The sequence below is a fragment of the Vibrio sp. 10N.261.51.F12 genome (genome assembly GCF_041471725.1).
GTDB lineage: Bacteria > Pseudomonadota > Gammaproteobacteria > Enterobacterales > Vibrionaceae > Vibrio.
The window spans coordinates 56,378-110,519 of record NZ_JBFROV010000049.1 but is presented as its reverse complement, the minus strand read 5'-3'; the positions used below and the strand labels follow the sequence as shown (position 1 = coordinate 110,519).

General features: G+C 45.4%; 48 protein-coding genes, 1 tRNA gene and 1 rRNA gene. 28 read left to right on the top strand and 22 right to left on the bottom strand.

Annotated elements, in window-relative coordinates:
- Positions 1-70: 70 nt before the first annotated feature.
- The 6 genes from AB4405_RS23090 to AB4405_RS23065 all read left to right on the top strand — a co-directional run bounded on the left by AB4405_RS23090 (position 71) and on the right by AB4405_RS23065 (position 3,388).
- A tRNA-Thr gene (locus AB4405_RS23090) sits at positions 71-147 on the top strand.
- Between the two features lie 39 nt (positions 148-186).
- A 5S ribosomal RNA gene (gene rrf / locus AB4405_RS23085) occupies positions 187-302 on the top strand.
- A gap of 209 nt (positions 303-511) precedes the next feature.
- Positions 512-1,072, top strand: a complete 561-nt coding sequence (locus tag AB4405_RS23080) for an AAA family ATPase (RefSeq protein WP_102470942.1) — start codon at positions 512-514, stop codon at positions 1,070-1,072.
- 98 nt (positions 1,073-1,170) lie between these two features.
- Positions 1,171-2,028 carry a virulence factor BrkB family protein gene (locus tag AB4405_RS23075; RefSeq protein ID WP_241903213.1) on the top strand — a complete coding sequence of 286 codons (858 nt, stop codon included), beginning with the start codon at positions 1,171-1,173 and terminating at the stop codon, positions 2,026-2,028.
- Positions 2,000-2,434, top strand: coding sequence for a D-aminoacyl-tRNA deacylase (gene dtd, locus AB4405_RS23070; protein ID WP_102470944.1), 435 nt, complete (start codon positions 2,000-2,002; stop codon positions 2,432-2,434). The genes AB4405_RS23075 and dtd overlap by 29 nt, the downstream gene beginning before the upstream one ends.
- A gap of 36 nt (positions 2,435-2,470) precedes the next feature.
- A complete protein-coding gene (locus tag AB4405_RS23065; RefSeq protein WP_372062962.1) occupies positions 2,471-3,388 on the top strand; it encodes a YiiD C-terminal domain-containing protein in 918 nt (305 codons plus the stop codon).
- Between the two features lie 56 nt (positions 3,389-3,444).
- Here AB4405_RS23065 and AB4405_RS23060 read toward each other — a convergent pair whose 3' ends face one another.
- From AB4405_RS23060 to hslR, 4 genes are all read right to left on the bottom strand, one after another.
- Positions 3,445-5,331: an AsmA family protein gene (locus AB4405_RS23060; protein WP_372062961.1), complete on the bottom strand. Its 1,887-nt coding sequence runs from the start codon at positions 5,329-5,331 to the stop codon at positions 3,445-3,447.
- 108 nt (positions 5,332-5,439) lie between these two features.
- Positions 5,440-7,065 (bottom strand): phosphoenolpyruvate carboxykinase (ATP), encoded by a 1,626-nt coding sequence (pckA, locus tag AB4405_RS23055; protein WP_102470947.1) that lies wholly within the window; start codon positions 7,063-7,065, stop codon positions 5,440-5,442.
- 329 nt (positions 7,066-7,394) lie between these two features.
- On the bottom strand, positions 7,395-8,276 hold the full coding sequence (hslO, locus tag AB4405_RS23050) for an Hsp33 family molecular chaperone HslO (RefSeq protein WP_372062960.1): 882 nt from the start codon (positions 8,274-8,276) through the stop codon (positions 7,395-7,397).
- 16 nt (positions 8,277-8,292) lie between these two features.
- On the bottom strand, positions 8,293-8,679 hold the full coding sequence (gene hslR / locus AB4405_RS23045; RefSeq protein WP_102470949.1) for a ribosome-associated heat shock protein Hsp15: 387 nt from the start codon (positions 8,677-8,679) through the stop codon (positions 8,293-8,295).
- 322 nt (positions 8,680-9,001) lie between these two features.
- Here hslR and gspC point away from each other — a divergent pair, with 322 nt between their 5' ends.
- From gspC to AB4405_RS22985, 12 genes are all read left to right on the top strand, one after another.
- The gene (gene gspC, locus AB4405_RS23040; RefSeq protein WP_372062965.1) at positions 9,002-9,898 is read left to right on the top strand and encodes a type II secretion system protein GspC; all 897 of its coding nucleotides are present in this window, start codon (positions 9,002-9,004) and stop codon (positions 9,896-9,898) included.
- 31 nt (positions 9,899-9,929) lie between these two features.
- On the top strand, positions 9,930-11,954 hold the full coding sequence (gene gspD / locus AB4405_RS23035; protein ID WP_372062959.1) for a type II secretion system secretin GspD: 2,025 nt from the start codon (positions 9,930-9,932) through the stop codon (positions 11,952-11,954).
- Positions 11,955-11,965: 11 nt separating this feature from the next.
- On the top strand, positions 11,966-13,450 hold the full coding sequence (gspE, locus tag AB4405_RS23030; protein WP_372062958.1) for a type II secretion system ATPase GspE: 1,485 nt from the start codon (positions 11,966-11,968) through the stop codon (positions 13,448-13,450).
- A complete protein-coding gene (gspF, locus tag AB4405_RS23025; RefSeq protein ID WP_372062957.1) occupies positions 13,451-14,680 on the top strand; it encodes a type II secretion system inner membrane protein GspF in 1,230 nt (409 codons plus the stop codon).
- A gap of 62 nt (positions 14,681-14,742) precedes the next feature.
- Entirely contained in the window at positions 14,743-15,186 is a 444-nt protein-coding gene (gspG, locus tag AB4405_RS23020; protein ID WP_102470953.1) for a type II secretion system major pseudopilin GspG, read from the top strand.
- Between the two features lie 53 nt (positions 15,187-15,239).
- On the top strand, positions 15,240-15,842 hold the full coding sequence (gene gspH, locus AB4405_RS23015; RefSeq protein ID WP_372062956.1) for a type II secretion system minor pseudopilin GspH: 603 nt from the start codon (positions 15,240-15,242) through the stop codon (positions 15,840-15,842).
- The gene (gene gspI / locus AB4405_RS23010; RefSeq protein WP_372062955.1) at positions 15,811-16,182 is read left to right on the top strand and encodes a type II secretion system minor pseudopilin GspI; all 372 of its coding nucleotides are present in this window, start codon (positions 15,811-15,813) and stop codon (positions 16,180-16,182) included. The genes gspH and gspI overlap by 32 nt, the downstream gene beginning before the upstream one ends.
- A gap of 52 nt (positions 16,183-16,234) precedes the next feature.
- Positions 16,235-16,939, top strand: coding sequence for a type II secretion system minor pseudopilin GspJ (gspJ, locus tag AB4405_RS23005; protein WP_372062964.1), 705 nt, complete (start codon positions 16,235-16,237; stop codon positions 16,937-16,939).
- Entirely contained in the window at positions 16,936-17,967 is a 1,032-nt protein-coding gene (gspK, locus tag AB4405_RS23000) for a type II secretion system minor pseudopilin GspK (RefSeq protein ID WP_372062954.1), read from the top strand. The genes gspJ and gspK overlap by 4 nt, the downstream gene beginning before the upstream one ends.
- Positions 17,936-19,171, top strand: a complete 1,236-nt coding sequence (gene gspL, locus AB4405_RS22995) for a type II secretion system protein GspL (protein WP_372062953.1) — start codon at positions 17,936-17,938, stop codon at positions 19,169-19,171. Before gspK ends, gspL begins: the two co-directional genes overlap by 32 nt.
- An 8-nt stretch (positions 19,172-19,179) precedes the next feature.
- The gene (locus tag AB4405_RS22990) at positions 19,180-19,674 is read left to right on the top strand and encodes a type II secretion system protein M (protein WP_372062952.1); all 495 of its coding nucleotides are present in this window, start codon (positions 19,180-19,182) and stop codon (positions 19,672-19,674) included.
- A complete protein-coding gene (locus tag AB4405_RS22985; protein ID WP_372062951.1) occupies positions 19,674-20,432 on the top strand; it encodes a type II secretion system protein N in 759 nt (252 codons plus the stop codon). The genes AB4405_RS22990 and AB4405_RS22985 overlap by 1 nt, the downstream gene beginning before the upstream one ends.
- Positions 20,433-20,530: 98 nt before the next feature.
- On the opposite strand, the gene cysQ is transcribed toward AB4405_RS22985, so the two are convergent.
- The 4 genes from cysQ to AB4405_RS22965 all read right to left on the bottom strand — a co-directional run bounded on the left by cysQ (position 20,531) and on the right by AB4405_RS22965 (position 23,427).
- Positions 20,531-21,358, bottom strand: a complete 828-nt coding sequence (cysQ, locus tag AB4405_RS22980; RefSeq protein WP_372062950.1) for a 3'(2'),5'-bisphosphate nucleotidase CysQ — start codon at positions 21,356-21,358, stop codon at positions 20,531-20,533.
- A 1-nt stretch (position 21,359) separates the two neighbouring features.
- Positions 21,360-21,917: an ADP compounds hydrolase NudE gene (gene nudE / locus AB4405_RS22975; protein WP_372062949.1), complete on the bottom strand. Its 558-nt coding sequence runs from the start codon at positions 21,915-21,917 to the stop codon at positions 21,360-21,362.
- Between the two features lie 276 nt (positions 21,918-22,193).
- Positions 22,194-22,781, bottom strand: coding sequence for a Fe-S biogenesis protein NfuA (gene nfuA, locus AB4405_RS22970; protein WP_102470962.1), 588 nt, complete (start codon positions 22,779-22,781; stop codon positions 22,194-22,196).
- 109 nt (positions 22,782-22,890) lie between these two features.
- On the bottom strand, positions 22,891-23,427 hold the full coding sequence (locus AB4405_RS22965) for a ComF family protein (protein WP_372062948.1): 537 nt from the start codon (positions 23,425-23,427) through the stop codon (positions 22,891-22,893).
- Positions 23,428-23,658: 231 nt separating this feature from the next.
- Here AB4405_RS22965 and bioH point away from each other — a divergent pair, with 231 nt between their 5' ends.
- Together bioH and AB4405_RS22955 are read left to right on the top strand one after the other, a co-directional pair.
- A complete protein-coding gene (gene bioH, locus AB4405_RS22960) occupies positions 23,659-24,456 on the top strand; it encodes a pimeloyl-ACP methyl ester esterase BioH (RefSeq protein WP_372062947.1) in 798 nt (265 codons plus the stop codon).
- Between the two features lie 262 nt (positions 24,457-24,718).
- The gene (locus AB4405_RS22955) at positions 24,719-25,168 is read left to right on the top strand and encodes an ATP-dependent Lon protease (protein WP_102470965.1); all 450 of its coding nucleotides are present in this window, start codon (positions 24,719-24,721) and stop codon (positions 25,166-25,168) included.
- A 51-nt stretch (positions 25,169-25,219) separates the two neighbouring features.
- On the opposite strand, the gene AB4405_RS22950 is transcribed toward AB4405_RS22955, so the two are convergent.
- Positions 25,220-27,538, bottom strand: a complete 2,319-nt coding sequence (locus AB4405_RS22950) for a Tex family protein (RefSeq protein WP_372062946.1) — start codon at positions 27,536-27,538, stop codon at positions 25,220-25,222.
- 278 nt (positions 27,539-27,816) lie between these two features.
- Between AB4405_RS22950 and AB4405_RS22945 the strand changes: the two genes are divergently transcribed.
- Positions 27,817-29,709 carry an ATP-dependent zinc protease gene (locus AB4405_RS22945; RefSeq protein ID WP_372062945.1) on the top strand — a complete coding sequence of 631 codons (1,893 nt, stop codon included), beginning with the start codon at positions 27,817-27,819 and terminating at the stop codon, positions 29,707-29,709.
- 109 nt (positions 29,710-29,818) lie between these two features.
- Here AB4405_RS22945 and AB4405_RS22940 read toward each other — a convergent pair whose 3' ends face one another.
- Entirely contained in the window at positions 29,819-30,928 is a 1,110-nt protein-coding gene (locus AB4405_RS22940; protein ID WP_372062944.1) for a CNNM domain-containing protein, read from the bottom strand.
- A gap of 319 nt (positions 30,929-31,247) precedes the next feature.
- Here AB4405_RS22940 and hupA point away from each other — a divergent pair, with 319 nt between their 5' ends.
- Positions 31,248-31,520, top strand: a complete 273-nt coding sequence (gene hupA, locus AB4405_RS22935) for a nucleoid-associated protein HU-alpha (protein WP_102470969.1) — start codon at positions 31,248-31,250, stop codon at positions 31,518-31,520.
- A 233-nt stretch (positions 31,521-31,753) separates the two neighbouring features.
- The gene (locus AB4405_RS22930; RefSeq protein ID WP_102470970.1) at positions 31,754-32,449 is read left to right on the top strand and encodes a DUF1481 domain-containing protein; all 696 of its coding nucleotides are present in this window, start codon (positions 31,754-31,756) and stop codon (positions 32,447-32,449) included.
- A gap of 71 nt (positions 32,450-32,520) precedes the next feature.
- Here AB4405_RS22930 and purD read toward each other — a convergent pair whose 3' ends face one another.
- A complete protein-coding gene (gene purD / locus AB4405_RS22925) occupies positions 32,521-33,810 on the bottom strand; it encodes a phosphoribosylamine--glycine ligase (protein WP_102468211.1) in 1,290 nt (429 codons plus the stop codon).
- Between the two features lie 200 nt (positions 33,811-34,010).
- Entirely contained in the window at positions 34,011-35,603 is a 1,593-nt protein-coding gene (purH, locus tag AB4405_RS22920) for a bifunctional phosphoribosylaminoimidazolecarboxamide formyltransferase/IMP cyclohydrolase (protein WP_102468212.1), read from the bottom strand.
- A 295-nt stretch (positions 35,604-35,898) separates the two neighbouring features.
- On the opposite strand from purH, the gene zntR reads away from it, so the two are divergent.
- Complete coding sequence (gene zntR, locus AB4405_RS22915; RefSeq protein WP_102468213.1) at positions 35,899-36,315, top strand: Zn(2+)-responsive transcriptional regulator; 417 nt, start codon at positions 35,899-35,901, stop codon at positions 36,313-36,315.
- A 22-nt stretch (positions 36,316-36,337) separates the two neighbouring features.
- Here the strand turns inward: zntR and AB4405_RS22910 are convergent, their stop codons facing one another.
- The 10 genes from AB4405_RS22910 to AB4405_RS22865 all read right to left on the bottom strand — a co-directional run bounded on the left by AB4405_RS22910 (position 36,338) and on the right by AB4405_RS22865 (position 47,965).
- The gene (locus AB4405_RS22910) at positions 36,338-37,981 is read right to left on the bottom strand and encodes a methyl-accepting chemotaxis protein (RefSeq protein WP_372062943.1); all 1,644 of its coding nucleotides are present in this window, start codon (positions 37,979-37,981) and stop codon (positions 36,338-36,340) included.
- Between the two features lie 301 nt (positions 37,982-38,282).
- Positions 38,283-38,579 (bottom strand): DNA-binding transcriptional regulator Fis, encoded by a 297-nt coding sequence (gene fis, locus AB4405_RS22905; RefSeq protein WP_006073423.1) that lies wholly within the window; start codon positions 38,577-38,579, stop codon positions 38,283-38,285.
- A 23-nt stretch (positions 38,580-38,602) separates the two neighbouring features.
- Positions 38,603-39,571, bottom strand: a complete 969-nt coding sequence (gene dusB / locus AB4405_RS22900; protein ID WP_102468215.1) for a tRNA dihydrouridine synthase DusB — start codon at positions 39,569-39,571, stop codon at positions 38,603-38,605.
- A gap of 200 nt (positions 39,572-39,771) precedes the next feature.
- Complete coding sequence (gene prmA / locus AB4405_RS22895) at positions 39,772-40,653, bottom strand: 50S ribosomal protein L11 methyltransferase (RefSeq protein WP_102468216.1); 882 nt, start codon at positions 40,651-40,653, stop codon at positions 39,772-39,774.
- Between the two features lie 106 nt (positions 40,654-40,759).
- Positions 40,760-42,103: an acetyl-CoA carboxylase biotin carboxylase subunit gene (gene accC / locus AB4405_RS22890; protein ID WP_372062942.1), complete on the bottom strand. Its 1,344-nt coding sequence runs from the start codon at positions 42,101-42,103 to the stop codon at positions 40,760-40,762.
- A 15-nt stretch (positions 42,104-42,118) separates the two neighbouring features.
- Positions 42,119-42,577, bottom strand: a complete 459-nt coding sequence (gene accB / locus AB4405_RS22885) for an acetyl-CoA carboxylase biotin carboxyl carrier protein (protein WP_102468218.1) — start codon at positions 42,575-42,577, stop codon at positions 42,119-42,121.
- 57 nt (positions 42,578-42,634) lie between these two features.
- Positions 42,635-43,081 carry a type II 3-dehydroquinate dehydratase gene (aroQ, locus tag AB4405_RS22880; protein WP_102468219.1) on the bottom strand — a complete coding sequence of 149 codons (447 nt, stop codon included), beginning with the start codon at positions 43,079-43,081 and terminating at the stop codon, positions 42,635-42,637.
- A 274-nt stretch (positions 43,082-43,355) separates the two neighbouring features.
- The gene (acs, locus tag AB4405_RS22875; RefSeq protein WP_102468220.1) at positions 43,356-45,305 is read right to left on the bottom strand and encodes an acetate--CoA ligase; all 1,950 of its coding nucleotides are present in this window, start codon (positions 45,303-45,305) and stop codon (positions 43,356-43,358) included.
- Positions 45,306-45,474: 169 nt separating this feature from the next.
- Positions 45,475-46,101: a 3'-5' exonuclease gene (locus AB4405_RS22870; RefSeq protein ID WP_372062941.1), complete on the bottom strand. Its 627-nt coding sequence runs from the start codon at positions 46,099-46,101 to the stop codon at positions 45,475-45,477.
- A gap of 37 nt (positions 46,102-46,138) precedes the next feature.
- Positions 46,139-47,965 carry a putative nucleotidyltransferase substrate binding domain-containing protein gene (locus AB4405_RS22865; protein ID WP_372062940.1) on the bottom strand — a complete coding sequence of 609 codons (1,827 nt, stop codon included), beginning with the start codon at positions 47,963-47,965 and terminating at the stop codon, positions 46,139-46,141.
- A 268-nt stretch (positions 47,966-48,233) separates the two neighbouring features.
- On the opposite strand from AB4405_RS22865, the gene AB4405_RS22860 reads away from it, so the two are divergent.
- The 4 genes from AB4405_RS22860 (at position 48,234) to AB4405_RS22845 (ending at position 54,043) form a co-directional block, all read left to right on the top strand.
- Positions 48,234-49,421, top strand: coding sequence for a 3-phenylpropionate MFS transporter (locus AB4405_RS22860; RefSeq protein WP_372062939.1), 1,188 nt, complete (start codon positions 48,234-48,236; stop codon positions 49,419-49,421).
- A 104-nt stretch (positions 49,422-49,525) separates the two neighbouring features.
- The gene (locus tag AB4405_RS22855; RefSeq protein ID WP_372062938.1) at positions 49,526-52,954 is read left to right on the top strand and encodes a PAS-domain containing protein; all 3,429 of its coding nucleotides are present in this window, start codon (positions 49,526-49,528) and stop codon (positions 52,952-52,954) included.
- Between the two features lie 162 nt (positions 52,955-53,116).
- The gene (locus AB4405_RS22850) at positions 53,117-53,449 is read left to right on the top strand and encodes a DUF3316 domain-containing protein (protein WP_372062937.1); all 333 of its coding nucleotides are present in this window, start codon (positions 53,117-53,119) and stop codon (positions 53,447-53,449) included.
- Between the two features lie 258 nt (positions 53,450-53,707).
- Complete coding sequence (locus tag AB4405_RS22845) at positions 53,708-54,043, top strand: DUF3316 domain-containing protein (RefSeq protein ID WP_102468226.1); 336 nt, start codon at positions 53,708-53,710, stop codon at positions 54,041-54,043.
- Positions 54,044-54,142: the final 99 nt, after the last annotated feature.

Sequence of the window (54,142 nt, the reverse complement as noted above, 5' to 3'; positions counted from 1 at the left end):
TCGCCAGGCTTTAATTTCGATAAAATAGCCCGTTGTAAAAAACGGGCTATTTTAGTCAAAAAAAGAAAACGCTGATATAGCTCAGCCCGGTAGAGCGCACCCTTGGTAAGGGTGAGGTCCCCAGTTCGAGTCTGGGTATCAGCACCAGTTAAAGACTAGCGTATTATTACGATAGTAAAGAATTTGCTTGGCGACCATAGCGTTGTAGACCCACCTGATCCCATGCCGAACTCAGAAGTGAAATACAGTAGCGCCGATGGTAGTGTGGGGCTTCCCCATGTGAGAGTAGGACATCGCCAGGCTTTAATTATTGCCTTTAATTAGGCAACTAAATAAAGCAAAGAAGCATAAGTCTTTATTTACAGAACTTGAAAGCCCACCTTTTGGTGGGCTTTTTTCGTTTGTGCACAGTAAAAACATACTTGCCCTATGAGATAAGTGGGTCATACTTCTTCTCCTGTAAACAATGGTAAACTCGCATTAATCAACCGATAATACGTAGATAATAACTATGCATTACACAGCTCCATTCATTATTACCGGCGGTCCAGGGTCGGGCAAAACTACGCTGTTAGAATCTATGGCTAATGAGTGTACACAGATTTTTCCTGAGGTGCCGAGACAATTGATTAATGAGCAATCACAACTTGTCGATGGGATACTTCCATGGGATAACTTGTCCGGCTTTGCTGACCTGTGTTTTACGGAAATGCTAAGACAAAAGGAAGCATGTTGTCATTATCCTCTCAGCTTCCTTGACCGAGCGATCCCGGATATTTGCGCCTATCTTTCTTGGGGGAAGTTAGAGGTACCTCAACATATCGTTGAAGAAGCGAGCAAAGGCTATCAAGGGCTTGTGATATTCTGTAAACCGACAGTAGAGATTTATGTTCAAGATGAAGTCCGGCCATACTCTTTTGAGGAAGCGTTGGATATTCACCAGCGTTTATGCGAAATATATGAATCTTTTGGATATAAGATTTTTTCATTACCGCTATTGCCTACCGAAGAGCGTGTAAAGCTAGTTAGAGCAGTATGTAAAGAATATGAAATGAGTCAGGCAAGGAGCTAGTAGTGAGTTTGGAGAACAAGGATGTTGTTTCATTGAGTAACACAGTGCTTAGGGTAGGGTTTAATTTCGTTCTGTTTTTGCGTTATTTGGCGAAGCGTATGGCTCACGATCGCGTTAACGTCAACGCGGGTTACTTAACCTATATTACACTGCTTTCGATTGTTCCTTTGCTTACGGTTCTGCTTTCTGTTTTATCATCATTTCCTATTTTTTCTAGTACTGGGCAGATTCTTCAGGATTTCATTATCCAGCACTTTGTTCCTGCTGCTGGGGATGCAGTGTATTCCGCACTCGTTGAGTTTGTATCAAACACAACTAAGATGACGGCTATAGGCAGTAGCTTTTTGTTTATCGCTGCTTTGATGCTTATCTCCAATATCGACAAAAACTTAAACTATATATGGCGTGTGGAAGCTAAACGACGGGCCGTTTTCTCATTCTCTATATATTGGATGATATTGACGCTCGGGCCTATTTTGGTTGGCGCTAGTATCGTTGGTACATCCTATGTGACGTCTTTAAAAATTCTTGAGCATGATGCCTTGAGCGGAGCATTTAGCTTTTTTATTCGTTGGCTCCCTGCCATCTTAGCGTTACTTGCATTTTCGGGGTTGTATTTATTAGTCCCAAATAAGAAGGTTCGTTTTACTGATGCGATAGTTGGCTCGTTTATCGCGACCTTGTTGTTTGAAGTGAGTAAAAAGGGATTCGCTTATTACATTACGCAGTTCCCTTCGTATCAACTGATCTATGGTGCGATAGCCGCTATCCCTATCCTTTTTATTTGGATTTATCTATGTTGGTTCATCGTCTTGATCGGGGCCGAGTTTACCGCCGCACTGGGTGAGAAAGAGCACTGGCTACCCAAATCACCCATGGTACAATCTAGCCCAAACCATGAATACCAGCCAAAAAAGGAACCCCGAAGTGATAGCACTGATACAGAGAGTGAGTGAATCTTCTGTGAGCGTTGATGGTAACGTTGTTGGAGAAATTGGCCAGGGTTTACTTGTTTTACTTGGTGTCGAAAAAGAAGACGATGAAGCGAAAGCGAAAAGATTAGTCGAGCGTGTGACTACTTATCGTGTATTTGAAGACGATGATGGGAAAATGAATTTAAATGTGAAGCAAGTCGGTGGAAGCCTCTTGGTTGTATCACAGTTTACTTTGCCAGCGGATACGAAAAAAGGGACTCGCGCCGGTTTTTCACGTGGAGCGCATCCCGATGAGGCGAAACGACTTTATGACTATTTTTCTGAACAATGCGCTCATGTATTGCCCACAGAACGTGGTCAATTTGCCGCTGATATGAAAGTCTCTCTTGTTAACGATGGCCCGGTGACATTTTGGCTACAGGTATAGACGAGTGTAACCTTCGTTTACCTTTAAAGGATATCCATGTTTAAACTCATTACCCCTAAGACCGACAACCAGTTGGCAAAGTATTACCAGTTTCGATGGCAGATGTTGAGAGAGCCTTGGCGTCTTCCTGTCGGATCTGAGCGTGATGAATATGACGAAATGAGCCACCACCGTATGATTGTGGACGGTCGTGGCCGACCAATGGCAATTGGCCGCCTCTATGTTACCCCTGATAACGAAGGGCAGATTCGTTATATGGCGGTAAAAAGTAGTCGACGAAATAAAGGTATGGGCTCATTGGTATTGGTGGCTTTAGAGTCCTTTGCAAGGCAAGAGGGCGTTAAGCGCTTGGTTTGTAATGCGCGTGAAGACGCTATCTCGTTCTATGAACAAAATGGTTTTGAACGGCAAGGTGAACTGAATGATCAGCATGGTCCTATTCGTCATCAACTTATGATTAAACCTCTTGATCCACTTGCAAAAGTCTTACGAAGGCCTGAATGGTGTGCGGAGCTACAGAAGCGTTGGGAGCAACAAATTCCGATCAGCGATAAGATGGGTATCAAAATCAATCAGTATACCGGCTATCGATTTGAGTGTAGCGCTCAGCTGAATCCAAACCTAAACCCTCACAATACGATGTTTGCTGGGTCGGCTTTTACTTTAGCAACATTAACTGGGTGGGGGATGACATGGTTATTGATGCAAGAGCGCGGACTCAATGCTGATATCGTGTTAGCAGACAGTAGAATTCGTTATAGGCAGCCTGTAGAAATGAATCCGGTCGCTGAGACATCTTTGGACGGAATTAGCGGAGATTTAGATCGTCTTGCTACCGGCAGGAAAGCTCGTATTATCATCAATGTCACGATATACAGCGGTGATAAACCGGCGGTTGAATTTGTCGGCACATATATGCTGTTGCCAAATTATCAAGCTAAGATAAGCCAATAACTCTCGGAACGATATTTGGAGTGTGAGAATACCTAATATCGCTCGAGTGAAAGCCGTTATTCGTGGGGACATGTTATTTGTGTTCTCTTATCGACAGCGCCAGTCAGTAGATTAATGTGGAGTGTAGCTTGGCACTCATCGGTGAGCTTCAATGGTAAGTTCGATGTTTTACTGTCGCCGAGGTCAATATTTCCTGATGCGCTGCCACTTAGGCGTGCTCCCTGAATGTAGAAAGGCTTGAGTGATAATACACCCCGTGTCGCTAACAAGTGAAATGGACTCGCTTCAACAGGGGTATAGGTGCTATTTTCTGTTGCGATTTCAACACTATTAAATACCGCTGTTAGCTCTCCTGTTAGCGTTCTTGAAAAAGTAAGTGTATCAGCGATAAGTACATCGATGGACAGATCGATATCAGCAGTGCCACGGGCGTCGATCGTGTCTGAGGGTTGCACGTATTGTAATAGTGCTAAAGGCAAGGAATATGCTTTAGCTTTGATTTGTAATGGTTGGCTAGTGGTAGAGAAATCCAGACTCGCATTGATGTCGAGATAGCCTTTATCATAAGGAACAAAAAGTCGACTAAGCTGCCATTTCCCATCTTGGCTTTCGGTCTCTAATGCTACCTGACTGCCTTTAACACTGCCAATGCTGACGCTGTTGGCCGACGCTGCCGCTTTACCTTGCCACAATCCCCATTGGCCGTTGCGTTTCAGCTCTAAATCTTCAGCTGTTAAATTAAATCCAGTCACTTGCCAGTTTGGCTGTTGTTGCAATTGAATCCATTGACCACGGTTGATGGTGAGTCGCTTAACCTTTAGAGCGTTTATATCGACGAGTGGTAAGTAGTGATATAAAGCTAAAATCGAATCCTGTTGATCTTCCTCATAAAGCTTTACACCATCGATAGTGAGCTTTTCCAGCGATAATACATGTTGTTGCCACAAGCCTGTAAATTGAATTCGGCCTTGCTCAAGTGTTGTATCAACATCTTTAATATTAACCACACCATCATCGATATTTACATCTATGGTGGGCTCAATAAATGATAAATTTTGATACTGAATACTGTCTGCATCAAACGACAAGTAGGCATCAACTTGACTCCAAATAGATTCTCTCAAATCGATATTTTCAAATGACGCGTTGAGGTTTTCTATTTTACTGTCTTTGTATCGAACGTTTGATCGTAAGACATCGAGGCTATTGATATGACCGATCGTATCTAGAAGAGCGGCATATTTATCGAAAAGCTGGCTAGTTAAGTCTATATCGAGTTTTTCGATGGTGGTATTGACCAGAGACCAAGTATTGTTTTCATATTGTGCCTGGGTAGATATATTTGCTTCATTCCATATGAACGATGCACCGTAAATTTTGCTGTTTTGTCCTTTAAGCTCACCATCAATGAGTACATCCTTAATGGACTCTCCTTGGTAGTAAATCTGCGAGGCTCGAAGCTGTAATTCACCCTTAGTTAATAAAATATCAGGGTTGTATTGGACATGGCGAAGTTGAAGCTGAAGATCATTGATGATCACATCATTGTTTGAATAATCAATATGATCGAGCGCTAAGTTTTCGATCGATAGCTGATGAGCCAATGATAGTGAGTGATTTGATAGCGTTGAGCCTGACAACAAAAGTTCATGAATACGCAGCGGAGTCTTTGTTGAAATCGGCATCCCTAGCCAAACAGACATACTATTGGCTTCAATGGGCTTCTCTCCCTCAGCCTCAATACGTAGATTGATAAAGTCGAATTGGTTTGGATATTGATAGTGTATCGATTCACTCGTCACTTTTATATTGAACAGCTTATTTATCGTTTGTGTCACTATTGGATTGGCGTATTGCGTATGCAGTAAGGCAAAGAGTGCCAATATAGCAATGAGCCCTAATGCGAAAAGCGCGATTAAGATTGCTATTGTTTTTCGTATCACGTTGAATTCTCTACCTACTGAATATAATGATCAATTTAGCCCGAAAGTGACTAAAAAGCCCCTCTTATGAGGGGCTTTGTGGCTAAAACTTGGATGCTTATCTAAGTATTAGTCTAATTGAGGGCCTGCCGCTACCAATGCCTGGCCTTCAGAGGTATCCGTGTATTTTTCAAAGTTGTTGATAAAGCGTTTTGCTAAGTCGTCAGCTTTGCTTTCCCATTGCAGTGGATCGACATAGGTATCTCGTGGGTCTAAGATCTCAGTGTCGACACCCGGAAGTGAGGTTGGTACTTCTAGGTTAAAGACCGGAATAGTTGTTGTTTCGACTTGTTCTATTGAGCCATCTAAGATTGCATCAATAATGCCGCGGGTATCTTGGATAGAGATACGTTTACCAGAGCCGTTCCAACCCGTATTAACTAAGTATGCTTCTGCGCCTGCAGCTTCCATACGTTTAACCAACACTTCCGCATATTGAGTTGGGTGAAGTGTAAGGAACGCCGCACCAAAACACGCAGAGAATGTAGGTGTTGGTTCTGTAATACCACGCTCTGTACCGGCCAACTTAGCGGTAAAACCAGAGAGGAAATGGTATTTTGTTTGTTCTGGTGTCAGCTTCGAAACCGGAGGTAACACGCCAAACGCATCGGCAGATAAGAAAATGACTTTATTCGCATGACCGCCTTTCGATACTGGTTTTACGATGTTATCGATATGATGAATAGGGTAGGAAACACGAGTGTTTTCTGTTTTAGAGCCATCATCAAAGTCGATAGAGCCATCGTTGCGTACGGTTACATTTTCTAATAATGCATCGCGGCGGATGGCATTATAAATATCAGGCTCAGCTTCTTTAGATAGATTGATCGTTTTCGCGTAGCAGCCACCTTCAAAGTTGAAGATACCATCGTCATCCCAGCCATGCTCATCATCACCAATCAATTGACGTTTTGGATCGGTAGATAATGTTGTCTTACCTGTGCCAGAGAGTCCGAAGAAAACGGCTACGTCATCATTCTCACCTTTGTTAGCGGAACAGTGCATGGATGCAATACCCTTGAGCGGCAAGAAGTAGTTCATCATTGCGAACATACCTTTCTTCATTTCACCGCCATACCAAGTGCCGCCGATCAGCTGCATTTTCTCGGTAAGGTTGAACACCGTGAAGTTTTCAGAGTTTAGGCCCTGTTCTTCCCATTTTTGGTTGGTGCATTTTGCGCCATTCATTACAACAAAATCAGCTTCAAATGTTGCGAGTTCTTCTTCACTTGGACGAATGAACATGTTTTTCACAAAGTGAGCCTGCCATGCCACCTCGGTAACGACTCGAATACATAGACGAGTATCTGGATTGGTACCACAGTAGCCATCAATAACGAATAGGCGCTTGTTTGAAAGCTGCCCAGTGACCAATGTTTTTAGTTCGTCCCAGACTTCTTTTGAAATAGCTTTGTTGTCGTTTTTACCTTGATCTGACCACCACATCGTGTCGCGAGTCGTATCGTCCCGTACGATGAATTTATCTTTGGGAGAGCGACCTGTAAAAATGCCCGTATCAACGGCAACGGCACCCAGTTCTGTGACAACGCCTTTTTCATATCCTTGCAATGTATCTAGGGTTTCTTCGGTGAATAGTTGCTCATAACTTGGATTGCGAAGAATCTCAGTTGAGCCTGTGATGCCATATTGAGTAAGATCGAGTTGTGCAGCCTTATTAATGTCCATAACGGTCATAGGTGCTCCTTATTGGATTTTTGTAGGGATTTTAAAATTATTATAATTTGTTTTTTATTTTGAACTCCATGCTAGCAATGGACACCAGATAAAACAGGGATATAGTTCAAAAATTACTCATCATATAGTGATAGTTTTAAGTGTTTGGTCACATATTAAATCACGATGGTTTATTCTAGAGCAAACCTTTGCGCCAGAGTAAATGTAACATAAGTGAATATGGTTTGGTGATAGGTTTTATCTGATGATGTTGTGGTTTCGTTAAATTTTTCACAAAAAAAGCCAGTTCATTGTGAACTGGCTTGTGTAACATATTTCGAACAATGAAATTAGTGCAGAGTCGGTTTGTCGTCTTGCATATTGTTTTCTGCGAATAGGGCTTTGATATCAGTCTCATCAAATGAATAAGAAGAGCCACAATAATCACAGTGCAGAGCAATCTCTCCTTCTTGCGCCAAGATATCGTAAACTTCTTCTTGTGCGATGGTACTAATGGCATCAGCACTGCGCTCACGAGAGCAGCCGCAAAAGAATTCAACTTCTTTTGGCTCAAATAACTGCACCTTGTCTTGGTTATATAGACGGTACAACAAGTCATTCGCTTCTAGTGTAAATAACTCTTCATCTTTGACGGTGTTCGTCAATTGCTCCAAGTGTTCAAAATCATCTGGTGTACCTGTGCCATCAGGCATGACTTGCAGCAACATACCGGCCGCTTTCGCTTGACCATCTTGTGTACCAGTACGAATCCAAAGGCGCGTTTTTAGCTGTTCAGAGCGTGCAAAGTACCCTTCTAAGACTTCAGCTAGGTTATTACCCTCAAGACCAACAACGCCTTGGTAGCGCTCACCATTATCAGGTGTAATCGTAATCACTAAGTAACCCTTACCTAGCATGTCGTGAATAGAAGCGTCATCGGCAATCTGATCTTCCCAACGAGCGACACCACGAAGTTTTTGGTTGTGGTCACCGTTAATTACTGCCAAAGAAACGGGGCCATCACCTTGCAGTTGCATGGTAATCGAACCCTCAAACTTTAATGTAGCAGTTAACAGGCTGGTTGAGACTAGAAGCTCTCCTAGCAAGCTTTGTAGCGCCGCTGGATATTCCTTGCTAGAGATAATCTCTTGATATGCAGTATCAAGTTGTACAAGCTCACCTCGTACAGATAGCTCGTCAAAAAGGTAGCGATTTAATGTGTTGTTAGCCATGTGGGGAAGCTCCAGCTTATTGGTTCTTAAACTTAATGATATTGCGGCGTTGTTTTTTATCAGGACGACGCTCTGGACTAGGGTTATGTGCATTCAGTTTGCGCTGCGAAGCGAATTCTTCTCGCTTGGTAATACTCTCTTTCGTCTCGGAATAAAGAGTCTGGGCTTCCGGTGCTCCTCTGCGCTGCGCTGAGATCTGTTCAATGACGACGGTTTTTTCTTCGTTGCCTTGGCGAAGTGTGATTACTGCATTCAACTCCACCATCTTACTTGGTTTTGAACGTTGACCATTATAATGGACTTTGCCACCATCGACCATGTTGCGCGCAATACTGCGTGTTTTATAAAATCGAGCCGCCCACAACCATTTATCGAGGCGAACGGCATTATTTTCTGAACTCATTTCGATTCCTGCTTTCTAAATCGCATCTGTGATAGCTTAAGCCACAAATGAACCTGTATTAGGACGAATAACTCATCCGCTTTAGGATGAATATCCTACTAAATGGTGCTTAGCTCTAAAAAAATCAACCCTAGCGCCCAGATTGCATGACAGTATTATGAGATGTGACATAATCTCATAATATAGTTGTGGTATAGTCCTGAGACTAATCTTGCTAAACAGAACGCTTAAGGAAAAGCAATTTTAATGCGCATATATAACGAAATATCATCAGAGACGGGACACTAGGAGAGTGAAAGGATTTTCCATTTCGGCAACGACAATACAGCCGGCGTTTTTTATTTCATACTTACGTCGTTGTTTACATTATCAATCTCAATTGAGCTTATTCATTGCGTTATGCTTACTCGGACTATCGGCTTGGGTTGCGGGTGTCTTGGTTTGGCAGCTATTTCCTCAGTCATCTTCTGTGAGTCGTTGGGCGCCACCTATTGCAGTCGCTACTCAAGTTAATGGTGCGACGGACACCGCTCATTCTTCCGACATCAATAAAGCCAATATCTTCGGTCAATATCAACGAGATCAAAAAGTGGTGCAAGCGCCCGTGGTGACGGATGCTCCAAAAACCCGCTTGAATGTTGTTTTGGTTGGCTCTGTTGTGAGTAGTAACCCTGAGCGCAGTTTGGCAGTCGTCGCCAATAGAGGCAAGCAAGGCACCTATGGTATAGGAGAGCAGATTGATGGCACTCGAGCGAGCATCGCAGCTGTCTTTATTGATCGTATTATCATCTCTAATGCTGGTCGTGACGAAACGGTGATGCTAGAAGGGATCGAATATAAAAAGTTAGAGCTGAAACAGCCAGCACCAGCCGCTGCCTCTAATGTTGTTGGCAACAATCCAGTCGATAACGAAGAAAAGTTGGCTGCCATTCGCAATACGATTACTCAAGATCCACAACAAATATTCCAATATGTACGCCTTTCTCAAGTGAAGCGAGATGGCAAAATATCGGGTTATCGCGTTAGTCCTGGTAGAGATGCTGAGCTGTTTAACGCGGTAGGCTTACAAAATGGTGATATCGCCATTGCATTGAATGGCGCAGATCTCACCGATCCGGCGGCTATGGGACAAATTTATCAATCCATTACGGATTTGACCGAACTTAACCTAACGGTTGAGCGTGATGGACAACAACACGACATCTTTATTCAATTCTAGTCGTGAAAGCAGTATTTCAAGGGAGCAACAAGTGAAGAGTTGGCTTAAGAAAAGTACCTGGTTATTGATGGGCAGCCTAATGGTGGTTCCAACAATATCTGCCAATGAATTTAGCGCCAGTTTCAAGGGAACCGATATACAAGAGTTTATTAATATCGTAGGACGTAACCTCGATAAAACGATCATTGTCGACCCATCGGTGCGCGGTAAAGTTGATGTTCGAAGCTACGATGTGTTGAGTGAGGAGCAATATTACAGCTTCTTCTTAAACGTATTAGAGGTTTATGGCTACGCTGTTGTTGAAATGGACAACAACATACTTAAGGTGATTAAAGCCAAAGATGCCAAGACATCGGCGATCCCTGTTGTTGGAGATGATGATACTGCCAACGGTGATAGCGTTATTACGCGAGTTGTCGCTGTGAGAAATGTCTCTGTGCGAGAGTTGTCTCCCTTGTTAAGACAACTCAATGATAATGCTGGAGCCGGTAATGTTGTGCACTATGACCCGGCCAATATTATCTTGATCACAGGGCGAGCGGCAGTGGTTAATCGTTTAGCGGATATCATTCGACGCGTTGATCAGGCTGGTGATAAAGAGATTGAGGTCGTAGAGCTACAAAATGCCTCGGCGGCAGAAATGGTGCGTATTGTCGATGCATTGAATAAAACGACTGATGCCAAAAACACCCCAGCTTTCCTACAACCGAAGCTGGTGGCTGATGACCGAACTAACTCAATCCTAATTTCGGGTGACCCGAAAGTGCGTAAGCGTCTACGCACCTTAATTAGTCAGCTTGATGTTGAGATGGCGACTAAAGGAAATAATCGAGTTCAATATCTTCGTTACGCGAAAGCCGAAGATTTGGTCGAAGTATTGAAAGGCGTTTCTGATAATTTGCAAAAAGAAAAGCAATCAGGTGGCAACTCTAATTCTACTGCGAATCGCAGCGAAGTGATGATCGCCGCCCATGCTGATACCAATGCCTTAGTACTTACCGCCCCACCCGATATTATGAAAGCATTGCTAGAAGTGATCTCTCAGCTTGATATTCGTCGCGCACAAGTACTTATTGAGGCTTTGATCGTGGAGCTAGCGGATGTCGATGGCGCTAACTTAGGGGTGCAATGGGGTAATGCCAGTACAGGGAGTGTAGTTCAATTCTCCAACACGGGAGCCTCTATCGGCAGCGTGATGGTGGGTATGGAAGATGCAAAGGACAAGACGACAACAGAAACGCGAACCGATTCGAATGGTAACCCTTATAACGTTGAAACGAAAACATCGGGTGATTATACAGCACTTGCTAGCGCGCTTGGTGGAGTACAAGGTGCAGCTGTTGGTATCGCTATGGGTGACTGGACAGCGTTAATTACAGCAGTATCAAGTACATCCAATTCTAATATTCTGTCTTCACCAAGTATTACTGTGATGGATAATGGTGAAGCCTCGTTCATTGTGGGTGAAGAAGTCCCTGTGTTGACAGGCTCTACTGCGGGTTCAAATAATAGCAATCCATTCCAAACCGTTGAGCGTAAAGAGGTGGGGATTAAGCTTAAAGTGGTCCCACAGATTAACGAAGGTAACTCGGTTCAGCTAACGATTGAACAAGAAGTTTCGAATGTTTTGGGTGCCAGTGGTGCCGTCGACGTTCGTTTTGCAAAAAGGCAGCTCAATACGTCGGTCATGATTCAAGATGGTCAGATGTTAGTGCTAGGTGGCCTAATTGATGAGCGTGCGGCTGAAAGTGAGTCAAAGGTACCATTCTTAGGCGATATTCCTTACCTCGGGCGCTTGTTCACTTCAACCAGTACGACGGTTGAGAAAAAGAATCTTATGGTCTTTATAAAGCCCACGATTATTCGTGATGGTATTACCGCGGACGGATTAACTCAACGTAAGTACAACTACATTCGAGCTGAGCAACTGTTTAAAGCCGACCAAGGCTTAAAGTTGATGGATGATGGCTATATTCCGGTATTACCTGAGTTTGGTGAAACCACACGCTACCCATCTGAGATTCAAGCGTTTATTGAGCAGATGGAAACGAAATAATGGGGGAGGTGATGGCGTTTCGTCCTTTAGTTACTCGGTTACCGTTTAGTTTTGCTAATCGCTTTAAGGTGGTCTTTGAGTCAACAGAGTCAACAGCGGTGCTGTTTTATGTTGAACCTCTGGCTTTAAATGCCTTGCAAGAAGTGAAGCGAGTGTATCGCCAATCTTTTGAATTGCAGCCACTACCTGCAGATCAATTTGAAACCAAGTTGACGCAAGCGTATCAACGTGATTCTTCAGAGGCTCGACAGTTAATGGAAGACATTGGCGCGGATAGCGATGATTTCTTTTCACTAGCGGAAGAGTTGCCTCAAGACGAGGACTTATTGGAGTCAGAAGATGACGCACCGATTATTAAATTGATCAACGCCATGCTTGGTGAGGCAATTAAAGAAGGGGCGTCTGACATCCATATCGAATCGTTTGAAAAAGTACTCTCGATTCGTTTTCGGGTCGACGGCGTATTGCGAGATGTCCTTGCGCCTAGCCGAAAACTGGCGCCGCTGCTCGTGTCTCGAGTTAAGGTCATGGCGAAATTGGATATTGCAGAAAAGCGTGTCCCGCAGGATGGTCGTATCTCATTACGCATCGGCGGCCGAGCGGTCGATGTCCGAGTCTCCACCATGCCTTCGTCACACGGTGAGCGTGTCGTGATGCGTTTGCTTGACAAGAATGCCACGCGTCTTGATTTGCACAGTCTTGGTATGACAGCCGTTAATCACGACCATTTCCGTCAGCTGATACAACGGCCTCATGGCATTATCTTAGTCACCGGGCCAACAGGCTCGGGTAAGTCCACGACTTTGTATGCAGGTTTGCAAGAGATCAACAGCAATGAGCGCAACATCCTTACGGTAGAAGACCCAATAGAATTTGATATTGATGGTATTGGACAAACACAGGTTAACCCAAAGGTCGACATGACCTTTGCGCGTGGCTTACGTGCGATCTTACGTCAAGACCCTGATGTCGTCATGGTAGGGGAAATTCGTGACTTAGAGACGGCCCAAATTGGTGTTCAAGCCTCATTAACCGGTCACTTAGTTATGTCTACATTGCATACCAATACCGCCGTTGGTGCCATTACTCGTATGCGAGATATGGGCATTGAGCCCTTTCTTATCTCTTCGTCACTACTGGGGGTGTTAGCCCAGCGACTTGTCCGTACGTTATGTAAAGACTGCAAAGTGCCTTACGAAGCGGATGCACAGACGAAAAAACTGTTTGCAATGACCGAGGCAGAAGTGCTGACTCTCTTTAAACCCGTCGGGTGCGATAAGTGTAATCAGAAGGGATACAGAGGTCGTACTGGTATCCATGAGCTATTGATCGTTGATGACGAAGTTCAAGCGCTTATTCATAACGAAGCGGGTGAACAAGCGATTGAGAAAGCGGTACGTAATTACACACCAAGTATTCGTGACGATGGGCTTAGTAAAGTTAAGCGCGGTATTACCTCCCTCGAAGAGGTTATGCGTGTGACAAAGGAAGCGTAAGTGGCGGCATTTGAATATAAGGCCTTGAACGCGAAAGGCAAACAAACCAAAGGACTCATTGAGGGCGATAACGCGAGGCAAGTTCGTCAGCGCCTTAAAGAACAAGGCATGATGCCGATAGATGTGGTTGAGGTCAGCCAAAAAGCCAATCGCAGCACAAAAGGGGAGGTCGCTAAGCCTACATTTAAGCGCGGCATCAGTACAACCGACTTAGCTTTGATTACCCGTCAGCTGTCTACCCTAGTCCAATCGGGAATGCCGCTCGAGGAATGTTTGAAAGCGGTTTCTGAGCAATCAGAAAAACCAAGAATTCGTACCATGCTTGCCGCTATTCGCGCTAAGGTCACTGAGGGCTACACGCTGTCGGATAGCCTCGCTGATTACCCGCATGTCTTTGATGAACTTTTTCGTTCAATGGTGGCGGCGGGCGAAAAGTCGGGGCACCTTGATTCGATATTAGAGCGCCTAGCAGACTATGCGGAAAATAGGCAGAAGCTTCGCTCTAAATTGCTACAAGCCATGATTTATCCCGTGGTATTAGTGGTATTTGCGGTCGCCATTGTGGCTTTTTTATTGGCGGCAGTGGTACCAAAAATCATTGGGCAGTTTGTTCAAATGGGACAAGAACTGCCGAAATCGACACAGTTTTTGTTGTCGTCGAGCGATTTTATTCAAAACTGGGGATTGGTGTTATTAATTGGTTTTATCATCGTGATGTACGTGATAAAAGCCGCGCTGCGCCGTCCAGCGATCAGGATGAGTTGGGATACCAAGGTTCTTAATCTTCCGCTTATTGGTAAGATCGCACGAGGGTTGAATACCTCTCGATTTGCTCGGACGTTGTCGATTTGTACCTCAAGCGCTATCCCTATTTTGGATGGTATGAAGGTATCGGTCGATGTCATGACCAACCATTTTGCTAAAAAACAGGTATCGATTGCAGCGGATAACGTAAGAGAAGGCGCGAGTTTGCGTAAAGCACTTGAACAGACAAAACTCTTTCCGCCTATGATGTTGCATATGATTGCCAGTGGAGAACAAAGTGGTGAACTAGAAAACATGCTGACGCGTGCGGCTGATAATCAGGATCAAAATTTTGAATCAACGATTAACATCGCGCTGGGGATATTTACGCCAGCGTTGATTGCACTAATGGCCGGTTTAGTGCTGTTTATCGTGATGGCAACACTGATGCCAATATTGGCAATGAACAATTTAATGTCTGGGTAATCTAACCACACAGACAAAACAGATATGACCTCGTGTACGAGGTGTTTTCCTTGGAGTACTAAATGAAACAAAAAATGAAAAAACAAGCGGGTTTTACCTTACTTGAAGTGATGGTCGTGGTCGTTATTTTAGGTGTATTGGCGAGTTTTGTTGTTCCCAATTTACTCGGTAACAAAGAAAAGGCCGATCAGCAAAAAGCGATCACTGATATTGTTGCACTAGAAAATGCATTGGATATGTATAAGCTCGACAACAGCATCTACCCAACCACAGATCAAGGCTTAGAGGCGCTAGTGACTAAGCCAGGTAACCCTGAACCTCGTAATTACCGCGACGGTGGTTATATTCGTCGTTTACCAAGCGATCCTTGGGGCAATGATTATCAATACTTAAGCCCTGGCGATAAAGGCACCATCGATGTCTTTACACTTGGTGCTGATGGTCAAGAAGGGGGCGAGGGTGTCGCGGCTGATATTGGTAACTGGAATCTACAAGACTTTCAGTAATACGTCTGGTAATAGAGCGCAGAGGCGCTCTATTACTTGTTGAGTGGTAGTTGATGCGTCCTTTACATTCCTTTCGTTCCGGCTTTACGTTACTAGAGATCCTTTTAGTGCTTGTGCTGCTTTCGCTCAGTGCGGTAGCGGTGATCGCGTCAATACCTCCCAAGCAAGATAACCAAATAAAAGAAGAAGCTCAGCGTTTATTCCAAAGACTTCAGTTATTCAATGAAGAAGCGATGTTGTCTGGCAAAGATTTTGGAATTAGGGTTGATGAAGAGCAGCGTCGATATGTTTTCTTAGAGTTGAAGCCTGAAGGCTGGGAAAAAATTGCGCTAAAAAAAATCCCAGAAGAGACTACGCTGCCAGATGGTTTAACCATTCGACTTGATCTCAGCAGTGGGGTGTGGGGAACGGACGATCGTCTTTTTGAACCCACGTCTTTGTTTGATGAAGATATGTTTGCGGATGTAGAGAAAACGAAAAAGCCAGAGAAGCCACCGCAGATATTTATTTTATCAAGCGGTGAATTTACCCCAGGTGTCTTTGTGCTCGCACCTAAAAATCAAGCAAAGAAGACGCTGACTTGGCACGTTCAAATTAAAGAAAATGGTGTGGTTCAAGCGTTAGATGATAGGGACTGGAATGATGAAAAACGTTAGAGGTATGACGTTACTTGAGGTCCTTGTTGCACTGGCTATTTTTGCAACTGCGGCGATTGCGGTCGTGCGCTCTGTGTCTCAGCATATCAATACATTAAGCTATCTAGAAGAGAAAACCTTTGCCGCGATGGTGGTTGATAATCAAATGGCTAAGGTGATGCTCGATACTGCTACTTTAAAAGCCGCGACGGGCAAAGAAACACTTGCTGGGCGGGAGTGGTTTTGGCGTGTGACGCCCGTGAAGACCTCTGAGGCTCTCCTTAATGCCTTTGATGTGAGTGTTGCGACGGACAAGAAAGCCAGTCCAATAGTCACGGTAAGGAGCTATGTTGCGAAATAGATTGCAAGCCAATAAAACATGCTTACGTTATCCGCTAGGTTGTGACCGAAGAATGAGTAAAGAAAGGCTGATAAACACACATCGAAGAACGATACGTGGCTTTACGCTCATTGAGGTGTTAGTGGCTATGGCTATCTTTGCCAGCTTAAGTGTTGCGGCATATCAGGTTGTGAATCAGGTGCAGCGCAGCAATGAACTGTCTCAAGAGCGCAGTACGCGTTTACAAGAAGTTCAGCGAGCGTTCGTCTACCTGGATAGTGACTTTCGACAAATGGCATTACGACAGTTTCGTCATGAGGGAGAGGTCGCATCATCTCGCTTGATTCTCTGGCAACAAAACTTGCTAGACTCGGATGAAAAAGGCGTGCTGTTTACCCGTTCTGGCTGGATAAACCCTCAAGGTCAATTTCCTCGCGGAGAGGTGGCGAAGATTGGCTATCGTATCAAAGACAATCAGTTGCAAAGGCTATGGTGGCGATACCCCGATACGAGCGTCGGAGAGTTACCGGTAGAGCGATCTATTTTAACTAAGGTAACGGCTTTGGATATGCGTTTTTACAACGGTGAGACATGGCTGAAAGATTGGCAACAAGACCTTGTGCTACCTCAAGCGGTTGAGATCAAGCTAGAACTTGAAGACTATGGTGAAATTACTCGAATTTATCTGACACCGAATGGCACTCTTGGATCGTCATCGTCAGCTGGTGGTGCGAACCAAGGTGGAAATAGTGGCAATGAAGGCGGCGGCAACTCATGATTCCGAAGCGATCTCATTCCTCTCCACAAAAAGGTGTCGCACTGATAGTGATTTTATTGCTACTGGCCATTATGGTATCGATAGCTGCGACAATGTCTGAGCGTTTGTTTAGCCAATTTATCAGGGCCAATAATCAGATTAATTATCAACAGGCCTACTGGTATTCGATTGGTGTTGAAGCTTTGGCTGAGGTGGCAATTAAAGAAAGCTTTAAAGACAATAAAGACAGCATTAATCTTAATCAGCCTTGGGCTATTGAAGAGCGAACCTACCCGTTAGATTATGGTGAGGCCACTGGGCATATTGTGGATATGCAGTCGTGTTTTAATGTGAACGCCTTATCCAGTGTTGCCCCGAATGCCAATAGCAACATAAAGCCATTTTTGGTGCAGTTTTTTCAAAGATTACTCGAGCAATATGATGTCGAGAATTACCAAGCAGAGCAGATTGCTGATTCAACCTGGGAATTCGTCAATAAAGAAACAACAGTGAGATCAGTATCCGGTGTTGGAGATAGTTATTACGAGTCGCTATCTCCTGCTTATATGAGTGCGAATGGATTATTGTCTGATCGCTCGGAGCTTCGTGCGATCAACCAAATGAACGGCGATGTGATGCTTAAATTAGGGACAGCAATATGTGCACTCCCGATTGCGACATGGCAATTGAATGTAAATACACTCGCAGTTGAAGATGCTGATCTGCTGGTGGCACTATTTTCGCCAAATCTCTCGCGAGACAATGCGTTGCAGCTGCTGGAAAATAGACCTTTTGATGGTTGGTCTGGTATTGATAAATTTTTTGCCGAATCACAAATGGGAAGCGTGAGCGAGAATACTCGCAAACAAGCTTCGCAATATTTGTCGGTCGATAGTGTGTATTTTGAGCTTGATGCTCAGGTGGTGGTTGATGAATCACGACTGAGATTGAGAACGTTGTTTTATAGCGAAGACAGAAAAGAAGTGGCGGTAGTACGTCGTCGATTTGGAGGATTGAGTGAGCGAGTTCTTAACCGTTCGACTGAATAGTCAGCCGAATAGTCCAGTTCACTGGGCTGTGTGGTCGACTGGACAAAAGGAAGTCATAGCCAGTGGAGAGCTGGAGAGTCTTGAGCAACTAGAAAACATCAAAGAGTACGCTCAACAGCGAGTGACGTTACTCATTCTATGTTCTCAAGATGTCCATTTTTCAGACGTTGAGATCCCAGCAGGGGCGACTCGCCAGTTTGAAACTATGTTGCCTTATTTAATTGAGGATGATATCGCCCAAGATGTGGATGATTTACATTTTTCTATTCTGCATAAACAGAGCGGTCAAGCCATGGTCTGTGCCGTAGATAGAGCCTATCTACTTCAAGTGCTCGCAAGCTTCTCAGCGTGTGGTATTGAGGTGAAAAAGGTGGTGCCAGATGTATTAGCGCTACCTGAGTTACCATCGATTAGTGCGATTGAATTAAGTGGGCAGTGGTTATTTAGAACCAGTCAGTGGGCGGGCATGGTGGTGGACCAGCCATGGCTTTCAGCGGTGATTGAGTCGGATTACTTGTCCACTGTATCGGACGACACTGAAAACAAAACGATTACTGTGGATGTGTATTCAGAACTCAGTGATGAAATGTTGCGTGGTTCACCTCATATAACCTGGCAACCTGCACCGATTGAGATGCCGATGGCACTTTTGTCGCAAGGCGCGGTTGATAGTACCGCAACATTGTTGACGGGAGACCTAAAACCTAAAACCTCGTTTATTAAATACTGGAAAGTATGGCAGAAAGTTGCGATTGCGGCAGGTATTTTACTGGTTGCGCTGATCGCAGAGCAAGTTGTCTTGGTTAGCCAATATGAATCACAGGCCGTGGCGTACCGGGCTGAAAGTGAGCGTATCTTCCGGTCCGTTTTTCCTGATAAGAAACGGATACCTACTGTCAGCTACCTTAAAAGACAGATGCAAGATGAGCTGACGAAGCTTGGTGGTTCTGGTATTTCAAGCGGCTCTGCGCTGGAATGGCTAGCAAAACTCCCTGATACGATTGGACAAGTAAATGGAATGCAAGTCATGAGCTTTACCTTTGACGGCAATCGCAATGAAGTTAGGTTGAGTGTCACCAGCCGAGATTTTGAAAGCTTTGAATCGGCTAAGGTCAAGCTTGAGACTCAGTTTGAGGTGTCGCAAGGCCCATTGAATCGCAATGGCGAACTGGTGATGGGCAACTTTGTCTTGAAGAATAAGTAGGTCGAAAGATGAAAGGATTACTATTAACAGCGCAGAGCTGGTGGATATCAATCAGTCAGCGAGAGCAGCGGCTCGTTATGGTGTGCTCAGCGCTTCTTGTTCTCGGTATTATTTACTGGGGCATTCTCTCTCCTTTTGCTGTGCGTACGGAGTTGGCGCAGTCACGAATACAGTCTGAAAAACAGTTGTTATCCTGGGTGAAAGAACAGGCTGACCAGATTAGTGAGAAACGTCAGGCTGGTGGTGTAGTGGTCTCAAAACAAGCATTGAACCAAATAATTACCTCTTCGACGGGGCGTTTCAATGTTGAGCTGATTCGAATGCAGCCAAGAGGTGATGAGCTTCAGGTGTGGATCAAACCGATTCCTTTTGAATTCTATGTCAACTGGTTGTTTTATCTTCAAGAGACGCATGGCGTTAACGTTGAGATTATGGATATCGATAAGGCTGACCAAAGCGGTGTTATCGAAGTGAATCGCTTGCAGTTTAAGAGGGGCGGTTAATGAAGCGTGCGATAAAATACGTGGTTGTCGCTACGACCATCTTTACAGCCAGTGTGATTTATCATGCACCGGCCCAAGTGGTATTGAGCGTGGCATCGCTGCCACCATCACTGGTTATTGATGGTACGGAAGGCACTATATGGCAAGGTAGAGCACAAAATGTGACTTACCAACATCAGCAGCTAGGCGAAGTGAGTTGGCATTTTTCATGGTCAAGCTTACTGACGTTATCACCCGAATATGCGGTGCGATTTGGTCGTGGTAGTACGCTTGGTATTGCCGGTAAAGGGAACGTGGGTATCAACTTTTCTGGTCCTTATGTTCATACGTTGTTGGCATCTCTTCCCGCGGAAAGTGTACTTGATATCTACACGCCACCGGTGCCAGTCAATGCGGGAGGACAGTTCGAGCTTGCTATACGCTCTTTGCAATATCAATCACCTTGGTGCGGTACAGGTGACGGTTCGCTCTCCTGGAATGCTGGTTATGTAGAAACACCCGTCGGGAGTTTGAGCTTTGGGCCTACGGTTGTTGATCTCACCTGTAACGATAGCGTTCTATCAGCGAAGGGTGGACAAAGCAGCGCTCAAGTATCGAGTGAGTTTACTGGAGAGCTAAAGCCGAGCCGAGAGTATGATTCACAAGCTTGGTTTAAGCCGGGCTCTGACTTCCCTAATTCAATGAAGCAGCAACTCAAATGGTTAGGTAATCCGGATAATGAAGGTCGATATTCATTTATTTACAAAGGGCGTTTTTAGGGGGCCTAGGCTGAATAAGTGATGGGTTGGATGTCATAGCAAAGGCGGTGTATACCGCCTTTTTGTATTTTGTCTGCACTATAAGTGAGGCTCAGTCACTACTGAGCAATAAGAATTGAATCCCAAGGCAAGGCCTGATCACCAATAACAATGAAGTTGGGGTTTTCTAGGGTTTCACGTAAGTTGTAAGATAACGGCGTGAGGTGTGTGCTCAGTATTGCTCCCCCAGCTTCCTGTACGATACATTGTGTGGCTGCGGTATCCCATTCGCCAGTTGGTCCCAGTCTTAGGTAGCAATCGACAGCCCCTTCAGCAACTAAGCAGGCTTTTAGGGCCGCAGACCCTAATGGTACTAGGTCGTAATTCCACGCATTACTCATCTTTTCAGTAATGCGATTAATATTTTGTCGACGACTAATCGCGATAGAGATGGATTGATTGGCCATTTCATGAGTGTGTATGTTAATCCTCAAATTTTCATCCATCTCAGGAATTTTCCACGCACCTTTACCTTGATAGGCATAGTAAGTCACACCAGAAACCGGTGCGTAGACCACCCCCATAATAGGTTGATTATCACGTACCAAGGCGATAATTGTCGCAAAATCACCGCTTCTAGCAATAAACTCCTGAGTGCCATCAAGAGGGTCGACGAGCCAGTACTCTTGCCACTGAGAGCGTTGTTCTAAGCTAACGTCGGCATCTTCTTCCGATAAGATCGGAATGTCAGGAGTCAGTTGCGAAAGTTGTTCAAGTATGAGTTTGTGCGCCGCTAAATCCGCACTGGTTACAGGGGTGTCGTTGTCCTTGGTGTAAGACTCATACTCTTTTTTTTCATAGATATCGAGAATCAGTTGTCCAGCTGAGCGAGCAATATCGATGACATCTGGAATGTGATGAGAAAGGTCAGGTTTGAAATTCGTCACGTTACAGCCCTAGTGTTGGTTTCATTTTGAGCATCAGCAGTAGAGCCGTGATGCAACGAGCTTCTGAGAAATCTAAATGTGTGAGTAATTCATCGGCTTGAGCGAGGGGCCATTTGACTATTTCTAATGGTTCTGGCTCATCACCCTCCAGCTTTTCTGGATAGAGATCCTGCGCCACGAACAGCGTCATGCGACTCGAAAAGTAGGAAGGCGCTAAAATGACTTCTTTGAGTGGTGTTAAAGAATGAGCACCAAATCCAATTTCTTCTTTAAGCTCTCTTATTGCCGCTTGGTCCGCAGACTCGCCCTCATCAACTAACCCTTTGGGAAAGCCTAGCTCATAGCGCTCGGTGCCAGCTGCGTACTCGCGCACTAATAAAAGATCCCCATGTTCAGTAATCGGAACCATCATGACCGCATTCCGGCCGCTTGGCTTCATGCGTTCGTAGGTTCGCTTAACCCCGTTTGAAAACTGTAAATCTAGCGCTTCGATTTTAAACAATCTAGATTCAGCAACGGTTTTTTGGGCTAAGATTTCGGGTCCTTGCTTGGACGACATGGGTATTCTCCTTAGCATTGCGCGACGACATATAGATATTGAGCCCATAGCGCAGTATTTATTGTAGTGGTTAATATATACCTAACTAACTTCAAGATGCTAGGTTAAGCAACAATTACTTATCGTTGGTATCTTGTTTGAGATGGATGCGTTGTGTTATGCCTGATTGTTAATACACGAATATCGACGTATAAAAAACGGAGCGTAAAGATAAACTTTACGCTCCGTTCATTGTGTCGGTGATTTACTCAAGGGTAAATCGTTCAGAGATTGACTCTAGTAGTAAGAGTGCTCGCCGCGATCGTGCTCTGTTACATCACGGACGGCGCTTAGCTCACCTGAGAACTCTTCTAGCAGTTGCTTCTCAATGCCTTCTTTTAGAGTGACATCGACCATCGAGCAACCGTTGCACCCACCACCAAACTGAACAATGGCGACGCCCTGGTCTGTGATTTCCATTAGGTTGACATGACCACCATGGCCTGCAAGTTGTGGGTTCACTTGTGTTTGAATTGCGTATTCAACGCGCTCCATTAATGACGCATCATCGGAGACTTTACGCATCTTAGCATTAGGTGCTTTAAGCGTGAGCTGAGAGCCCATTTTGTCCGTTACGAAATCAATTTCAGCGTCCTCAAGGAAAGGAAGAGAAAGCTCATCGACATACGCCGTTAAGATTTCGTATTTAAATTCTGTATCGTTGCTTTCAATGGCTTCTGGTGGGCAGTATGACACACCACATTCTGCATTTTGTGTACCTGGGTTCACAACGAACACACGGATGCTGGTACCTTCAGGCTGTTGAGCCAGAAGTTTTGAAAAGTGACTCTGTGCACTTTCTGTAATAGTAATTGGATTTGACACGACGAATACCCGAGTAAATATGTAGGTTATTGCCGCTATTCTACTCTTGAACTAAGCGGAAGCCAAAATTATTTGTTCACTGTCTGTACAGGACATCGAGTGAGCAAAATCAGTTTGGTGTGCGGCACAGACAGTAAATATCAATTTTTTCTACGCCCACTTCAAGTAATAATTCACTTAAATGTTTAACCGTAGCGCCAGTTGTGACCACATCATCAATAATGGCGACGTGTTTAGCGTGTGGTGCTTGTTGTAATGAGAAGGCGCGACGCACATTTTTTTGCCTTGATTTTCGGTCTAATGACTTTTGTTTTGGTGTGTTGAGGTGTTTTTTAAAGACTTGCTGCTGAACCTGACTATCTGGGCAAGCCGCGCTGAGTTGTTGTGCCATCATTTCACTTAGATTAAAGCCACGCCAAAGCTCTTGATACCACACCATTGGAACGGAGATAAGCACTGGTGCCGGTTTAGGCACGTGTTGCTGCAACATGTTAATAAAAGGTGGGAGTAGCCAGAATTGGCGCTGTTGTTTTATTTTTTGAATAAATAATGAAAGTGGATATCGGTAGTCGCCGACGCACTGCATGGTATGCCAAGGTGGTGGTGATTTGAGGCATTGGCCACAGAGGCGTGATTCATGAGACAAAGGTAAGGCACATTGTGTACACCGTGGTGCGCTTTGATCCAAATAGTGTTGGCAATAATGACACCATAGGTTATGCCCTAATGAGTGGGTTATGCTGAAGCCACAAATATAGCAACGCTTACGTATTAGAATAGTATTGCGCATTATGATGGTGCCAGTTGACGTTTGTGAGATAGTGATTAGCATGAAGGAAAATGAAGTAAACAAAGTTGGAAATCAGTAGGAGAGAATGTGAGTCAAGATGTGAAAGTTCACTGGCAAACTGATGGGCAAGGCCCGGACCTTGTTTTAGTCCACGGTTGGGGAATGAATGGTGCTGTTTGGGACCAATGTACGCAACGCCTGAAAGGCTGTTTTACGGTACATACCGTTGACCTTCCTGGTTACGGATTGAGCTGCGACGTTTCATGTCAGTCACTACCTGAATTGGTCGAGCTTGTTTTACGAGATGCACCTGCGCAGGCTATATGGCTAGGTTGGTCACTAGGTGGTTTGGTTGCGACACAAATTGCGAGTCAACAGCCAGACCGCGTCTCTCAGCTTATTACCTTAGCCAGCTCACCTAAATTCTCTCAGGACTTACCGTGGAAAGGTATAAAAAAAGAGGTGTTGAATGCATTTACAGAGCAGCTTTCAGCTAATTTTTCGCTGACTATTGAGCGGTTTATGGCACTGCAAGCGATGGGAAGCCCAAGCGCACGTAAGGATGTGAAGCAATTAAAAGAAGCGGTATTGTCTCGTCCAGCACCGGCCCAAGAGGCACTCCATTTAGGGTTGGATTGGCTAGGTAATCTTGATTTACGTCCAGTGTTACAAGACCTAGAAATGCCAGTACATCGATGGTACGGACGCCTAGATGGTTTGGTGCCAGTCAATGTCGCCAGTATGCTTAATGATGAGCATCTTGATCACCATAGCCATATTTTTTCTGGGTCATCCCACGCGCCGTTTATTACCGAGTTGGATGCTTTTATCGATCAATTAACCTCGCTAATCGTTAAAGGCATTCTTGACCCTCAGAAAGCCTGAATTCCCGAAAAGCAGTGAGGTAACGTGGTTTTGCTGCTTTTTTATGCTAAATGAGTAAAGGTTTTGGATAACTTTCCGATACGTTTATTAGACAAACTATAAATGTCATCTTTGTCGTAATGTGATGACGCCGTGAGCCTCATTCGTAAGGGGTGGCAGGGTTTGTGTTTTTTATGGCTTCTTTAAGTCCAGCGCTTAAAGCCCATTTTTTACTAAATTGTGCAGTATTAGTTTTTTCACTCAATAGAAAGGAGAGTGATAAGTGATAGTGTCGCCCAACAGTATTAGTGCCCCCATCGTCGCCTCTTCTGTTAACCCACAGACAGAGCAGGTTGCACGTGATAATAAAGTGCGGGAGCCGATCATCCCTACGGTAGAGCTTGCGAGGACCAATGCAGAGCGGCGACTCAACGAGGAAGAAAAAAGCCGGAAGCGCAATGCTTGGGATCCTGCAGAGCACCCTGAGTATGATGAAGAAGGTGAGCAACGGACATTGGATGACCCGATTGAGCGCTTATTTCACTTACTTTCAATCAATACCTACAGCGCGAGCCAAGGTAAGGGTTACGCCATGCGTTTCAGGTTGCCACCTAAAATATTAGAAGCCGCTATCATGGCTGGGCGTATGGCCAAAAGACGCACCGTGATTCGATATCATTATGGGCATTCGGTTGCCCCTAATACGCCGTCAGATATTATTGCCGTGACATAAAAAAGGAGCACCCACTCGGTACTCCGTTATCATGCTTAAAGACCGCGTGACCTATTTTTTTGCTTTTGCGAAAGCCGCTGCAAAGGCTCCACCCATGGCATTGTCATTAGACTCTGAGCGAGGAGTGCGAGGCTTAGTCGTGGGTTTATGTGTCGGCGTTGATTTTGCGCCGCGTGAGGCTCGGTTGTCTTGCCCAGGCTCGTCGTTCAAGCGCATAGATAGGCCGATTCGTTTACGCGCTGCATCGACTTCCATGACCTTAACCTTAACGATATCTCCGGCTTTGACAACTTCTCTTGGATCCGAGACGTAGCGGTCTGTGAGCGCAGAGATATGCACTAAACCATCTTGGTGCACGCCAATATCGACAAATGCACCGAAATTGGCCACATTGGACACCACGCCTTCCAATATCATTCCCGGCTCTAGGTCTGACACCGCATTAACGCCTTCGGCAAATGTTGCCGTTTTAAACTCAGGTCTTGGATCTCGACCTGGCTTGTCGAGCTCTTTGATGATGTCCGTTACCGTCGGTAGGCCGAAGCTATCGTTGGTATAGTCAACGGCTCTAAGTGAGCTTAAAAACGCACTATCGCCTAGCAACGATTTAACCGGCTTGTTTGTGTGCTCGGCAATAGCTTTGACGACAGGGTAGGCTTCAGGGTGAACGGAGGAAGCATCCAGTGGGTTTTTCCCATCCATGATACGCAAGAAACCGGCACACTGTTCGAATGCTTTAGGGCCTAAGCGAGCGACTTTCTTGAGTGTCGTTCGAGCTTCAAATCGGCCATGTTCATCTCGATAATCGACGATATTTTGCGCCAGTGTTGTCGATAGGCCAGCGACTCGGGTTAACAAGGCGGAGGAGGCAGTGTTAACATCCACACCGACGGCGTTTACACAGTCTTCGACAATGGCATCAAGGCGCTTGGCCAGCATGGTTTGACTGACATCGTGCTGGTATTGGCCTACACCGATGGATTTTGGATCAATCTTCACCAACTCAGCGAGCGGGTCTTGTAATCGACGAGCAATCGAGACCGCACCACGCAACGAGACATCCATGTTGGGGAACTCTTTTGCCGCAAGCTCTGATGCAGAATACACAGAAGCTCCTGCCTCACTCACAATGATTTTCTGAACCTTGTGATTGCCACGTTGAATAACATCAGCAGCAAAACTGTCGCTCTCACGAGAAGCGGTGCCATTGCCAATGGCAATAAGGTCGACATTAAATTTCTTAATCAATTGCTCAATAATATGGGCTGATTTGTCATACTGTTTTTGAGGTACATGAGGGTAAATAACATCGGTTGCCAGTACTTTACCTGTGGCATCAACCACGGCGATTTTACATCCCGTGCGTAAGCCCGGGTCTAGACCTAATGTGGCACGGGGACCTGCCGGCGCTGCCATCAACAGGTCTTTTAGGTTGGTAGCAAACACCTCAATAGCTTCAATTTCTGAGCGCTCTTTTAACGCGCCCATTAGCTCGGTTTCCATATGCATTGACACTTTGATGCGCCATGACCAGCTAATCACCTGCTTACGCCATGCATCGGCGGCAGCCGAGCTTAAGTGAATACCATAATGCTGGGCGATGATACTTTCACAGTAGGATTCACGAACCTTCTCTTCATTCGCAGGGTCGGCGTTAAGAGAGAGTTGCAGATAGCCCTCATTTCGGCCTCTAAGCATGGCAAGTGCTCGGTGAGACGGCACCTTATTAATGCTTTCGTTATGCTCAAAGTAATCTTTGAATTTTTCACCCTCGCTTTCCTTACCCGCGACGACTTTTGATGAGAGCTCAGCATGGCTGGTTAAGTAGCGACGAATTTTCTCAAGTAAGCTGGCTTCTTCCGCTATGCGCTCCATGATAATAGCGCGTGCGCCATCTAGGGCTGCCTTGCTATCAGCAATGCCTTTTTCGGAATTGATGTAACCTTGGGCTGTGCTTTCGGGTTCATTATCAGGTTGATTCCATAACAGGTCAGCAAGAGGCTCTAAACCTGCCTCTATGGCAATCTGCCCTTTGGTTCGGCGCTTTGGCTTGTAGGGTAAATAAAGATCTTCAAGGCGTGTTTTACTGTCAGCCGCGTTGATATCACGAGTTAATGCGTCGGTCAGTTTGCCCTGCTCATTAATCGACTTCAGAATGGTTTGGCGCCTATCGTCAAGCTCTCTTAAATAGCTTAAACGTGAGTCAAGATTACGCAATTGGGTGTCATCAAGTCCCCCGGTGACCTCTTTTCGATAGCGGGCAATAAACGGGACGGTGTTGCCGTCATCAATAAGTGTGACTGCGGCTTCTACTTGCTTTGCACTGACGTTCAGCTCTTTAGCAATTAGTTGACAGATAGCATGGCTCATCCGTGTAATCTCTTTTGTTATGTGAGAGAAAGGAAATATCCTTCCTTTGATATCCTTAGGATATAAGGGCTCGTGGCTAAGTTTGCAATTGCCTCGTCATTTTTCTCCATATTTCAAAGGTGAAAAACGGTATGAATTTGCTAATTTATTGATATGCGCGTGGATATTCCGTTAGTTTTCTGTAAAGTTAATGGAGTAGCGATGAGAAATATGGATGCTCGTTGTCTTATGTAATTCGGATACCCTCAGTCGGTCGGTCAGTGAATGGATGTATTATAATGAAAAAATCAGCAATTAAATTGGCACTAATTTTAGCCTCTATGACCAGCGGGTGGGCGTTGGCCGCACCTGATCTTTCTACGACCCAGGCCCCCTTATTGACGATTGAAGATAAGATCGTATTAGGGCGAGTGGAAAACGTCTATTACCCAAGTATTGAGGCGCTCGATGGCGTGCCATTTGTTGGTAAGATTGATACGGGTGCCGATACAACATCAATGCATGCTGAAGATATTGAAGTTGTCAGTAAAAACCCTAAATACCAAGGGCTGAGCAATGAAAAACTCATGCAAACTATCGTAGATGAATACGGTGGTTCGGCCAGTGATTGGTGGCTAGAAGAATTCGATAATGATCAGCGTAATTTCCAAGGCACGGTTCGTTTCACTGTGCGTCACCCTTATACGGGTGAGAAAATCAAGATCGAGCGCCCTTTGACGCGAACAAGTGTTATCAGAAGTCGTACTAGCACGACCCCGATTTATAGACCTGTCGTGACCCTTCCAATGACCATTGCCGGTAAAACGGTTGATACTGAAGTCAACCTGACCAATCGTAATGACTTTAGTGCTCCGGTCTTAATTGGTAAAACATTCTTGGCGAACAATGCCTGGGTGATGGCTGGGTATGATTATTTACAGGCACAAAAAGACGCGCAAATCATTGGTCGTCGCGAAGTGGGCTCTGTGAATGATGTGGCTTTAGACGTGAGTGTCTCACTCAAAAATAATTACAGTATTTTGAATGCCCAGAATATCAAGGTGAACAAGAAAGACGCCACGGTGAGCTTTGATTTGGTCGGTAAAGATAAGACCATGAGCAAAGCCGTCACCTATCCTTTAGTCAAAATGCTCTCAGTTGGCGACAATGAATATCCATTGGTCTACGTCACCTTTAAAGGCGAAAAAGAGTTTGAGCAGCCAATCTTAGTGTATTTGAAAGACCGCTCATCAAATAGCACTCAGCTTCGTTTGGGGCTTAATACGCTGAATCAGTACTTTATTGTTGATACAAACGCTAAGAATAAACTGACAAAGAAAAAGCAGAGCTTTAAAGCCCGAATGAGTGATGACCCACTCGTGATCTCTCCGGTTGAAAGTGTGATTTTGGATGGTTATAAATTGGCAGCTGAGCCATCGTTTACGGTGAGTACTCCGTTACTTAAAGTAGCCAGTTTCGAAATGATTGAAGCAAAAGGGCGAGATAAAGTGGAGTACTACCTATCCAACGCTCGTGGTAATGATGAGATTATTCGAAAAACCATTTTACGAAAGATAAAAGTAGGCGATACCGTTAGACCCGTGGTTGACGGAGAATTTATTGTTGGTGGTAAAGACGTCAATGTTGAATTTGCGTTGGAGGCTCTGGACAGTGATGAGGGTGATACGCCGTATTTAATCATAGGGAAGAAAGCGAATAAAGCCGGTGTACTGGTGAATACACGTAGCGAAAATTTACTCGATGCCTACCCGGTATTTACCGCAGGGCATATCGAGAATGCGACCGTCGAAGGGCTACAATTCCCAGTCAAACTTGATACTGGTGCTGATGTAAGTTCAATGAATGCCTTAAACATCAAGCAGTTTAAAAAAGACGGTAAAAAGATGGTCTCGTTTACTTATTCAAATGATATGGGCATGAAAGAGCAGTTCACTCGTGAAGTGGTCGATGTCATGCGTATTAAGGGTAAACAGGGAGAAAAAGCCAATGTACGCCCTGTCGTTGAGATGCGAGTAAAACTAGGGGATGTAGAGAAGACCATTCGAGTCAACCTACAAGACCGCGCGCGCTTCCATTACAGTATGATACTGGGGAAAAACTTCCTGAAATATGGGGTGGTAGTAAGTAGTGATGAAAACTTCCTACTTGGCAATGAAATTGGTAGTCATTAAGGCATCGTAGCAATGCGGTTTGTTATCAACACCATCGCGTGATAATAACAAATGCTGATGTAACAAAAAACGCCAGTGAGAGACTCACTGGCGTTTTTTATGATTCTGATTATTCAGAGTCTTTTTTCGGCTGAGATTCCGAGGATCGTTCTCTGATCTCATCATCATCTTCATCAGAACCATCAATCATGCTGTGCTTTTCTTTCCAGTGCTCCCAGCGCTGTGATGCCAATTCCTGCATGTCTGTTGTTTTATCCGCTTCATCGACAATCTCTTGCCCGAGTAAATGCTCAAAGATGTCTTCCAGCGTGATAATGCCTTGAATCGTACCGTATTCATCAACAATCATAGCAATATGGATACGTGCGGCCATCATTTGCTCAAAGGCTTTGGGCAATATAATCGTATTAAACAGTACATGGATAGGGCGCATGACGGCCCCTAACTGCTGCTCACCGGCTCCTTGTTGCTGAAGCTTAAACAACTCTAATCGATGCACAAACCCCAAGATATTATCTTTCTGTTCACTGTAAACCAATGGTCGAGAGAACGGTGTTTCTTTGTGCTCATCGAGAAACGCATTAATCGTCATCTCTGCCGGCACTCTAAAGACAACCGGTCTTGGCGTCATGACATGGGTTACAGGGATATCTTGAATATTGATGATATTAGTCAACATGGTTGACTCACCCTCAGCAAACTCCCCACTTTCTTTGGCAAGTAACGCCATTGCAGAAAGCTCATCGCGCATTTTAGGCGCTTCATGGCCACGAGCAAGGCGCTTAGTGATTTGTTCAGAAAACCAAACAAAGGGTGTCAGTGCCCATACCATCCAACGTAGCACTGTTGCCGCTGACGGTGCCAATTGACGCCAGTATGTTGCGCCAATGGTTTTTGGAACAATCTCAGATAGGACCAATATACCTAGTGTCAGTACTGCAGAAAATACGCCTAACCATTCACTACCAAATACAACGGCAGCTTGTGCACCGGCCGTTGCCGCACCAATGGTGTGAGCGATAGTGTTGAGGGTTAAAATAGACGCGAGCGGTCGATCGATATCGGCTTTCAGTTGGGTCAGTCTTTCTGCTGCTGGGTGTTCTTGTTGACGCAGTTGCGCCAAGTAACTTGGGGTAATGCTAAGTAGCACGGCCTCCAAGACTGAACAGACAAAAGAAACACCGATCGCAATCGAAATATATACCGTTAAGAGAAACATTTATTTCCTAGTGTGTACACACATCAACCTAACTTTGCTGAAATTTCAACCTGTGCATTATTGGTGAGTGTAAATAAAATAGGGCTGCCAATTGGATTCATCAGGCTTATCTTTTGTGCAGCAGTGTCTTTATGCGGCTTTCTAATGCAAATTACAAGGCTTCAAATTCAATCTGCATATAACAAATTGTGAGTTATTGCTCATAAAACGGCGAAATCTCAATCATTAGGGATAAAGATCGCCTACAAACCTTTGCCAGATGGGGGCTTTATGATTTAGAGTGGGCTTTAACTCGATAACATGAAAGAAGGGAAACCTAATGAATAAGACCCAATTAATCGACTTTATTGCTGAAAAAGCTGACCTATCAAAAGCACAAGCAAAAACAGCTCTTGAAGCAACCCTTTCAGGTGTTTCTGAAGCACTAAGCGAAGGTGACCAAGTTCAACTAATTGGTTTCGGTACGTTTAAAGTAAATCACCGTGCTGCACGTACTGGTCGTAACCCAAAAACGGGTGACGAAATCCAAATCGCTGCTGCAAACGTACCTGCATTCGTTTCAGGCAAAGCGCTTAAAGACGCTGTTAAGTAATAAATCGACACCGATGATACGTCATCGGTGTTTTTATTTCCGTTCAGAGGACTATCGGTAAACCTTTTTCGTCTTATTTATCCGCTACTGTTTTACCAATATTTCCCTTTCTATTTTGTCATAATTGAAATGAACGTCATGCCATTATTGTGGTCTTATTAACATGCTCATTGTTTTGTGAGTGTCTGTCACTATCTAGAATTTATTCGGATACTTGAGGTATTGGAACGTTAATGAAAAAGACGCTATTGGTATCATTGTTCGCCATCGCCCTAGCTGGGTGTGCTTCTACGCCATCACCAAGTATTAATCAATATTCGCAATTCACGGGCGGACAGACGTTAGGTGATGCAACCAGTTTGTATTGGTACACGGAGCGCTTAAGTAAGCCTTACAGTGCCGCTGATTACGTCGACATGAATGATTATGGTTGGTATAAATCAAACTATCGCTGGAATGGTGGGGAGCTACGTGAATTTGTGCGCGAGGGACTCCAAAAAGACGCGAACAGCAAGTCGATAAAGTATCGTATTCATGTCCGTTTTAATAAAGACGGAGAGGCGGTTTATCAGCAATATCGTCGCGATGGTAAAGTGTTACCGGTGAAACGTGCGCAGCTTGAGAATTATCAGCGTGAAGCGGCGCTTTTAGCGGAACGAGTCAAAGAGCAAGATAAAGATGGCTTAGAGCTTATTCAGGGGCATTGGGATGGGAAAACGCTAGAAACATGCAATGACATAGCCTTCCAAAACATAAAGTTTGAGCAGAGTTTGCCTGATTTTGTCGTTAAGCGATTGGCTGAGGTCGAAAGCTATGTCGCCTTTCTCGGCAGTACTCGTTTGACTGGGGTACGCGTTGAGCAGTTGTTAATGTTGTCCGACGGCAGTACAAGTTGTCTCGAGAGACCGGTTTTGATTACCGAAGAATAGGCCACGATGGTTGTAGAAAAGGGCGCTCATAATGAGCGCCCTTTTATTTGCAATAAATAAAACTAAGTCTTTTATTTTTGTTGTTCACGAGCAATCGCGCGGTAGCCGATGTCGTTACGATGGAACATGCCATCCCAACTGACTTGCTTCGCGAGTTCATAAGCGCGTTGCTGTGCTTCTGATACGGTATTTCCCAGCGCGGTTGCGCAGAGAACGCGCCCCCCATTGGTAACCACATTGCCGTCTTTATCGGCTGTGCCCGCATGGAAGATTTTTTCACCTTCGACATCTTGGGTGGACAGTCCAGAAATCACATCGCCTTTGTTGTATGCCGCTGGGTAGCCGCCGGCAGCTAAAACGATACCAATAGAAGCTCTAGGATCCCACTTAGACTCTACTTTATCGAGTTTTTTGTCGATAGCAGCAAGGCATAGCTCAACCATGTCAGATTGCATACGCATCATGATTGGTTGTGTTTCTGGATCGCCGAATCGACAATTGTATTCGATAACCTTTGGTGTGCCATCTGCATCGATCATCAAACCAGCATAAAGGAAACCAGTGTATGGATTGCCCTCAGCGGCCATACCGCGAACCGTCGGGTAGATAACCTCGTTCATGATGCGATCGTGGATTTCTTTGGTGACGACAGGAGCGGGAGAATAAGCGCCCATACCACCAGTATTTGGTCCAGTGTCTTTGTCACCTACGCGTTTATGGTCCTGGCTGGTGGCCATTGGCAAGACATTCTCACCATCAACCATCACGATGAAGCTGGCTTCTTCGCCATCAAGGAACTCTTCGATAACAACGCGGCTACCGGCTTCGCCAAACGCGTTACCTGCTAACATGTCTTTGATAGCATCTTCTGCTTCTTGTAGCGTCATGGCTACAATCACACCCTTACCCGCAGCAAGCCCATCTGCTTTTACGACGATAGGAGCACCTTGCTCACGAACATAAGCCAATGCTGGCTCAATCTCGGTAAAGTTAGAGTAGTAACCGGTAGGGATATCATGGCGCGCTAAAAAATCTTTTGTGAATGCTTTTGAGCCTTCAAGTTGAGCGGCGGCTTCTGTTGGACCAAAAATTGGTAGGCCAGCAGCGCGAAATGCATCTACAACACCGATAACAAGCGGGGCCTCAGGGCCAACGATCGTTAATTCAATTTTTTTGTCTTGAGCAAATGCCACTAGGCCAGCGATGTCTTCAACATCAATCGCGACGTTTTCTAGCTTTGCTTCAAGTGCTGAGCCTGCATTACCAGGGGCAACATAGACAGTGTCAACATCTTGGTTCTGTGCGACTTTCCAACCTAGAGCGTGTTCACGACCGCCTGCACCAATAATTAATACATTCATTTCATTTTACCTTTGATAGCACCACTATGTTGCTGGGTAGACTCTCGTCTATTGCCCTCTGTTTTTCTTGGGATAGCAAACTAGTTTAGCTCTAAAATTAAAATTTCTAATCACTCTTTAATCAGACTAACGATCTGATATGAAAAGTGATTAGAACGAAAGAAAAGGCTCAAGCGCTTGGCGAGTGCCTTTATTATTTCTTAGTGACGGAAGTGACGCATGCCAGTAAAGATCATGGCCATGCCGTGTTCATCTGCTGCGGCAATGACTTCGTCATCGCGCATTGATCCGCCTGGTTGAATGACGCATTTGATTCCAGCTTCTGCCGCTGCATCGATGCCATCACGGAATGGGAAGAAAGCGTCAGAGGCCATCACACAACCTTCCACTTGCAACCCTTCGTCAGCCGCCTTGATACCTGCAATTTTCGCAGAATACACTCGGCTCATTTGGCCAGCGCCCACACCGATAGTCATGTCACCTTTTGAGTAAACAATCGCATTCGACTTCACGTACTTCGCTACCTTCCAGCAGAATAGTGCATCTTTCAGTTCTTCTTCTGTTGGTTGACGTTTAGAGACCACTTTTAAGTCGTCAGCCGAAACCATACCTTGGTCTCGATCTTGAACAAGTAGGCCGCCGTTGACGCGTTTCACGTCAAAACCGGTTGTTTTCGTTGACCATTCACCACATTCAAGCAGGCGAAGGTTTTTCTTCGCTGCAATAATAGCCACGGCTTCAGCAGAAACGGATGGTGCAATAATGACTTCAACGAACTGACGCTCGGTGATAGCCGTTGCTGTCGCGGCATCCAGTTCGCGGTTGAAGGCAATGATGCCGCCAAATGCTGATGTTGGGTCGGTTTGGAAAGCACGGTCATAGGCTTCTAAAACATCTTTACCTAGTGCCACACCACATGGGTTTGCATGTTTCACAATCACACAGGCTGGTGCGTCAAATTCTTTCACACACTCAAGAGCGGCGTCAGTGTCAGCGATGTTGTTGTATGACAGGGCTTTGCCTTGGATTTGGCGAGCGGTAGAGACTGAAGCTTCTTCAGGATTTGCTTCAACATAGAATGCGGCAGCTTGATGGCTGTTCTCACCGTAGCGCATATCTTGCTTTTTCTCGAATTGCTGGTTGAACGTACGAGGGAACTTAGAGGCTTCATCGCCGTCTTTGTTCTCGCCGTAACTAGGAACCATAGTACCGAAGTAGTTAGCAATCATACCGTCGTAAGACGCTGTGTGCTCGAAGGCAGAAATAGCAAGGTCAAAGCGAGTCTCAAGAGTTAGAGAAGTCTCGTTTGCGTCCATTTCTGTAATAACACGTTGGTAGTCATGTGCATTAACAACAATCGCGACGTCTTTGTGGTTTTTGGCCGCAGAGCGAACCATTGTTGGACCACCGATATCAATGTTCTCAACGGCATCAGCAAGTGTGCAGCCTTCTTTTGCAACGGTTTCTGCAAATGGATAAAGGTTAACGACAACCATATCAATTGGGTTGATACCGTGAGTCGCCATGATCTCGTCGTCTTGACCGCGACGGCCTAATACGCCACCGTGAACTTTAGGATGCAGTGTCTTAACACGGCCATCCATCATTTCAGGGAATCCCGTGTAATCAGATACTTCAGTGACAGCGATGCCTTGCTCAGCCAGTAGACGAGCAGTACCGCCAGTAGAAAGGATATCAACACCGCGTTGTGAGAGTGCTTGTGCAAACTCAACAATACCAGTTTTGTCAGATACGCTGATAAGAGCGCGGCGAATTGGACGAGCGTTATTCATGCTTCTGTCTTCCTCAAAATTACAGAGTTAACGTTGCAGTGAGTAAGCCATTTGGTTTAGCTTACTCACGGCCAAAGATGGTTGCCAAAACAGATGACTTTCCACGACCCTATGGACGGTTTATTATCTATTTAGGCAATGACCCTTGCACAAAAAAACATCAACGATGCCATTGGCGCGTATTCTAACCAATCTATTACAAAAAAGCTCGCGCAATCGTTTGGCATCGCATAAAAAAGTACATAAAAAAGCTTTTTACATCCATTTTGTAATGAAGAGGTTAATTCAAACGGTTATGTTTCAGATAGGTGAGTTAGCAAAACGCTGCAAAGTCACAGCGGATACGTTGCGTTTTTATGAAAAGAATGGCTTATTTCAACCCGCAGGGCGAAGTGGTTCTGGCTACCGACTGTATAGCGAAGAAAGTCAGGCACAGGTCACATTTATTCTCAAGGCTAAAGCGCTTGGGCTTAGTCTCGATGAGATTAAAGAGTTGTTGGGTATCAAGCTAGAAGCGACTGAGCATAGCTGCTCGGAGGTCAAGTCGATTACGTCGGCCAAACTTAAGGTTATTGACGACAAAATCGCGGAGTTAACTCGAATCAGAAATGCGTTGAAAAGGATTAATGATGCTTGTTGTGGAACTGGGCATGATGCCAGTCACTGCTCGATACTCGCGGCACTAGAATCAGGGGCGGATGATCGCCCTTGATTCTAGTGTGATATGTTTACGATCAAGATACCTTAAATGCACCTACGCCGTTAGTGAGGGTTTGCCCATCTTCTAATAGGCGTTCGCTAGCTTCAGCTAATGCTGTCGCTTCGAGTGCAGACTGGCTACCGTGATCAGCAATCTGTGTCAGATTTTGACTGATTTCATCGGTGGCAAGGGTTTGTTGTGAGCTGGCTTCGGCAATTTGCTGGTTTAATGAAAGGATCGAGTTAACCTGATCGTCGATCTCTGTCAGGGCGTTTTTAGCATTGGCTGCTTGCTCTAATGTCGCTTGTGATTGTTGTTGTGTTTGTGCCATGGATTGGCTTACTTCAGAGGCTTGAGATTGCAGCTTTTGAATAATTTGTTCAATCTCATCTGTACTAGATTGGGTCCGAGTGGCTAACGTTCGGACTTCATCGGCCACGACCGCAAATCCACGCCCTTGCTCGCCTGCTCTGGCCGCTTCGATGGCAGCGTTTAGTGCCAAGAGGTTCGTTTGCTCCGCCACGCCTCTGATGACCTCCAATACCGAACCAACCTCTTGGGTATCATTGGCCAGCATTTGAATATTTGAATCCGTTTCTGTAAGACGAATCGACAACGACTGCATATAGCTCGACGCCAACTCAATGACTTCTGTGCCGTGCCTTCCTTGTTCGCTGGCTTGTTTTGCTGCATTCGCGGCATGTTGAGCTGAATTCGCAACTTCTTGATTACTGGCGTGCAGCTCATTCATCGCTGATGCGACGGTATCGACGGCTTGCTGCTGCTGTTGAGATTTACTGGCACTACCCTGAGCTACCTTATTTAATGATACGGCTGCCTCGGTAATATTTTCAGTCACGGGTTTAATATCGTTAATGATAAGCCCTAGCTTAGTAGTGAAGCGGTTGAATGCTGCCGCAATCTGGCTGAGTTCGTCGCTGCCTTTTTCTGGCAGTTGACGGGTTAGGTCGCCATCACCGCTGGCGATGTCGTTGAGTGCGTTGAGTGTTTCTTGGCAAGGCGTTACGATGCTGCGGCTGAGCCAAGTCGCAAAGGCAAGCATAAAGATGACAGCAACCCCAACGGAGATCATAACTCTTTTTACCTCTCCCCAGACCTGGGCTTGAATATCATCAACATACACTCCGGTACCCACGATCCAACCCCAAGGACTAAAAGTCTTGATGTAGGAGATTTTTTCTACTGGTGCATCGGCGCCAGGTTTTGGCCACATATAATTGACGAGCCCTTCTTGCTGGCTTTTTGCGACCTGAACGATATCCATGAACAAGCGCTTACCATTTGGATCAGCGACTTGGCTGAGATTTTGTCCGACGAGTGCCGGTTTTAATGGGTGCATGACCATTGTCGGCGTCATATCGTTGATCCAGAAATAATCCCCATGGTCATAACGAAGCGTCTTAATCGCTGCGATTGCGGATAATTGAGCTTCACTTTGAGATAGTTGACCGGATTGTTGCTGCTCGTAATAGTGATTGATGAGCGTGTGTGCGCTTTCAACTAAGTGACGGGTCTTCGTTTGTTTTGCTTCGGTCAAAGACTTGTCATAATCGACAAGCGATAATACGAGCGGAATAAGCAACGCAACTGAAACAACAAGGATCAGTAGGTACAATCGATTCTGAATAGACGTGTGGCGCAAAAACTGGGTATTCATTCTAAGAACTCCTTTTTCTTAAAGTGAACACATTACCAATGAAAAACATTGGAATGCTGACTTTTAAGTAATCATGAACTAGGTAGTCTGACTGGTATTTATCATTATTATGAATGTACCTTACGGCATTCGCTTTGCGCAGGCTATCCCCGAGTAGCTGAAGATTTGAGCTAGCTTCAACTTTGTGCTGTGGCACGCAGTGGTAGGAGGAGAGGAAGTATTCAAGTGGTTGAACATAAAAATAAAAAAGCCACGTTCCGAAGGAAGGTGGCTTTGGTGTTCAGCTAGTTACGAGAACCTATTAGTTCATGCCGTATTTTTTTAATTTCTTGCGAAGCGTACCACGGTTGATACCCATCATGGTTGCTGCGCGAGTTTGGTTTCCGCGTGTGTATTGCATGATGGTGTCTAGTAGTGGTTGTTCAACTTCTGCCAGCACTAGTTCATACAACTCAGTGACGTCTTGACCATTTAATTGAGCAAGGTAGTTCTTTAGAGACGCTTTGACAGAGTCACGTAGTGGCTTCTGAGTGATTTGGTCTTGAGATGTTACTGTCGTAACTGTCAATGGTTCTGAAGTCAAATTCTGTTCGAACATAATCGGTTTAGCTCTTCTCGTAATTATGATGCAACGTTTTTAAAATAGCCTTTTAATGAATCGATCTGTTCGTTAGCAGCATCAATAGCATTAAAGGCACGACGAAATTCACTGGCTTGTGCATGTTCTTTTAAATACCAGCCAACATGCTTGCGCGCGATACGTGGACCTAAAAACTCCCCATAAAACTCATGGAGGGCGTGAACATGGCCAAGCAAAATACTCTCAACATCCGCATCTGGACGCTCAGGCATCAGTGTGCCGTTTTCCAAGTAATGTTGGATTTCCTCGAAAATCCATGGCCGTCCTTGGGCCGGACGTCCAATCATCAAAGCGTCAGCGCCAGTATAATCCAAAACAAATTTGGCCTTTTCTGGGGTGTCTATATCACCGTTAGCAATAACGGGAATAGAGACGGCTTTTTTTACCGCTTTGATGCTGTCGTATTCTGCTTCACCTTTATACATGCAAGCTTTACTTCGACCATGAAGGGCGAGTGCTTGTATGCCACAATCTTCGGCAAGCCTTGCAATTTGGACGCAGTTTTTATTATCTGTGTCCCAGCCTGTTCGGGTTTTTAGTGTCACAGGGACATCTACTGCATCAACAACCGCACGCAGAATATCTTCAATAATATCTGGATGCTTAAGCAGCGCAGAGCCCGCAAGCTTTTTATTTACTTTCTTTGCAGGACACCCCATGTTGATGTCGATGATTTGTGCACCGTTCTCAACACTGAATTGTGCCGCATCAGCCATAAGCTGTGCATCGGCACCTGCAATTTGCACAGAGCGAATACCGGATTCACCCTCGTGCACCATGCGTTGCTGTGACTTAGCTGTTTTCCATAGCTTAGGATTAGAGGACATCATTTCACTGACCGCCATTCCTGCACCGTAACGAAGGCACAACTCACGAAATGGTCTATCTGTCACTCCAGCCATAGGGGCGACGATAAGATTGTTCTTAAGTTGGTATTTTCCGATTTTCAAAACAGCGCCACAGGTTTACACAAGCAAGGGCGCGCATTTTACGCATTTTTTTGATGCGTGAAAAGACTAATATTTGAGCATTTACAATTTGTTTCTGCAAAATGCCTGATTTTCAGCCTTTTAGTGGCGAAAGTAATCTGAATTTGAATGGAGAAGTCGTCATCATTGAGTGGATTTATCGACTTCTCATTTACTTATTGCTATTTAGTGGCGGAAATACGGCACCATTCTTTGAGTTCAACAATCGGATCTACGCTCATGTCATCACGATAGTAGTTCGCTACATCTTCGGCTTGGGTATCGAGAACCCCCGACATCGCTAATTTGCCGTTTTCTTTAATGAGCGATTTAATGACACCAGATAAGTCACGAAGTGGACCAGCCAAAATATTGGCAACGACGACGTCTGCAAGTAGGTGCTCAGGCTGATCTTGCGGTAGGAAAAGCTCAAGTTGATCAGCAACACCATTGCGCTGGGCATTGTCTTTTGAGGCGACAAGTGCTTGAGGGTCGATATCGATACCGATGACTTTTTCCGCACCAAGCTTAATCGCTGCAATCGCAAGGATGCCCGAACCACAGCCGAAATCGATGACGGTTTTACCGGCAAGATCGAGTGACTCAAGCCACTCTAAGCACAGTGCAGTCGTAGGGTGAGTACCGGTACCAAAAGCCAGACCAGGATCAAGCATCACATTGATTGCGTCAGGCTCTGGGACGTCTCGCCAACTTGGGCAGATCCACAGCCTTTTACCAAACTGCATTGGGTGGAAGTTATCCATCCACTCACGTTCCCAGTCCTTGTCTTCGAGTTGCTCAACCTTGTGTGCGAAGTTAGCGGCTAACATGTTACTTGCCGTGATTTGTGCAAGCACGAGCTTGGTGTCTGTCTCTGCATCATAGAGAGCGACAATATCGGTATCACCCCAAAGACGAGTCTCACCCGGTAGGGGTTCGAAAACCGGAGTATCATGGGCATCTAAGAAAGTGACAGAGAGTGCACCTGTCTCCTCCATTAACATATCACCGATAAGTTCAGCGTTGTCATTTGTGGCGTTGAGTTTGATTTGAATCCAAGGCATGAGTCGGGTCCGTGCTGAGTAATTTTGCGCAGAGTGTAGCAGATTCACGAAAATAGAGCATAAAAAAAGCCCACATGAGTGGGCTTAGTCATTTTGGAATACGGGTTTACTGCAGTCCGAGTTTTTTCTCAAGATAGTGGATGTTGGCACCACCATGTTGGAAGTTTTCGTCATTCATGATGGCGAGTTGTAGCTCAGTATTAACGTTAATACCTTCGACAATCATTTCACCTAACGCATTTTTCATACGAGCGATCGCCACGTCACGGTTTTCACCGTAAGTGATGAGCTTGCCAATCATTGAATCATAATGCGGTGGTACAGTATAACCGGTATAGATGTGTGATTCCCAACGAACCCCCATGCCACCTGGTGCGTGGAAGCGCGTAATCTTGCCTGGTGACGGTAGGAAGCGAACAGGATCTTCTGCATTGATACGACACTCGATAGAGTGGCCACGCAGTTTAATGTCGTCCTGGGTATACGATAGTGGTTGACCAGCCGCAATACGCAGCTGTTCTTTAACCAAATCAATACCAGTCACCATCTCGGTGATCGTGTGCTCAACTTGAATACGCGTGTTCATTTCAATGAAGTAGAACTCGCCGTTTTCGTACAAGAACTCAAAGGTACCTGCACCACGGTAGCCAATCTCTAGACAAGCACGAGTACAACGCTCACCGATGTACTTACGCATTTCTTCTGTGATACCAGGGGCCGGCGCTTCTTCCACTACTTTCTGGTGGCGACGTTGCATCGAACAATCACGCTCACCAAGGTGGATAGCACTCCCTTGACCGTCAGCAAGTACTTGAACTTCAATGTGGCGAGGGTTTTCTAGGAATTTCTCCATGTAAACCATGTCATTGTTGAAGCATGCTTTTGCTTCCGCACGCGTCATCGCGATGGCTTCAGTCAGATCAGCTTCGGCACGAACCACGCGCATACCACGACCACCACCACCACCAGAGGCTTTGATGATTACTGGGAAGCCAATACGTTTAGCATGAGCTTTATTCTGTGCTTCGTCGTCGTTTAATGGACCATCCGAACCAGGCACACAAGGAACACCCGCTTTCTTCATTGAATTGATCGCGGAGACCTTGTCACCCATCATTCGAATGGTTTCAGCTTTAGGACCAACAAAAATGAAACCGCTTCGCTCTACTTGTTCAGCAAAATCGGCGTTTTCAGATAGGAAGCCATAGCCAGGGTGAATAGCAACAGCACCAGTGACTTCCGCTGCACTAATAATGCGCGGGATGTTTAGGTAGCTATCGATACCGCGAGCAGGACCGATACAAATGGTTTCGTCTGCAAGAAGTACGTGCTTAAGGTCGCGATCGGCCGTTGAGTGAACGGCGACAGTCTTAATACCGAGCTCTTTACAAGCGCGCAGAATACGCAGTGCAATCTCACCACGGTTCGCGATTACTAATTTATCTAACATAATGAGCGCTCTCTATTATTCGATAATGACTAGAGCTTGGTCGAACTCAACAGGCTGGCCGTCTTCAAGAAGAATCGCCGTCACGATACCAGATTTATCTGCTTCGATTTGGTTCATCATTTTCATGGCTTCAACGATACATAATGTATCGCCAGCAGACACTTGTTGGCCAACTTTAACAAATGGTTTTGCATCAGGGCTTGGTGCGCCGTAGAACGTACCGACCATAGGAGAAAGCACTTGGTGACCCGCTGGAGTAGCCGGCGCTTCTGGTGCCGCTGCTGTTGGAGCTGCTGCAGGCGCCGCTGGGGCGGCCACAGGTGCAGGCGCCGCTGCGTATTGAATCGGTGCAACAGCACTAGCAGGGCTATTACGACTGATTCGTACTGACTCTTCACCTTCAGATATCTCTAGCTCAGAAATACCAGACTCTTCTACTAGTTCAATAAGTTTTTTTATTTTACGAATATCCATGTTTCTTTCTCTTCTCTATGTGAGTTAGATGACTGCTGCGCAGCCATAGAGTATCTATTATGCTTTCAGTGCTTTAATCGCCGCTGAAAGTGCAAATTCATAGCCCTGAGCTCCTAATCCACAAATGACCCCCTGTGCCTTGTCAGACAGATAAGAGTGGTGGCGGAATGGTTCTCTAGCATGAACATTTGATAAGTGAACTTCGATAAATGGGATTGAAACGCCAAGCAGTGCATCTCTAAGCGCGACACTGGTGTGGGTAAACGCGGCAGGGTTGATGATGATAAAATCGATATTACCGTGCGCAGCGTGGATTGCTTCAATGAGTTCGTATTCACGATTAGATTGCAGGTGTGTCAGTTCGACACCTTGCACTTGAGCCAAGTCAGTTAAGTTATCAACTATGTGTGATAGTGTTTCCGAACCATAGTGTCCCGGCTCCCTCAGTCCTAATAGATTAAGGTTTGGGCCATTTAAAACTAGAATTCGTGACTTTGCGGTCATAATGCTGCCATCTTCTGTTAACGTGAAATGAACGTGATTTATCTCAAGTTTATCTAAAGAACAAGCCTAATGTGACACTAATTTTAGGCTGTTTTTTAAAAGTTGACCAAGATTATAGCTAATTCACAGCATTTAGCAGCAATTTACTGGTCTAATCTCCCTATCTTTGTCCAAAAACTTGCAACAGAGTGCACGTTTTTACCTGGTACTGAAAAAACTTGATACAAAAAAACCGCCTGACAAGCAGGCGGTTTGTTGTTGGTATGTTGCTGATTTACGCGAGTTCAGCCTTTTCTGCGATAAGCTTATCAACCACGCCTGGATCGGCGAGTGTGGAGGTATCCCCTAGGTTGCTAGTGTCTCCAGTGGCAATTTTTCGTAATATCCGGCGCATAATCTTACCTGAGCGTGTTTTAGGTAATGAATCGGTCCAGTGCAACACGTCGGGTGTCGCGATAGGGCCAATTTCTTTTCTTACCCAATCTTTAACTTGCTTGTGCAGTTCTGCCGAAGGATATTCGCCATCATTCAGTGTGATATACGCGTAAATGGCTTGGCCTTTAATATCGTGAGGAATACCCACAATGGCAGCTTCGGCAATTTTATCGAAAGCAACCAAAGCTGACTCGATTTCTGCAGTCCCCATTCGGTGTCCAGACACATTCAACACATCGTCGACACGACCGGTAATCCAGTAGTAGCCATCCTCATCACGTCGAGCGCCGTCACTTGTAAAATACATGCCTTTAAAGGTTGAGAAGTATGTCTGCTCAAAACGGTCATGATCACCGTAGACTGTGCGCATTTGACCTGGCCATGAATCGAGAATAACCAAGTTACCGTCAGTTGCACCCTCTATAATGTTACCCATGTTATCGACCAATGCGGGTTGAACGCCAAAGAATGGTTTACTCGCCGAGCCCGGTTTTAGGTCTGTTGCGCCAGGTAATGGGGTAATTAAAATGCCACCCGTTTCTGTTTGCCACCATGTGTCTACGATTGGTGATTGCTCATTACCGATGGTCTTGTAATACCACTCCCAAGCTTCGGGGTTAATAGGTTCACCTACCGATCCCATGATTCGTAGGCTATCGCGCTTGGTACCCTTGACCGCTTCATCACCTTTCGCCATGAGGGCTCGAATCGCAGTCGGGGCAGTGTAGAGGATATTAACTTGATGCTTATCCACCACCTCACTCATACGGCTAGTATTGGGATAATTTGGCACGCCTTCAAACAAAATGGTTTTTGCACCATTCGCGAGTGGCCCATAAACCAAATAAGTGTGACCGGTAATCCACCCTACATCGGCAGTACACCAGAAGGTTTCACCCGGTTGATAGTCGAAGACATATTTGAATGTCATTGCCGCGTAGACGAGATAGCCGCCGGTCGTGTGCAGTACGCCTTTTGGTTTACCCGTTGAACCAGAAGTATAAAGAATAAATAGTGGGTCTTCGGCGTTCATCTCTTCTGGAGGGCATACCTCCGACGCGCTAGCAGTAGCTTCATGCCACCAAACGTCACGATGCTCATGCCATGCAACCTCTCCACCCGTGCGTTTTAGAACCATCACTTTAGTGATGTTTTTCACATCTGGGTTGGTGAGTGCTTCGTCTACATTCTTTTTCAAAGGAACGGCGCGTCCCCCTCGAACCCCTTCATCAGCGGTGATGACGACTTTTGCATCCGAATCGATGATTCGACCAGACAGTGCCTCTGGTGAAAATCCACCAAACACCACGGTATGAACAGCGCCAATACGAGTACAAGCTAGCATAGCGACAGCTGCCTCAGGCACCATTGGCATATATAGGCATACCACATCGCCTTTGTTGACACCTTGTGCTTTTAGGGCATTGGAGAACTTACACACTTCTTTGTGGAGTTCATTAAAGGTGAGGCTTTTATCATCGTTAGGGTCGTCGCCTTCCCAAATGATTGCCACATCGTCGCCTTTATCTGCAAGATGACGGTCAATACAGTTTGCCGACACATTGAGCGTGCCGTCTTCAAACCAGCGAATATCGACGTGGCCTGTATCAAAAGAGGTATTTTTTACCTGGGTGAAGGGTTTGATCCAGTCAACGATTTTACCGTGTTCTCCCCAAAATGCTTCAGGGTTACTAACAGATTGCTGATACATGGATAGGTAAGTGTCGTTATCCGCGTGCGTATGCGTTTTAATATTTTCTTTTACCGGATAAACATGAACTTCACTCATCGCTTCTCTCCTTGTGAATTGAGCACTTCCAGACTTGGGCTGAATTACATCTGTTATCAACTCTCGACTATATTGGCTTGAACAGCAATTAGACTTTAGGCGTAGTTGTCATTTTTCATTTAAAATCAATGGCTTGAGTGTCTTGTAAAGTGAGAGGTCAATCGCAAAATCAGTTTTGTAGGGTAAATGGAGGCATTGTGCCCCGCGTGAGCTTCAAATAAACGAGCGCTGCTGCCTTAGCGTCATTCAGGGCGTCATGTTTGTTATAGGCTGGGATCTGTAGATGACGACATATGGCTTCTAAGCTCAGGTCAAAATAACCATTAGGCAGCATGCGCAATAGCTTGTCATTGTAGAGTTGGCTGACTTCAATAAGTGTGTTGGGTAACGGAAACCCTAAGTGCTTTTTTGTCACCCGGTCGAGAATTTTTTTGTCATAACGGATGTGATAGCCAACAAGGGGACGATTGCCAATGAAGTCAATTAGAGAACGAATGGCGTGTTGTTCACTGATGCCGTGTTTTAAATCGTGATGAGTAATGTGGTGTATCTTTATTGATGCTTCATCAAGTGACTGAGGGGCTCGAAGGTGTACCTCAAAAGGTGCGCTAGTGATAACACGGTTATCGATGATTTTTGTTGCCGCAATCGTCACAATCTCTGCCACATTTGGGTCTAGGCTAGTGGTTTCACAATCGAGCGAAACGCATTCGTCTATTGATGGGCGAGCAAATAATGCAGCGTATGGGCTGCCTTTCAGCTTCCTTTGCCACCAAAAGCGAGTGATTGGATTCATCAGTGCTCCCTATCTTTACCGTTAGCGCGTTGCGCCGTTATAAGCGAATTTGGTAGTGGTACCCTAGCCATTGCTTGAACTTTTTAACCACATGCAATCCGTGACGCAATAAATCACGTTCAGGGCGCTCTAACCCATCCAGTTGTATCGCATTGTGTGTATGGTGGTGACGGAGTTGCTGTTGCAGTCGTAACTTAAAGAACTGTTTGAGTGCTTCTGAAAGGTTGTCAGCGGTTGACGTTTCTAACACGCGATGTTTAACGAGTTGGTCAATGCGGTCAAAGGTGTTCGTTGCTTCTAAACCGTATTCCAGGCTGAGAGCCCGTACACCGTGAACAATAGGAAAAATGCCGCCCTGTTTAATATCCAACCCCTCTTTGGATGTTTTTACATTACCAAACAAGGTGAGTGGTACACCAAAGGTAAGAGCGGGGCGGGCAAAGTCAGCAAGAATGAGTTCTTGCCCCTTCATTTGTTTTCTTAGCGAGGCACTAATCGGTGTTAAAAGGTCAAGGTTGCCAGCCACCGCTCGCGCGTCAGCCAATATGGCCAGTTCCATGACGCTATCTGGTGTCGCTTTTGAAATGAGTTGATTAAGGTATGTATGCCACTCACTGATGCTTTTCACCCATTTATTATTGCTGACCATTACCTTACCGGGGCACAAGGGGTATCCAAGGCGAGCCAGTGTGTGGCTCAGTGTCTCCAGTACAGTTTGCTGGGCGGGCCAATCAAGGCCGTCATCTAAGATCAGGGCGTTATCTTGGTCGGTTTTTAGTATCTGCTCTCCACGCCCTTCAGAACCTAGCACGATGAAGCAGCAATGATTCTGTATCGCAGGTGGTAAAACGAGTTCGAACGCTTTTTCAATGATTTGTTCATTGACGGCGGAAATGAGCTCCATCATGAATCGTGTGCGAATGCCGTTACTCATTAAGCTGTCGACTAATTGCTGTTGTTTTGTTGACGCTAGGGCAAGCTCTTCAATGCTATTTGAGCGAGCAATACTGAGTGATAGCACGTGAGAATGAGTTGAAAACGTGCTGAGAATTTGAGTCATGTCGAGCATCCCAACAGGGAGAGCGCCGTCACAAACCATCAGACGCTTAACACGCTGTCGGGTCATGGTCACCATGGCATTAAAGAGAAAGTCTTCTTTTTCTACGTGATGGACAGGAAAAGTGGCGATGTCGCTGATGGGGGTATTACATGGCAAGTGTTCAAGCACCACTGCGTGAAGCATATTGGTGCGGGTGACGATGCCGTAAGGCAGTGCTGAGTGATGTTCATGTCTTCTTGGGTCATCCTTTTTCAATTCGACTAAGGCCGCATCAACACCTTGCGCAAGTAACTGCTGCGTGACATCGGTAATCGTACGATCTGAGTGAATAATTAATGCCGGATGATAAATGTCTTCATCGACTTGAGTAAGAATGAACTCTGCGAGATTTTGCTGTTTTTGAGCATCCTCTACCAGTTGTTGCCTTGTCGCTAGGTTACTATCGAAATACGCTGCAAATTGGCCATTAGCTTGGTATAACGAGAGAAAAACGTCGGTCGGTAATAGGTAGGTTAATGTGTCTTCCAATGCGACATAGTGGTGTTTCACCGGATCGCCAAACTGAGCTCTGACATCAAACATGTCATCATAAGTGTAGTGAGCGTAAATCTCATGGCTATTGTTATCGCGTTCTTCAACCGCGCCTTTAATGAGGATAAATAGGTGAGGGCTGGTTTGGTTGCTTTTAAGTAAAACGTCTTTTTCCCGAAAGTAGGCCACATCTAGAGATGCACGCAATTGAGATTGCTCGCGCTCAGATAACCGATCGAACGGGGGTAATGACATATTAAATTTATCAGGCATCGGCGTTCTCTGTGTTGTCCTACCATGCCTTTAGTCTGACAACTATTTGGCTAACCTCCAGACGACTTTAGTCGAATGTCGTCTCGATATTTGACGCTGTCGTCATGTTGCCATCATAAGGCTACGCAATGTGGCATCGTGGAATTGGAGGTAATTTATTTCTCGTAACAATTCCCTTTTTTGGAAGGTCATGTCATTGCATAATGTGTACGATTGCTCGAAAGACTAGGGCATGTGCGAATTTATCTTTTCTTTTTAGGTTGTTGTTATGTTGAACCCTTCCCCTTTTGCCTGGGTGTCCCAGTATCTTTTTGGTTTCTTCTTTTCTTATGGTGTTTATTTACCGTTTTGGGCGCTATGGTTTGAAGATCAAGGCGTTTCTGCAACAGATGTCGGTATGTTGATGGGATTGGGCTTTGCGACTCGGTGTGTCGCCAATCTATTGATTACACCAAGAATTCATCAGGTTGAGCGGTTACTGCCGGCGCTCCGTTGGGCGACGCTCGCTTGTACAATATTCATTGCATTACATCTTGCCGCTGGGCCAAGTTTTGTGCTGCTTGCCCTGGTTACCGTCTTGTTTAATTTGAGCTTTGGCCCAGTGGTGCCTTTGTCTGACGCAATGGCTAATCACTATGCTAGCCGTGGCATATTGGACTATGGTCGTACTCGTCTTTGGGGATCGATAGCCTTTATCGTTGGTTCCTCGGTTGTCGGGTATTTGGCCTCGCAGTTTGGCGCTAATATGATCGTTTACACGGCGCTGGCAGGGTTTGTGTTGTCCATGCTGCTGGTGATGAGAACACCGGTGACGCCACCAGCGAGCGAAGGATCGCATTCGATGGAGCGGCCAAGCCTAAAAGCCTTGCTTTGTGACCGGAACGTTATTCGTTTTCTCGTGCTGATTGCCCTGATTCAAGGCAGTCATGCTGCGTATTACAGCTTTAGTTCCATTTATTGGAAAGAAGCAGGGCACCCTGAGAGTGTGATCGGTTATCTGTGGAGTCTTGGTGTCGTTTCTGAAGTCATGCTGTTTGCTTTTAGCAAAAAATGGTTTGCTGGCTGGTCACTGCGTACGTTGTTTGTGATCTCATCGATTGGTGTGATTATTCGTTGGAGCTTAACGGCATCAACTATTGCATTGCCTGCGCTCGTCATTATTCAGTTATTGCATGGTGTGACATTTGGCATTGCTCATATTGCCGCTATTCAATATATCCAAAAATCTGAACCCAATAAGATGGTGGCACTACAGTCACTTTATAATGCGATTCCACTTGGTGCTTTTATTGCGTTGATGATGGCCGTAAGTGGTTGGGGTTACGAGCAGTGGGGGGCAAATATTTTTTGGGGAATGGCAGTGATGGGGGTGCTTGCGCTCTTTATTAAAGTCGAGCCGAGTGGTAAACCCACTGAATACATCAAGGATATTTCTCAGCCTGAACCACAGAAATGACGCTAAGCGTTTGAGTTATTGGGTTATAGCCCTTTAAATAATGGCAATGGTTTTAAAATGCGAGTGGCGTTTTAAGTACTGACAGTGTTTAAGGGATATGATCGATGCAAGGATGGATAGTAGTTCCGGTCTCGCTGGCATACCTTGGGGTGTTATTTCTCATCGCATGGTATGGAGATAGGCAAAAAAAATGGTTATCTAAGTGGCGGCCTTGGGTCTATAGCCTCTCGATTGCCGTTTATTGTACCTCCTGGACCTTCTACGGAACGGTAGGGCAAGCGAGTAATAACCCTTGGTCATTCTTGCCGATTTATATTGCCCCTATTTTGGTGTTTACCTTAGGGTGGCGATTGATTGCTCGTCTTGTGTTGATAGCCAAGCGTGAACACATCACCTCCATAGCCGATTTTATCGCGGCTCGATACGGAAAATCTCAAGGCCTAGCGGTGGCGGTGACCCTCATCGCCGTCGCAGGCATCTTGCCTTATATTGCACTACAACTGCGTGGCATCACGATGGGGCTGGATGTTGTTGCGCCGACTTTAGCCACCGACCTTGGTTATCAAGATACTCATATTTCGTGGTTTGTCGTCGGTGCTCTGGCGGTCTTTACCATGCTGTTTGGTACGCGCCATGTCGATAATACAGAGCATCATCGTGGCATGATGATGGCCGTAGCGTTTGAATCTATCGTTAAGCTGTTCGCTTTTTTAGTGGTCGGCTTTTTTATCCTTTATCTTGCTTGGGAAAGACCCGATATTCAGTTGTCTGAGTTGGCGGCGAGTACTTATCAATCCCCCAATATCGCAACGCTGCTGATTCATACCGCTCTGACCATGATGGCTATTATCTGTCTACCAAGGCAATTTCATACTATGGTGGTTGAGAACGAGCGTGCTCAAGATCTTCATACTGCTCGCTGGTTATTCCCTGTGTATCTTATCTTGATGGGGCTATTTGTTTTGCCCATTGCTTGGGTTGGCCAAGGGCTATTAATGGGGGCGTCACCTGATACGTATGTGATCAGTATTCCTAAGTTTGCTGATGCCGACCATATTGCGTTATTGGCCTTTCTTGGTGGTACTTCTGCGGCAAGTGGCATGGTCATTGTATCGACAATTGCGCTGGCAATTATGGTCTCGAATGACTTGGTGATGCCGCTGTTATTACGTCGAATTAAGCTTGCCCATCGTTCTCATCGTCACCTTTCTGGCTTGTTACTGATTATTCGTCGAGCCTTGATTTGTTTGTTGCTGCTTGGAGCGTGGCTGTTTTATCAAGCTCTGGATAGTATTCATTCCCTCTCTGCGATTGGCTTTTTATCTTTCTCGGCAATTACTCAATTTGCCCCAGCGCTTATCGGTGGGTTGTACTGGCGCTTGGGTAATCGTAAAGGCGTGTATGTCGGCTTGTTGGTTGGTTTTACAATTTGGTTGATTACATTAATGGGAGAGACCGGGTTGCTGGCCGGTGATGCACAAAATAACCTGTTGATATGGGTGATTACGCCCCCAGAAATGTTCGCATCGCTCGATATTGCTAACTCGGATTGGGGCATGCTGATCAGCGTGGTTCTTAATGCCATATGTTTTGTTGCCGTGTCATTATCGACACGCGCGAGCCTAACTGAGCGCTTACAGTCCGCATCATTCGTTGGCACCCCCTTGCCTGAGAGTGAGAATATCAGTCTCTATCAAAGCCGCGTTACGGTGGCTGAGCTAGAGATGTTGGCCTCTCGATTTGTCGGTCGCACGCGGGTGCGCAGCGCGTATCGACAATTCTGGCGACAACAGCAACAAGATGGGCTGCCCAATCAACAAGCATCGGCAGAATTAATTCGCCACACGGAGCGAGTGTTGGCAGGGGTATTTGGTGCTTCTTCGGCTAAGCTCGTGCTGACCTCTGCACTGCAGGGGCGAAATATGCAGTTGGAAGAAGTGGCGACCATCGTTGATGAGGCTTCTGAGCTTTACCACTTTAGTCGCGGCTTGTTGCAAGGCGCGATTGAACATATTGGGCAGGGTATTGCGGTGGTGGATAAGCAGCTTAGGCTGGTGGCATGGAATCGTCGCTATCTGGAGTTGTTCACCTTTCCCCCAGGTTTGATTCAGGTGGGGCGACCCATTGCAGATGTGATTCAGCACAATGCAGAGCAAGGGTTATGTGGCCCTGGTGATCCCAATGAGCATGTGCGTCGACGGATCTATCATTTAGAGCAGGGCTCACCCCACACGTCTTCAAGAATTAGAGCCGATGGTAGCGTCATTGAGGTGCAAGGAAACCCAATGCCTGGCGGAGGGTTTGTGATGAGTTTTACCGATATTACCGTCTTTCGAGAGGCTGAAAATGCACTAAGAGATGCGAATGAACGGCTAGAAGTTAGGGTTGTTGAGCGGACAAAAGAGTTAGAAAAACTCAATACACGACTGGTGTTAGCGACACAGAAATCTGAAACGGAATCACATTCTAAAATGCGTTTCCTAGCGGCAGTGAGTCATGATCTAATGCAGCCCCTTAATGCGGCGCGTTTGTTTGCTTCCTCATTGTCGGAGGTGAGTAAAGATAATGAAACTAAAAAGTTATCGTCACACATAGAAAGTGCACTGGGTGCGGCAGAAGAATTAATTGGTGATCTGCTGGATATTTCTCGCTTAGAGTCAGGAAAGCTACAAACCAAAATGCGTGGCTTTGCCTTGTCTGAGGTTTTTGACACATTAGAGGCTGAGTTTAGTGCAATATCGGTCGGGCAAAATATTCGCTTTTCGGTGGTCTCTTCAAGTCTCATTGTACGTTCCGACCCTAAGTTGTTACGTCGGGTATTACAAAACTTTTTGACGAATGCTTTTCGCTATAATCCAGAAGGTAAAGTGGTATTAGGGGCGAGGCGCGTTAATGGGCGTGTCAGGATTGATGTGTGGGATGATGGCATTGGTATTCCTGAAGATAAACAAAAAGAGATTTTTGATGAGTTCTCTCGAGTTGATCAAGCTCGCGCTGATCAAGGTTTAGGTTTAGGTTTGGCGATATCAAGAGGGATCGCTCGTGTGCTTAATCATCAAATATCAATGCAGTCCTGGCAAGACCAAGGAAGTGTTTTTTCAATCACGCTTGATAAGGCGAGCGTGGTTGAATCTATTTTGAAACCTATCCCATCCACCCATAATGAGGCATTGCAGCACCTTAAGATATTGTGTGTTGATAATGAACCAGACATTTTAGTGGGTATGGAGACCCTACTGGCGCGCTGGGGGTGTGACGTCAAAACAGCCTTAGATTTGGTTAGTAGCCTTAAGCATCTAGAAGATGACTGGCAACCTGATGTTATCTTTTCGGATTACCGTTTAGATAATGGTAGGACGGGGTTAGAGGTTCTCCAGCAGTGCCGATTGAGACTTGGCGATTCATTTAAAGGCGTGATCATCAGTGCCGACCGCACGGAAACCATGCTCGAAGGTATCAAATCTAATGGCTTCAGCTTTTTACCCAAACCAGTGAAGCCCCTCAAATTAAGAGCGATGCTGAATCGTCCTTAGTCAGATGAAAGTGATGGGAAGCATAAGTGTCATGATTATGTTATTAAGTTTTCCATCACTTTACCTTATATAACACTTCATTTACCTTGCTTGACAGACTCTTTACAGATGGAGCGTTACGATAGACTCCTCTTCAAACAAGTCAGTTGGAAAGGTGAATATATGAAAAAACTAATCATGGTAGCGTCCATCGCTCTTATGTCTGGAAGTGTATTCGCAGGAAGCGATATCGGTAATACCAAACTTGAAACAGAAAGTTTTCAGAGTAAGCAACAAGCCTATGAAGCTGGTTATCAGTTGGTTGATGAACTCAATGAGATGACCAATGGTGCTTTAGCACACCAATTAAAGTTGAATGGGCACAGTGAAAACATTCAAGATATTGAATTAAAAAACACAGAAATTTCTGTTCAAGAATACGCTGAAAAACAAGGTGTTATTAAATACCGAGCGTCAGTGAACGTAAACTACGAATATGACGCGAAAGATAGTTAAGCTCCGAGAGGTCTTATCTTAGGAATGTGTCGTATTTTTAAGCAAAGAATGCAATCTGCTTATTAAAGAGAAGGGTATGAATAGAACATACTGACTGCTATTCCGCGCTCTATTTTTGAAGTTCAGCTGAACTTCGGTAAGTAAATGTCAAATACACGGGACAGCCCTCAACGTTGTTGGTCGCATAGTTACTAGCGACATGCTTATAGCGATGGCGATTCAGAGAGTGCAATACCGATAAAACAATGAGGTGTCATCATGAAAAAATTAACATTAATCACCGCGTCTTTACTTCTTTCTTCAGCAGCAATGGCGACGACAACATCACTCGTGGGTGATATTGATTTGCACTCCGATGGTTTTAGTTCGAAACAGCAAGCATACGATGCTGGTTTTCAAATTGTAGAAGATCTGAAGGCGATGCCATCAACGGACTTGGTGTACAAGCTTCGAGTGCATGAAGGTGACTTACTTCGAAACAGTGTGAAGGTTGATGATGCACAGATAACGGTTCAAGAATTCGCGGAAAATCGTGGCGAAATTAAGTATCGCGCTGTTGTCGACGTAGAATACTCTTATAAAGAGCGTTCATAGGCTATTTTGGGCTTAATGGCTTAATGGCTTAATGGCTTAATGGCTTAATGGTGAAATAAGAAAGACCGATGTGCAAACATCGGTCTTTTTCGTTGTTAA

What these genes read in the sequence shown, in the direction of transcription:
- AB4405_RS23080 (WP_102470942.1), top strand. Translation starts at nt 512, where the DNA reads ATGCATTACACAGCTCCATTCATTATTACCGGCGGTCCAGGGTCGGGC.
- AB4405_RS23075 (WP_241903213.1), top strand. Translation starts at nt 1,171, where the DNA reads ATGGCTCACGATCGCGTTAACGTCAACGCGGGTTACTTAACCTATATT.
- AB4405_RS23065 (WP_372062962.1), top strand. Translation starts at nt 2,471, where the DNA reads ATGTTTAAACTCATTACCCCTAAGACCGACAACCAGTTGGCAAAGTAT.
- pckA (WP_102470947.1), bottom strand. Translation starts at nt 7,065, where the DNA reads ATGACCGTTATGGACATTAATAAGGCTGCACAACTCGATCTTACTCAA.
- hslO (WP_372062960.1), bottom strand. Translation starts at nt 8,276, where the DNA reads ATGGCTAACAACACATTAAATCGCTACCTTTTTGACGAGCTATCTGTA.
- hslR (WP_102470949.1), bottom strand. Translation starts at nt 8,679, where the DNA reads ATGAGTTCAGAAAATAATGCCGTTCGCCTCGATAAATGGTTGTGGGCG.
- gspE (WP_372062958.1), top strand. Translation starts at nt 11,966, where the DNA reads ATGGCGTTTCGTCCTTTAGTTACTCGGTTACCGTTTAGTTTTGCTAAT.
- gspG (WP_102470953.1), top strand. Translation starts at nt 14,743, where the DNA reads ATGAAACAAAAAATGAAAAAACAAGCGGGTTTTACCTTACTTGAAGTG.
- gspH (WP_372062956.1), top strand. Translation starts at nt 15,240, where the DNA reads ATGCGTCCTTTACATTCCTTTCGTTCCGGCTTTACGTTACTAGAGATC.
- gspI (WP_372062955.1), top strand. Translation starts at nt 15,811, where the DNA reads ATGATAGGGACTGGAATGATGAAAAACGTTAGAGGTATGACGTTACTT.
- gspJ (WP_372062964.1), top strand. Translation starts at nt 16,235, where the DNA reads ATGAGTAAAGAAAGGCTGATAAACACACATCGAAGAACGATACGTGGC.
- gspK (WP_372062954.1), top strand. Translation starts at nt 16,936, where the DNA reads ATGATTCCGAAGCGATCTCATTCCTCTCCACAAAAAGGTGTCGCACTG.
- AB4405_RS22990 (WP_372062952.1), top strand. Translation starts at nt 19,180, where the DNA reads ATGAAAGGATTACTATTAACAGCGCAGAGCTGGTGGATATCAATCAGT.
- AB4405_RS22985 (WP_372062951.1), top strand. Translation starts at nt 19,674, where the DNA reads ATGAAGCGTGCGATAAAATACGTGGTTGTCGCTACGACCATCTTTACA.
- nudE (WP_372062949.1), bottom strand. Translation starts at nt 21,917, where the DNA reads ATGTCGTCCAAGCAAGGACCCGAAATCTTAGCCCAAAAAACCGTTGCT.
- AB4405_RS22950 (WP_372062946.1), bottom strand. Translation starts at nt 27,538, where the DNA reads ATGAGCCATGCTATCTGTCAACTAATTGCTAAAGAGCTGAACGTCAGT.
- AB4405_RS22945 (WP_372062945.1), top strand. Translation starts at nt 27,817, where the DNA reads ATGAAAAAATCAGCAATTAAATTGGCACTAATTTTAGCCTCTATGACC.
- AB4405_RS22940 (WP_372062944.1), bottom strand. Translation starts at nt 30,928, where the DNA reads ATGTTTCTCTTAACGGTATATATTTCGATTGCGATCGGTGTTTCTTTT.
- hupA (WP_102470969.1), top strand. Translation starts at nt 31,248, where the DNA reads ATGAATAAGACCCAATTAATCGACTTTATTGCTGAAAAAGCTGACCTA.
- AB4405_RS22930 (WP_102470970.1), top strand. Translation starts at nt 31,754, where the DNA reads ATGAAAAAGACGCTATTGGTATCATTGTTCGCCATCGCCCTAGCTGGG.
- purD (WP_102468211.1), bottom strand. Translation starts at nt 33,810, where the DNA reads ATGAATGTATTAATTATTGGTGCAGGCGGTCGTGAACACGCTCTAGGT.
- purH (WP_102468212.1), bottom strand. Translation starts at nt 35,603, where the DNA reads ATGAATAACGCTCGTCCAATTCGCCGCGCTCTTATCAGCGTATCTGAC.
- zntR (WP_102468213.1), top strand. Translation starts at nt 35,899, where the DNA reads ATGTTTCAGATAGGTGAGTTAGCAAAACGCTGCAAAGTCACAGCGGAT.
- AB4405_RS22910 (WP_372062943.1), bottom strand. Translation starts at nt 37,981, where the DNA reads ATGAATACCCAGTTTTTGCGCCACACGTCTATTCAGAATCGATTGTAC.
- fis (WP_006073423.1), bottom strand. Translation starts at nt 38,579, where the DNA reads ATGTTCGAACAGAATTTGACTTCAGAACCATTGACAGTTACGACAGTA.
- prmA (WP_102468216.1), bottom strand. Translation starts at nt 40,653, where the DNA reads ATGCCTTGGATTCAAATCAAACTCAACGCCACAAATGACAACGCTGAA.
- accC (WP_372062942.1), bottom strand. Translation starts at nt 42,103, where the DNA reads ATGTTAGATAAATTAGTAATCGCGAACCGTGGTGAGATTGCACTGCGT.
- accB (WP_102468218.1), bottom strand. Translation starts at nt 42,577, where the DNA reads ATGGATATTCGTAAAATAAAAAAACTTATTGAACTAGTAGAAGAGTCT.
- aroQ (WP_102468219.1), bottom strand. Translation starts at nt 43,081, where the DNA reads ATGACCGCAAAGTCACGAATTCTAGTTTTAAATGGCCCAAACCTTAAT.
- acs (WP_102468220.1), bottom strand. Translation starts at nt 45,305, where the DNA reads ATGAGTGAAGTTCATGTTTATCCGGTAAAAGAAAATATTAAAACGCAT.
- AB4405_RS22870 (WP_372062941.1), bottom strand. Translation starts at nt 46,101, where the DNA reads ATGAATCCAATCACTCGCTTTTGGTGGCAAAGGAAGCTGAAAGGCAGC.
- AB4405_RS22865 (WP_372062940.1), bottom strand. Translation starts at nt 47,965, where the DNA reads ATGCCTGATAAATTTAATATGTCATTACCCCCGTTCGATCGGTTATCT.
- AB4405_RS22860 (WP_372062939.1), top strand. Translation starts at nt 48,234, where the DNA reads ATGTTGAACCCTTCCCCTTTTGCCTGGGTGTCCCAGTATCTTTTTGGT.
- AB4405_RS22855 (WP_372062938.1), top strand. Translation starts at nt 49,526, where the DNA reads ATGCAAGGATGGATAGTAGTTCCGGTCTCGCTGGCATACCTTGGGGTG.
- AB4405_RS22850 (WP_372062937.1), top strand. Translation starts at nt 53,117, where the DNA reads ATGAAAAAACTAATCATGGTAGCGTCCATCGCTCTTATGTCTGGAAGT.
- AB4405_RS22845 (WP_102468226.1), top strand. Translation starts at nt 53,708, where the DNA reads ATGAAAAAATTAACATTAATCACCGCGTCTTTACTTCTTTCTTCAGCA.